Origin of the sequence: Leptospira stimsonii (assembly GCF_003545885.1) — a bacterium.
In the GTDB taxonomy this organism is placed as follows: domain Bacteria; phylum Spirochaetota; class Leptospiria; order Leptospirales; family Leptospiraceae; genus Leptospira; species Leptospira stimsonii.
This window is the reverse complement of sequence record NZ_QHCT01000002.1, coordinates 230169-286636: the sequence shown is the minus strand read 5'-3', so window position 1 is coordinate 286636 and position 56468 is coordinate 230169. Positions and strand designations below refer to the sequence as shown.

58 protein-coding genes and 2 tRNA genes (2 of these 60 cut by a window edge) are annotated in these 56468 nt (G+C 44.2%); 30 read left to right on the top strand and 30 right to left on the bottom strand.

Features of this window, described 5'->3' with window-relative positions; all coding sequences use genetic code 11:
* Positions 1-1344 carry the 3' portion of a cytoplasmic membrane protein ImpL63 gene (gene impL63, locus DLM75_RS09460; protein ID WP_118968271.1) on the top strand. Its footprint begins 309 nt before the window's first position, so only the last 1344 of its 1653 coding nucleotides appear in the window; its start codon lies beyond the left edge, outside the window; its stop codon occupies positions 1342-1344.
* Here the strand turns inward: impL63 and DLM75_RS09455 are convergent.
* From DLM75_RS09455 to DLM75_RS09440, 4 genes are all read right to left on the bottom strand, one after another.
* Complete coding sequence (locus tag DLM75_RS09455; RefSeq protein WP_118968270.1) at positions 1334-2104, bottom strand: RsmE family RNA methyltransferase; 771 nt, start codon at positions 2102-2104, stop codon at positions 1334-1336. The two genes, impL63 and DLM75_RS09455, sit on opposite strands and share 11 nt — an antisense overlap.
* Positions 2105-2119: 15 nt before the next feature.
* Positions 2120-2545, bottom strand: coding sequence for a hypothetical protein (locus DLM75_RS09450; RefSeq protein ID WP_118968269.1), 426 nt, complete (start codon positions 2543-2545; stop codon positions 2120-2122).
* Between the two features lie 60 nt (positions 2546-2605).
* The gene (gene fcpB / locus DLM75_RS09445) at positions 2606-3433 is read right to left on the bottom strand and encodes a flagellar-coiling protein FcpB (protein WP_118968268.1); all 828 of its coding nucleotides are present in this window, start codon (positions 3431-3433) and stop codon (positions 2606-2608) included.
* A gap of 136 nt (positions 3434-3569) precedes the next feature.
* On the bottom strand, positions 3570-4874 hold the full coding sequence (locus tag DLM75_RS09440; RefSeq protein ID WP_429945452.1) for an AAA family ATPase: 1305 nt from the start codon (positions 4872-4874) through the stop codon (positions 3570-3572).
* 89 nt (positions 4875-4963) lie between these two features.
* Between DLM75_RS09440 and fliN the strand changes: the two genes are divergently transcribed.
* The gene (gene fliN, locus DLM75_RS09435; RefSeq protein ID WP_118968266.1) at positions 4964-5494 is read left to right on the top strand and encodes a flagellar motor switch protein FliN; all 531 of its coding nucleotides are present in this window, start codon (positions 4964-4966) and stop codon (positions 5492-5494) included.
* A 329-nt stretch (positions 5495-5823) separates the two neighbouring features.
* On the opposite strand, the gene DLM75_RS09425 is transcribed toward fliN, so the two are convergent.
* From DLM75_RS09425 to DLM75_RS09415, 3 genes are read right to left on the bottom strand one after another with little or no spacing between them, the layout of a single operon-like run.
* On the bottom strand, positions 5824-6780 hold the full coding sequence (locus DLM75_RS09425) for an SPFH domain-containing protein (RefSeq protein WP_118968264.1): 957 nt from the start codon (positions 6778-6780) through the stop codon (positions 5824-5826).
* A gap of 1 nt (position 6781) precedes the next feature.
* Entirely contained in the window at positions 6782-7723 is a 942-nt protein-coding gene (locus tag DLM75_RS09420) for an SPFH domain-containing protein (protein WP_118968263.1), read from the bottom strand.
* Between the two features lie 31 nt (positions 7724-7754).
* Positions 7755-8219 carry an NfeD family protein gene (locus DLM75_RS09415; RefSeq protein WP_118968575.1) on the bottom strand — a complete coding sequence of 155 codons (465 nt, stop codon included), beginning with the start codon at positions 8217-8219 and terminating at the stop codon, positions 7755-7757.
* A gap of 111 nt (positions 8220-8330) precedes the next feature.
* On the opposite strand from DLM75_RS09415, the gene DLM75_RS09410 reads away from it, so the two are divergent.
* Genes DLM75_RS09410 through fliM form a run of 6 tightly spaced genes read left to right on the top strand, consistent with a single transcriptional unit; the run spans position 8331 to position 13764 of the window.
* Positions 8331-8771 (top strand): heme-binding domain-containing protein, encoded by a 441-nt coding sequence (locus tag DLM75_RS09410; protein WP_118968262.1) that lies wholly within the window; start codon positions 8331-8333, stop codon positions 8769-8771.
* A 22-nt stretch (positions 8772-8793) separates the two neighbouring features.
* Positions 8794-10206, top strand: a complete 1413-nt coding sequence (gene argH, locus DLM75_RS09405) for an argininosuccinate lyase (protein WP_118968261.1) — start codon at positions 8794-8796, stop codon at positions 10204-10206.
* Positions 10203-11078 (top strand): peptidylprolyl isomerase, encoded by an 876-nt coding sequence (locus DLM75_RS09400; protein WP_118968260.1) that lies wholly within the window; start codon positions 10203-10205, stop codon positions 11076-11078. Before argH ends, DLM75_RS09400 begins: the two co-directional genes overlap by 4 nt.
* On the top strand, positions 11075-11704 hold the full coding sequence (locus DLM75_RS09395; RefSeq protein WP_118968259.1) for a hypothetical protein: 630 nt from the start codon (positions 11075-11077) through the stop codon (positions 11702-11704). The genes DLM75_RS09400 and DLM75_RS09395 overlap by 4 nt, the downstream gene beginning before the upstream one ends.
* Positions 11705-11761: 57 nt before the next feature.
* Positions 11762-12742 carry a hypothetical protein gene (locus DLM75_RS09390; protein WP_118968258.1) on the top strand — a complete coding sequence of 327 codons (981 nt, stop codon included), beginning with the start codon at positions 11762-11764 and terminating at the stop codon, positions 12740-12742.
* Complete coding sequence (gene fliM / locus DLM75_RS09385; protein ID WP_069607178.1) at positions 12739-13764, top strand: flagellar motor switch protein FliM; 1026 nt, start codon at positions 12739-12741, stop codon at positions 13762-13764. Before DLM75_RS09390 ends, fliM begins: the two co-directional genes overlap by 4 nt.
* 271 nt (positions 13765-14035) lie before the next feature.
* On the opposite strand, the gene DLM75_RS09375 is transcribed toward fliM, so the two are convergent.
* On the bottom strand, positions 14036-14257 hold the full coding sequence (locus tag DLM75_RS09375; protein ID WP_069607179.1) for a ferredoxin: 222 nt from the start codon (positions 14255-14257) through the stop codon (positions 14036-14038).
* A gap of 240 nt (positions 14258-14497) precedes the next feature.
* On the opposite strand from DLM75_RS09375, the gene lsa33 reads away from it, so the two are divergent.
* A complete protein-coding gene (gene lsa33, locus DLM75_RS09370; RefSeq protein ID WP_118968256.1) occupies positions 14498-15427 on the top strand; it encodes a surface adhesin Lsa33 in 930 nt (309 codons plus the stop codon).
* 450 nt (positions 15428-15877) lie between these two features.
* Here lsa33 and DLM75_RS09365 read toward each other — a convergent pair whose 3' ends face one another.
* Positions 15878-16144 carry a SemiSWEET transporter gene (locus DLM75_RS09365; protein WP_118968255.1) on the bottom strand — a complete coding sequence of 89 codons (267 nt, stop codon included), beginning with the start codon at positions 16142-16144 and terminating at the stop codon, positions 15878-15880.
* Positions 16145-16161: 17 nt separating this feature from the next.
* Positions 16162-16563 (bottom strand): preQ(1) synthase, encoded by a 402-nt coding sequence (queF, locus tag DLM75_RS09360; RefSeq protein WP_100783846.1) that lies wholly within the window; start codon positions 16561-16563, stop codon positions 16162-16164.
* Positions 16564-16659: 96 nt separating this feature from the next.
* On the opposite strand from queF, the gene guaA reads away from it, so the two are divergent.
* On the top strand, positions 16660-18471 hold the full coding sequence (gene guaA / locus DLM75_RS09355; protein WP_118968254.1) for a glutamine-hydrolyzing GMP synthase: 1812 nt from the start codon (positions 16660-16662) through the stop codon (positions 18469-18471).
* Here guaA and DLM75_RS09350 read toward each other — a convergent pair whose 3' ends face one another.
* The 4 genes from DLM75_RS09350 to DLM75_RS09335 all read right to left on the bottom strand — a co-directional run bounded on the left by DLM75_RS09350 (position 18472) and on the right by DLM75_RS09335 (position 21358).
* The gene (locus DLM75_RS09350; protein ID WP_118968253.1) at positions 18472-19743 is read right to left on the bottom strand and encodes an adenylate/guanylate cyclase domain-containing protein; all 1272 of its coding nucleotides are present in this window, start codon (positions 19741-19743) and stop codon (positions 18472-18474) included.
* A gap of 2 nt (positions 19744-19745) precedes the next feature.
* Positions 19746-20150 (bottom strand): pyridoxamine 5'-phosphate oxidase family protein, encoded by a 405-nt coding sequence (locus tag DLM75_RS09345; RefSeq protein WP_118968252.1) that lies wholly within the window; start codon positions 20148-20150, stop codon positions 19746-19748.
* Complete coding sequence (locus tag DLM75_RS09340; protein WP_118968251.1) at positions 20147-20611, bottom strand: hypothetical protein; 465 nt, start codon at positions 20609-20611, stop codon at positions 20147-20149. Before DLM75_RS09340 ends, DLM75_RS09345 begins: the two co-directional genes overlap by 4 nt.
* A 297-nt stretch (positions 20612-20908) precedes the next feature.
* On the bottom strand, positions 20909-21358 hold the full coding sequence (locus tag DLM75_RS09335; RefSeq protein WP_158586459.1) for a DUF4505 family protein: 450 nt from the start codon (positions 21356-21358) through the stop codon (positions 20909-20911).
* 127 nt (positions 21359-21485) lie between these two features.
* Here DLM75_RS09335 and DLM75_RS09330 point away from each other — a divergent pair.
* Positions 21486-21556: transfer RNA gene (locus DLM75_RS09330), tRNA-Cys, on the top strand.
* A 14-nt stretch (positions 21557-21570) separates the two neighbouring features.
* Positions 21571-21656 (top strand) — tRNA-Leu (locus tag DLM75_RS09325).
* A gap of 20 nt (positions 21657-21676) precedes the next feature.
* Here DLM75_RS09325 and DLM75_RS09320 read toward each other — a convergent pair.
* Positions 21677-23770 (bottom strand): O-antigen ligase family protein, encoded by a 2094-nt coding sequence (locus DLM75_RS09320; protein WP_118968574.1) that lies wholly within the window; start codon positions 23768-23770, stop codon positions 21677-21679.
* A gap of 108 nt (positions 23771-23878) precedes the next feature.
* On the opposite strand from DLM75_RS09320, the gene DLM75_RS09315 reads away from it, so the two are divergent.
* The 9 genes from DLM75_RS09315 to DLM75_RS09275 all read left to right on the top strand — a co-directional run bounded on the left by DLM75_RS09315 (position 23879) and on the right by DLM75_RS09275 (position 33479).
* Complete coding sequence (locus DLM75_RS09315) at positions 23879-24748, top strand: glycosyltransferase family 2 protein (protein WP_118968249.1); 870 nt, start codon at positions 23879-23881, stop codon at positions 24746-24748.
* Entirely contained in the window at positions 24738-25511 is a 774-nt protein-coding gene (locus DLM75_RS09310; protein ID WP_118968248.1) for an LBBP_01157 family protein, read from the top strand. The genes DLM75_RS09315 and DLM75_RS09310 overlap by 11 nt, the downstream gene beginning before the upstream one ends.
* A gap of 1 nt (position 25512) precedes the next feature.
* On the top strand, positions 25513-26100 hold the full coding sequence (gene gmhA, locus DLM75_RS09305) for a D-sedoheptulose 7-phosphate isomerase (RefSeq protein WP_118968247.1): 588 nt from the start codon (positions 25513-25515) through the stop codon (positions 26098-26100).
* 8 nt (positions 26101-26108) lie between these two features.
* Entirely contained in the window at positions 26109-26876 is a 768-nt protein-coding gene (locus DLM75_RS09300; protein WP_118968246.1) for an ATP-binding cassette domain-containing protein, read from the top strand.
* Between the two features lie 21 nt (positions 26877-26897).
* Complete coding sequence (locus DLM75_RS09295) at positions 26898-28349, top strand: FHA domain-containing protein (protein ID WP_167731741.1); 1452 nt, start codon at positions 26898-26900, stop codon at positions 28347-28349.
* Between the two features lie 172 nt (positions 28350-28521).
* On the top strand, positions 28522-29919 hold the full coding sequence (gene leuC / locus DLM75_RS09290; protein WP_118968244.1) for a 3-isopropylmalate dehydratase large subunit: 1398 nt from the start codon (positions 28522-28524) through the stop codon (positions 29917-29919).
* Between the two features lie 18 nt (positions 29920-29937).
* Positions 29938-30558, top strand: coding sequence for a 3-isopropylmalate dehydratase small subunit (gene leuD / locus DLM75_RS09285; RefSeq protein WP_118968243.1), 621 nt, complete (start codon positions 29938-29940; stop codon positions 30556-30558).
* Between the two features lie 15 nt (positions 30559-30573).
* Entirely contained in the window at positions 30574-31575 is a 1002-nt protein-coding gene (locus tag DLM75_RS09280) for a PLP-dependent cysteine synthase family protein (protein ID WP_118968242.1), read from the top strand.
* Complete coding sequence (locus DLM75_RS09275) at positions 31572-33479, top strand: AAA domain-containing protein (protein ID WP_118968241.1); 1908 nt, start codon at positions 31572-31574, stop codon at positions 33477-33479. Before DLM75_RS09280 ends, DLM75_RS09275 begins: the two co-directional genes overlap by 4 nt.
* Before the next feature lie 645 nt (positions 33480-34124).
* Here the strand turns inward: DLM75_RS09275 and DLM75_RS09270 are convergent.
* Positions 34125-34757, bottom strand: coding sequence for an NrsF family protein (locus DLM75_RS09270; RefSeq protein WP_118968240.1), 633 nt, complete (start codon positions 34755-34757; stop codon positions 34125-34127).
* A gap of 130 nt (positions 34758-34887) precedes the next feature.
* On the opposite strand from DLM75_RS09270, the gene DLM75_RS09265 reads away from it, so the two are divergent.
* From DLM75_RS09265 to gshAB, 7 genes are read left to right on the top strand one after another with little or no spacing between them, the layout of a single operon-like run.
* Positions 34888-35445 (top strand): RNA polymerase sigma factor, encoded by a 558-nt coding sequence (locus tag DLM75_RS09265; protein WP_118968239.1) that lies wholly within the window; start codon positions 34888-34890, stop codon positions 35443-35445.
* 33 nt (positions 35446-35478) lie between these two features.
* The gene (locus DLM75_RS09260) at positions 35479-36693 is read left to right on the top strand and encodes a GNAT family N-acetyltransferase (protein WP_118968238.1); all 1215 of its coding nucleotides are present in this window, start codon (positions 35479-35481) and stop codon (positions 36691-36693) included.
* Positions 36690-37025, top strand: coding sequence for an ATP-dependent Clp protease adapter ClpS (gene clpS, locus DLM75_RS09255; RefSeq protein ID WP_069607204.1), 336 nt, complete (start codon positions 36690-36692; stop codon positions 37023-37025). Before DLM75_RS09260 ends, clpS begins: the two co-directional genes overlap by 4 nt.
* Positions 37022-39259 (top strand): ATP-dependent Clp protease ATP-binding subunit ClpA, encoded by a 2238-nt coding sequence (gene clpA / locus DLM75_RS09250; protein WP_118968237.1) that lies wholly within the window; start codon positions 37022-37024, stop codon positions 39257-39259. Before clpS ends, clpA begins: the two co-directional genes overlap by 4 nt.
* A 24-nt stretch (positions 39260-39283) precedes the next feature.
* Complete coding sequence (gene ggt / locus DLM75_RS09245; RefSeq protein ID WP_118968236.1) at positions 39284-41017, top strand: gamma-glutamyltransferase; 1734 nt, start codon at positions 39284-39286, stop codon at positions 41015-41017.
* Entirely contained in the window at positions 41014-42576 is a 1563-nt protein-coding gene (gene gshA / locus DLM75_RS09240) for a glutamate--cysteine ligase (protein ID WP_118968235.1), read from the top strand. Before ggt ends, gshA begins: the two co-directional genes overlap by 4 nt.
* On the top strand, positions 42564-43595 hold the full coding sequence (gene gshAB, locus DLM75_RS09235) for a bifunctional glutamate--cysteine ligase GshA/glutathione synthetase GshB (RefSeq protein ID WP_118968234.1): 1032 nt from the start codon (positions 42564-42566) through the stop codon (positions 43593-43595). The genes gshA and gshAB overlap by 13 nt, the downstream gene beginning before the upstream one ends.
* On the opposite strand, the gene DLM75_RS09230 is transcribed toward gshAB, so the two are convergent.
* The 9 genes from DLM75_RS09230 to DLM75_RS09190 all read right to left on the bottom strand — a co-directional run bounded on the left by DLM75_RS09230 (position 43592) and on the right by DLM75_RS09190 (position 49144).
* Complete coding sequence (locus DLM75_RS09230; protein WP_118968573.1) at positions 43592-43834, bottom strand: glutathione S-transferase N-terminal domain-containing protein; 243 nt, start codon at positions 43832-43834, stop codon at positions 43592-43594. The two genes, gshAB and DLM75_RS09230, sit on opposite strands and share 4 nt — an antisense overlap.
* On the bottom strand, positions 43834-44154 hold the full coding sequence (gene grxD / locus DLM75_RS09225) for a Grx4 family monothiol glutaredoxin (protein ID WP_118968233.1): 321 nt from the start codon (positions 44152-44154) through the stop codon (positions 43834-43836). The genes DLM75_RS09230 and grxD overlap by 1 nt, the downstream gene beginning before the upstream one ends.
* Positions 44151-44378: a BolA/IbaG family iron-sulfur metabolism protein gene (locus DLM75_RS09220; protein ID WP_118968572.1), complete on the bottom strand. Its 228-nt coding sequence runs from the start codon at positions 44376-44378 to the stop codon at positions 44151-44153. Before DLM75_RS09220 ends, grxD begins: the two co-directional genes overlap by 4 nt.
* Positions 44379-44469: 91 nt before the next feature.
* Positions 44470-44739, bottom strand: a complete 270-nt coding sequence (locus DLM75_RS09215; protein ID WP_118968232.1) for a BolA family protein — start codon at positions 44737-44739, stop codon at positions 44470-44472.
* 13 nt (positions 44740-44752) lie between these two features.
* Positions 44753-45526, bottom strand: a complete 774-nt coding sequence (locus DLM75_RS09210) for an ABC transporter permease (RefSeq protein ID WP_118968231.1) — start codon at positions 45524-45526, stop codon at positions 44753-44755.
* Entirely contained in the window at positions 45523-46440 is a 918-nt protein-coding gene (locus DLM75_RS09205) for an ABC transporter ATP-binding protein (protein WP_118968230.1), read from the bottom strand. The genes DLM75_RS09210 and DLM75_RS09205 overlap by 4 nt, the downstream gene beginning before the upstream one ends.
* 22 nt (positions 46441-46462) lie before the next feature.
* Entirely contained in the window at positions 46463-47842 is a 1380-nt protein-coding gene (locus tag DLM75_RS09200) for a dihydrolipoyl dehydrogenase (protein WP_118968229.1), read from the bottom strand.
* 171 nt (positions 47843-48013) lie between these two features.
* Positions 48014-48667, bottom strand: coding sequence for a hydroxyacylglutathione hydrolase C-terminal domain-containing protein (locus DLM75_RS09195; protein WP_241547892.1), 654 nt, complete (start codon positions 48665-48667; stop codon positions 48014-48016).
* 162 nt (positions 48668-48829) lie between these two features.
* On the bottom strand, positions 48830-49144 hold the full coding sequence (locus tag DLM75_RS09190) for an STAS domain-containing protein (RefSeq protein ID WP_069607215.1): 315 nt from the start codon (positions 49142-49144) through the stop codon (positions 48830-48832).
* Between the two features lie 198 nt (positions 49145-49342).
* Here DLM75_RS09190 and DLM75_RS09180 point away from each other — a divergent pair, with 198 nt between their 5' ends.
* Entirely contained in the window at positions 49343-50299 is a 957-nt protein-coding gene (locus DLM75_RS09180; protein ID WP_118968226.1) for an MBL fold metallo-hydrolase, read from the top strand.
* Between the two features lie 66 nt (positions 50300-50365).
* Positions 50366-51856: a glycerol kinase GlpK gene (gene glpK, locus DLM75_RS09175; protein ID WP_118968225.1), complete on the top strand. Its 1491-nt coding sequence runs from the start codon at positions 50366-50368 to the stop codon at positions 51854-51856.
* On the opposite strand, the gene DLM75_RS09170 is transcribed toward glpK, so the two are convergent.
* The 5 genes from DLM75_RS09170 to DLM75_RS09150 form a co-directional block, all read right to left on the bottom strand.
* A complete protein-coding gene (locus DLM75_RS09170; protein WP_118968224.1) occupies positions 51850-53145 on the bottom strand; it encodes a hypothetical protein in 1296 nt (431 codons plus the stop codon). The two genes, glpK and DLM75_RS09170, sit on opposite strands and share 7 nt — an antisense overlap.
* Before the next feature lie 80 nt (positions 53146-53225).
* On the bottom strand, positions 53226-53519 hold the full coding sequence (locus tag DLM75_RS09165) for a hypothetical protein (protein WP_118968223.1): 294 nt from the start codon (positions 53517-53519) through the stop codon (positions 53226-53228).
* Complete coding sequence (locus tag DLM75_RS09160) at positions 53520-54500, bottom strand: PP2C family protein-serine/threonine phosphatase (protein ID WP_118968222.1); 981 nt, start codon at positions 54498-54500, stop codon at positions 53520-53522. It abuts the gene before it with no gap.
* Positions 54497-55120, bottom strand: a complete 624-nt coding sequence (locus DLM75_RS09155) for a hypothetical protein (protein ID WP_118968221.1) — start codon at positions 55118-55120, stop codon at positions 54497-54499. The genes DLM75_RS09160 and DLM75_RS09155 overlap by 4 nt, the downstream gene beginning before the upstream one ends.
* A gap of 54 nt (positions 55121-55174) precedes the next feature.
* Positions 55175-56468, bottom strand: the 3' portion of a protein-coding gene (locus DLM75_RS09150; protein WP_118968220.1) for an MBOAT family O-acyltransferase. 128 nt of this gene lie beyond the right edge of the window; only the last 1294 of its 1422 coding nucleotides appear in the window; its start codon lies beyond the right edge, outside the window; its stop codon occupies positions 55175-55177.

The window sequence follows — 56468 nt, the reverse complement described above, 5'->3', positions numbered from 1 at the left end:
GATTACAACGAAAAGAGCGATTATCTTCGTTTGATCAATAATATCTGGTTCGGCCAGTTTGGAAAATATACACCCGGCGAAATTACGTATTCTGCGTATTTAGGGAAGATGTTCGACGGTTATATCGGACACGGAACGATCGTAAATCGGTATATCAACAACCAACGATTGGACGTCTATAACGTCGGTCTCCAAGCGGACATGAACAGCGACTTCGGGGGAGTTCAGGTTTTTTCAAACTCGATTTATACTCGCGATGTCAGTTCGGCCAGGGTTTATATTCGTCCCTTTGCGGTCGGATTCAAACTTTTCGATATCATCACCGGGAGATCCAAGACGTTTGCGATGCTCACCGTCGGACAAGGGAACGTAGCCGATGAAGCCGGTAGAAAAAAAGTCTACGAAGAAGTTGGAGCCGAAGAAAAAGAATCCTATCGAGCGCTGATCGAAGACCAGAAGACGAAGGAAAAAAAAGAGGAGATGATTCCCGCCGATAAAAAACCGGAAAAGAACCAGAATCTGAAGGAGCTATTCAATCAAGATCATTTTGCAAATCGTTTCGCGATCGGTTATACGACCGCCTTTGACAACAAGGCTCCTACCGAGTTGAAGTTTGACACAACCGGTAAGCTCAGGGTGGATGATAACGACAATCCACTTGTGAAGTCCGTCGAAAAACTGACGATTTCCGGTTACGACTTTGAATACAAACTTATCAGTTCTAAATACGTGGAACTGACTCCATACTACGACGTAAATAAAATCAAACAAATCGACGGAGCGCACGGAACCCACTACGGAGCGATTTTCCGATTCGGTGGAAAAGATATCTACATGCAGGTCAAACCGGAATATAGGAGCATGACGGCGAATTATATTCCGATGTATTTTGATAGTTTTTACGAATTGGAAAGATATCAGAGCAATTTACAAAGTAATATTCCTCAGACAAAACTCGAGGCCGCGAAGTTGAAAGATCCGGACGGACCCAAGGTAAAAGGATATTATACTACGGTCCTTTTTAATTTTTATAAGATCGCATTGGAAGGGAACTACGAAAACTATTCCGGACCGAACAACTCAAGGGTTTTTGTCGGGGTTTATCTTCCGCTCGGAAGTTTGGTTCTTTTGAACGGATATTATATGAAGAAAGGTTTTGATGAAAACAAAGAGGCATTCAAACTGGACGATCGTTCTCAAGGCGCTCTGGAACTCGCGATCAATTTGGGTTTTGCCGCGATTCGTCTTCAGAACGTAAGAAAATGGGTCTATGATACTTCGGTAAATCAGTATGTCGCCCAGGACGAACAGAAGGTTTTATTTTCGAGTAATCTTACTTTTTAAAAAGAGATTCTTCTTCCAATCTGGAAAGTAAAAACGCGACTGCGGTTTCCGTTCTCAGAACTTTGTCGGAAACGGTGACGCTTTCAAAATGATTTCCTTTCCAGAAGTCGACTTCCTTTTTTACAAAACCGCTTTCCGGTCCGATGACCACAAACATTCGAATATGAGAATATTCTCTATCCTTACTATGATATTCTTCTGTAATTCGAGAGATCGATTTTCCTTTTCGATCCAGTAGGAATCGGAAGTGAACGTTTTGTTTTGTTTCCATCTCCGAAAGAATTGTCTCCAAAGAATTTTTGAAATCCAATTCTACCTTGGGTAAAAAGATATTTTTTCCCTGTTCCATTCCTTCGATCAGTTCTTTTTCGATTTCTTCCGGTTTCCAAACGGGAGAGGTGAGATATTCTTTTCTGGAGTTCTTCGAGAGAAAGAATCGGATCCCGTCGATTCCCCAGGTCCCGGCGAGTTCGAGAATTTTTCGGATCGTAGGAGGGCGATTGACCGCGAGTAGAATCTGGACTTCCAGAAAACGTGGCTTGGGTTTGAGAATCGGTTTGTAAGTTCCTAAGATTTCTTTCGAGTTCGATTCCTCAATCAACCATTGCCCGAGGCTCTCATTGATGATTCCCGCCTTGAGCCGGTCTCCGGCTCGTTTATGCAGAATTTCTAATATATGCTTGACCTTGATCGGATCTACGATTCGAAAACGGTTGGAGTTTCCGATTCTCCATTCTTCTTTGCAAATGAGTAAGTTCACTTTTGTGAAAAAGAATTAAATTTGAAATTTGGGACTTGGTTCCGATTCGGAAGGCGGAGGGTTCGGAACGGAAGGTTCTTCCGGGATCGTTTCCTGCGGTTCTTGCGAAGAATTTGGGAATGGATTGGAATTTTGAAGATCGGTAAAAGGAGAAAAAAAACAAGTACGAACGATTCCGATCGTGAGAAGAATCAAAAGAAAGTTTCTGGCAAATCGTTTCCCGGGTGTTTGACCGAGCGATCCAAAATCCTGGAACTTCGTCTTAATATTGGAGAAGGAATTCTTAAAATTCTCCCAGAACGTCTCGAGGAAAGTCTTCCGATAAGGACTGTTCGGTTTAGAACCGGTTTCAAAATATCCGGACGTATATTGTCCTGTAGAATCCGGATCGAATAAGAATGATTCATAGCACCGCGGACACCGGACGGTCAGTTTTCCCAAATCAATGGGAATTCTGAGTTCCGTCTGGCATCGGGGACAGGGGAGAATGTAACGCACTTCTTAGTAGCGGAGAGATTCCTTCAGAGCGTCTACGTTCTCTTTGTAATTTTCGTTTCCTAACTGATCGTTGTAATCGAAAATTTTTGTAAAGAGTCTATCAAACTGATCCAAGTGTTTGATATAAAATTCTTTTTTGAAAGAGTTACGGATCGGGTGAGTTTTGGTGTTTTCCACACCTGCAAGAATGTATTTTCCAACACCTTTTTCCGAAGGGGTTTCAGGACGACCATACTCAGGATAATTGTCTTTTTGAAAGAAAACTTCGATCTTATCGTTATGTCCAGGCTGAGTATTCGGCCCTCTATCCATAACTTCGGAAATGATCTTATCTTCCAAAATCATATTGTTTCTATAAATCTTTGATTTCAGTTTATTGATATTTCTAGGAGCTTCCGATCTCGGTTCCGGATCATTGCTGTTCTGACCTTCGTAGTAGATTTCCATATACTTCGCGAGGGAACCTTGAACGGTCTTGTTCAAACCTCTTTCCTCGTCGCGAATGAAATCATAGACTTCGACACGAATACAGTTGTTAGCCGGATCTTCCTGATTGAGAGCGGGCGTACATTCGTCGTTGTTTGCCTTTCCTTTGAAAAGAACGGTCCTGAAAGGAAGAACACGAACTTTCATTTTCATGAGAACCGTATGACGTGTCAGTCTTTGGTTCAGTTCGAATACTTTTTCATCCAGTTTCTTTTCCGTATCCAGAATGGAAGCGCCTAATTGTGCGTCCGACGGTGATTTCTGATCTGCATTGGAATTTTGCTGAGAAAATACCGCAGTTGAAATTGCTACGAGAACCACTAAAAATAGCTTTTGAAGTTTCATTTCCCCTTGTCCTTAGTGAAGCGGATATTTGAATTCTTGAATTAGCTTGCGCCTAATTATAGAATCCTATGTGTATTATCGGAATAATAGACTACGGATTGAATCAATGCACGACTTTTTATTGAAAAATCGGTGATTATTTTGAATATACCGAGCTAGTTTCCAAATACAGTTCATACGGTGGTGGGACCGGATTCAATCCTTTTTCAATTAAGTAAGAAGCCCATTTCCTTTCCACAAGATCGCAGAAATCTCGAATTGTTCTTCCCGAATGTCCTTTCAAGCCTTCGGCGACCTGCATTCTTTCTTTTTCTGTTAGGTGAATGGCATATGTCTCCAGAACCTTCGCTCTTTCTCCACTATCCGGAAGAGGAAAGTAGATCGTCCGATCGAATCTGGAAAGAAGGGCGTGATCCAGATCCTGTTTCCGGTTGGTTGCCCCGATCGTAATCGAATTTCTCTGACTACTAAAACCGTCGATTTTTCGCAAAAGTACGGAAAGAATTTTGCGAGTGGCCTCGAACATTCCTTCCTCCCGACTTCCGGCTAAGGAATCGATCTCATCCAAAAAGATGAGACAGGCTGGAAAAAGAGCCGCGGCGTCGAAAACGTAGGCCATGTTTTGGGCGCTTTCTCCGTAGTATTTGCTCATAATGGATTCCACAGGGACGTAGATCAAGGGAAGACCCGTCATACAGGAAACTACTCTCGCCATCGTCGTTTTTCCGACGCCCGGATCTCCTTCGAAAAGAACGGCGCGGGGTCGGATATCGGTCGGAAACTTGCGGGTGAGTTTGGAAACTTCCGCCAAGAGATTCGGATTTTTGAGGGGAAGAATGATCGATTCCAGAATCTGTTGTTTTACGCCTTCGTATCCGGCTACGTGATCGAACGTGACCGACTTCCCGTTTTTTTCCGCGAGAATTGGATCGAAAACTTCGACTCCTAGGGCCGCGAGCAATTCTTCCGGCTTTGCGGTTTCGATATTGTTTCCGGATTTTAAGAATTTAAAAAGCGAGAGTGTCGCGAAGAGTTCTTCCCTCGTGAAATCTCCTTTTTTGGTGATTTCGACTCGATTTTTCGTTCTTCCGGAGTAGAATCGAAAGCGGATCGTATCCAAGAGATTTTTCGTTTCAAAAAGATTCTCATTGAGAGCCTGAATGCAATAATAACCGGGTTCGAAGGTATGAATTCTGAGATTTTCGATATGATTCTTTAGAATCTGAAGACAATCCAAAAGCGCAGACTTGGAGATCGAAGGAACCTGAAATTCGATTTTTAGATCCTTTTTTTCGGAAGAAACGATGGGAAGGTCGGCACTGGAAAATCCGAGGTTGGTCAGTTCCCCGTGGAGAAAACTTTTCGTTTTTGTAAAATCCACTTCGGAAAGTGTTCGATCTTCGGAAGAAGAATCTTGTGTAAAGGGGGAACTCAAGCGAATAATACCTCGTAAGAATCTGAAAATACTCTTGTAGGAATCTTAGATTCTGTCGATTTCTTTACTATCGGATTCGGTTAGGAGAAGGAAAAATGGGAGAAGGGTCACTCTCGCAGGAAGACATAGACGCACTTTTGACGGGCGGCGGTGGAGATGCACCGGCCGGAGGCGGAGGTGCGAGCGGATCCGATTTCAATCTCAGCGGAGAATTGGATTCTCTCTTGGGTGGCGGAGGCAGTGGGGGCGGTGATACCTTTGGCGGAGGAGGCGGATCGGATTCTCCTTCTTTTGCGGATATTTCCGCGGCTCTTGGGCCTTCCGCTCCACCAACATCCGCACCCCGATCTTCGAGTCGTCAATCTTCTCCGTCTCAATCCACAAACCTAAATCTCCTCATGGATGTAAACCTGGCTCTCACCGTTGAGTTGGGGAGAACGAATATGTTTATCAAAGACGTGAACGGTCTGAACGAAGGAACCGTTGTCGAATTGGATAAAAACGTAGGAGAGGATTTGGATATCCTTGCGAACGGCCGTTTGGTGGGTCGAGGAAAGTTGGTCGCAATGGACGATTTTTACGGAATCCAAATCACGGAAATCGTGGATCAAAGCAGAAGGCTCTAATTTTAGAAAAATAGTATATTCTAAATTTCTGGTAAATAAAAACCCGGCCGCTTTAAGCCGGGTTTTTTATTTTCGATCTCGATTCGCATTTCAAACCGCCTCTTCTCAAAAACTTTGGAAGTTCCGATTTCTCAAGGAAAGCGAGTCTTTCTGCAAAAGCCCCTTCGGTGATTCTCGTTCGAGTTCGATGTTCGATTTTTGAAGTCTTTTCCTCAAAAGAGGCGAGTATCTCTTTTTCCAACAGAACAAGTCTTTTGGAAAAGACTTGTTCTGGACTTTCCGTCCGATTTCCAGTTGAATACGGTCCAACCGACGTTTAAAAGGAAGGACTAACCTTCTTGTCCTTTGGTCGAAGGCGAATCGGCGGTTCCTAAAACGGAATTCAGAATGGAACGAAAGTTCGTAAGATTCATCGGAAGAACGATTTCGGTTTTTTTACCCGAGATCTTTTCAAATTCTTTGATAAACTTTTGACCGATTCTGAGTTTTACGGCGTCCTTTCCACCTTTCGAGTTGATGGATTGTGCGAGGAGTTCGATTCCTTTGGCGGTTGCGACTGCGATGGCTTCGACTTCTTTTGCTACCCCTTCCGCTTCGTTGATCCGTTTTTGTTTTTCTCCTTCGGACTTGTTGATCGCTTCCTCTTTGAAACCGAGAGATCGATTGATCCTTGCGTCTCTATCCCCTTCGGAAAGGGAAATTTGCGCCTTCTTTGTGATCTGGGCCTTCTTCTCCTTTTCCATCGCTTCCAGAATCGACTTGGGAGGAGTGATGTTAACGATTTCATACCGGTTTACTTTGATTCCCCAGGACTCGGTCGCTAGGTCCAGCACTTCGAGAATCTTACTGTTGATCGCGTCCCTCGTTTCAAACGTTACATCGAGATCCATCGTTCCGATAATCGCGCGCATCGTCGTCTGCGCAAGTTGGGAAGATGCAAACTGATAGTCGTTGATCCCATAACTCGCCTTATGCGGATCCAAAACCTTGAGATAGAGAATCCCGTCCATTTCCACCTTTACGTTGTCCTTGGTGATACAAGTCTGTGGTGGAACGTCCGTCGCTTGTTCTTTCAGAGTGTGATAGTAGGCGTCTCTTTCGATAAAAGGCCAAAGAAGATGAAGGCCGGCGTGTAAGGTTCTGCTGTACTTGCCGAATTTTTCGACTACGATACAATCCTGAGCGGAAACGATCCGAATCGAACGGTAGAGTTTATAAGCAAAGTAGATACCGAAGAGGGTCCAGAAAATGGTAACAAAGGTATTTTGTGCGGATTCGAAAAACATATTACTTTTCCTCCTTTCCTGTTTTGATTTCGGGAAGTTTGCCGGTGACTTTGGAAAGTCCTTCGAAAACTCCGGCGATGTTTGCCAGTTCCGCAGGAAGAATCGTGGTTTTCGATTCGCTCAGGATCGTTCCGAGTCCTGTCAGATAATCTTCGGTGATTTGCAGGTTCACGGCTTCGGAACCGCCTTCTCTCGAAATGGATTCCGCAATCATTTGAATTCCTTTTGCTTTTGCGGCGGCGATGACTTCGATCTCTAAGGCCTTTCCGTCGGCTTCGTTGATCTTTTTCATTTTTTCTCCCTCGGAGACGTTGATGGCTTCTTCTCTTTCTCCCACCGAACGATTGATGCGAGAAAGTTTTTCTCCTTCCGAAATCGTGATCTCCGCACGTTTGACACGTTCGGCCTTTACTTGTTCTTCCATTTCATGAAGAATTTCTTTCGGAGGGGATATGTTTTTGATTTCGTAACGGGTGACCTTGATTCCCCAAGGGTCCGTGGCTTCGTCCAAAGCGCGCACAACGTGGGAATTGATATCGTCCCTTTCGGCGAACGTCTGATCCAGGATGAGTTTACCGATCTCGGAACGCAAAGTAGTTTGAGCGAGTTGTTGGGTCGCGAGCATGAAGTTTTCAATCGCATAAGACGCCTTATACGGATCCACTACCTTGAGATAAAGAATTCCGTCCACGGAAATGGAAACGTTATCCTTAGTGATACACATTTGGGGAGGAATGTCGATCGCGATCTCTTTTAGATTTTGTCTGTATCGTACGACTTCGATGATCGGCCAAAGAAAGTGAAACCCTGCTTCCAGAGCTCCTTTGAAAACGCCGACTCGTTCCACAACAAAACAATACTGTTGCGGAACGATGATAAACGTTTTGCGAATCAAGTAGATCAACGCAATGAAGAGTAACGTGAATATAAATCCTGCGGACATAAATTCTCCTTTTAGTCTTTTAATTTTAAATTCATTCTTCCGGAAGTTCCAAAGGTTCCACGAGGAAGGTCAGATTGTCTCTGCTAAGGATTCTCGCTTGGCTTCCTTGAGGAATCCGACTTTTCTTGGAAACGGCGTCCCATTCCACTCCTTGAAACAGAACCCTTCCACCCTTTCTTTCCACAAGGACATCCTTGACGACCGGGACGAGTCTTCCGATCTGATCGTCCGCGGGAATCGCGTGCTCGGTTTGTGCGGGAAAGAGTTTTCGGATCGTTTGACTTCCTACATAGATAAGTCCGGTCGAGAGGGAAGCCCAGATTCCCAACTGCCAACCAAGGCCGAAGTCGAATAAGTAAACGAGAATTCCTGTAAGAATTCCAGCGGTTCCCAGAAGGGCTACGAAGGTTCCCGGAATAAAGAATTCGGCGAAAATCAAAAAGATTCCTCCGCCGATCCAGATCGTCACGGGTAAGTTGGAAAGAAAATCAGGCATGAAAGACGCATTCTCCCGAGTGGAACAGATTCGTAAATTTTTTTCGGAGTTCAATCCGTTTTTTCTATTTTAAAAAAAAGGCAAAGGATCGAAATGATCCAAGGTAAGGCCATGAAAAAGAAAATTCTTCTTGTTTTGTTAACCGCACTTGTTTTGCTCCAATTCCTCCCGCTAAACGCTCCGACCGGATCCAATCGGAATGAAATCAAGACGAACGAAGAAGTAAAAAAGATATTGAGGAAATCCTGTTACGATTGTCATTCCGATCTGACCGTCTGGCCTTGGTACACGAAAGTATTTCCGATCAATGTTTATCTGTATCATCACGTGGAAGAAGGAAAAGGTGAGTTGAATTTTTCGGAATGGGAAACCCTGAGTAAAAAGGACAAGGCGAAAAAAGGGGATGAAATTTTAGAAACCCTGGAAGATGGAGAAATGCCACTGAGTGATTACGTACTTCTTCATCCGAACGCAAAAATTTCCAAAGAGGAAAGGGAGGTTTTGAAAAACTGGATCCAAGGTTTGGAAGAAGACTTCCAGAAAGAACCGTAAAAAATAAACTGACCAAGTTCGTATGACTCAAAAAGAAAAAAAACTCTGGGGCGGAAGGTTTCAGGAAAAAGCGTCTTCCATTTTAGAAAGAATCGGAGAATCCGTCTCCTTCGATCACAAACTCTATAAAGAAGACATCCAAGGAAGTATCGCTCATGCGAGAATGCTTCAAAAAATCGGCATTCTTACCAAAGAAGAATTATCACAAATCGAAACTTCTCTCGCGAAAATCCGGACCGAACTCGAAGAAGGAAAACTTGAATTCAAATCGGAACTCGAAGACATTCACATGCACATCGAGTCTCGTCTCACCGAACTGATCGGAGAGACCGGAAAAAAATTACACACGGCTCGTTCCAGAAACGATCAGGTCACACAAGACGTACGACTTTTTATTCTAAACCAAGGAAAAGAAATTCTAAGATCGATTTTTCACTTAAGAAATTCCTTATACGAAAAAGCAAAACAGAGTGTGGACGTTATCATCCCCGGATATACTCACCTTCAAGTCGCGCAACCGATTCGTGCTTCTCAGTATTTGCTTTCTTGGTTTTGGGCATTGGAAAGAGATCAAGAATTTCTTCGCTTCGCTCTTCAGTCTTCGAGAGAATTGGCTCTCGGATCGGGAGCGATGGCCGGAGTCAACTATCCGACCGATCGGGAATTTTTAAAAAAAGAATTGGGTCTTTCCAAAGTGTCTCACAATTCGATGGACGGCGTTGCGAGTAGGGATCATATTCTACAATTCTTATTTGCCGCGAGTCAATTGATGATTCACGCCTCGCGGATCTGCGAGGATATCATCTTGTATTCTTCGCAAGAATTCGGAATTCTAAAATTACCGGATTCTTTGACCACGGGTTCTTCGATCATGCCTCAAAAGAAGAATCCGGACATCGCAGAACTCATCCGTGGGAAGTCGGGAAGGGTCATCGGAAATCTGAATCATATTTTAGTCATGTTGAAAGGACTTCCTTCCACTTACAATCGGGATCTTCAAGAGGACAAACTCGCGCTTTTTGATTCGATCGAAACGGTTCAGATCAGTTTGGAAGGAATCCAAGCGATGATCGAAGGTTGGATCTGGGTTCCGGAACGCGCGGAAGCGTCTTTGAAAAACGGGTTCGCGACCGCGACCGATTTGGCTGACTATCTCGTGGGTCAGAAGAAAATTCCGTTTCGCACCGCTCATGAACTTGTTGGAACCTTGGTCGGAATTTGCGTCCAAAAGAGAATGACTCTTTTCGATCTTCCCGAATCGGATCGAATTTCCGTCTCGGAACATTTTGCAGGAAAAGAATACGAAGATGCGGTTTCTCTTTCTCTTTCTGCGGATAAGAAAATTTCCTACGGTGGGACTTCTCGGGAAAGACAAGAGGAACAATTAAAAATTGCGCTGGAATCTTTGAAGGAAGCTGAAAAATGGCTGTTATGAGAAAATTTTCTTGGATCTTAGTTTTACTTTGTTTTTTTGCCTGCAATCGAAATCCGTTTGCTGAATCCAGATATCAACCCGTTGCTTATTCGCCTTCTTCGGTCGTAGTTCCAAAACCGGAAACCGCTGTGATTCCTTTGCCGGATAAACCGGCGATCTACGCGATCTTTCTAACGACTCAGGGAAATATCGCAGTGGAACTTTTCGATAAGGATGCACCTAAAACGGTTCAGAACTTTATCGACCTCGCGCAAGGAGAAAAAGAATTCACGACTCGTTTCGGACAAAAGGTTAAAAAACCGTTTTATGACGGGCTTACATTTCATCGAGTAATCAAGGATTTTATGATCCAAGGCGGATGTCCGAGGGGAGATGGAACCGGAGGCCCGGGCTACGAATTCGACGACGAGATCAACGGAAAGTTTCTTGGCTTGGACAAGATCAAAGCGGGAGAAGCGCCCTATTATCAATATCAACTGCAAAGGGCCGTTGCAAACGAACTCCAAATCAAAAGTAGAGAGGAAGCGGAATCGAAAAGAGAATTGATCGAAAAAGCGTTCGAAGACGCAAAGAAACTCTCGGTCCTAGAAATTCTTTTTAGAATCGGTTACAAATACAATGAAACCCTCAATTCTCACAGGGCGGTAAAAGGCGCGCTCGCAATGGCAAATGCGGGACCGAACACCAACGGTTCTCAATTTTTTATCAACCAAGTGGATACTCCGCACTTGGACGGACTTCATACCGTTTTCGGACAATTGGTTTCCGGAAGTGAAGTGGTGGATAAGATCGTGGGCGCGGGGAATTCGAAGACCACGATCAAAAAAGTTCTGATCGTAGACAAAAGAGCGGTGGCAACTCCGGCACAATGACGACCGAATCGGACAAAACCAAAATGGGAAGTTTTCTTCCGGTCGTAAAGGAGTTGGCGGCTTATACCTCCGGCTCCAGCACGAATCGTATTTTAGAAAAACTTTCTACGTTTGCGGTGCAAGAGTCCGAATGCCGGGTTGCGATTATGGAAACCAACGACGGGAAAAATCTTCCCGATCATTTGGTGGAAATTCTGAGATTGTTTCGAATCGTTCATTTCAAACGGCAGGAAGTAAACTCGTATTACGAAACCGCGATGTCGAAATACGGAGTCATCAATTCTTTGACCGCGAAAAGAAGACCGACCGACGACGAAGCGAGGATCAAACAGGTCCTCACCGATTATATTCTAAAAATTGAATCTTATTTCGAAAAGAACGACATTTCCGACGAGGCGCTGATCAAGGAAATCAACCGATTCTTATCCGAACTCGAATCCTTTCATTTGTTAAACGAAGACAACCTTGGTTCTCTGGTTCTTTCCGCAAAAGCGATTTCTCTTTTACAACCTCCGATGGAAAAGTTGATCGCCTGTTATAAGGATTACGATCAGGTGGAATCCATTTTGAAACGCCTGATTCGGATCGGAGAAATGATCATCGAGGACGCAAAAGCCCCGGGATGATCTAAAAAGAGGGATTTTTTCAAAGCTTTTGGGAGAAAGTGCCGAAAATAAACCAGAATGATCCGGATTCTCCTCGTAATCTTTTTGACTCCATGGCTTCTTTGGGCCTTCCCAAAACGGGACGCTCGAGGATCCGTCTCTGAAAATTATCTCAGACAACAAGGAATGATTTCCTTGGATCTGAAGAAGATCCATTTCCGCGAAAACGACCGGATTCCCATAAAGATGTCCATCACCAACACGGGGAACGAAGTGGTAAGAATTTTTCCTTCCGGAAGAGATTTGGAATCGTATCGAATCGTGGTTCGAGACGAGGACGGAAATCAGATTCCGGAACGAGACGAGGAAAGAAGAATCGATCCCGTTTTAAAAAGAAGAAATACGATCGAATCCCTGGAAGGAAAGGAAATCAAAGAAATCATCCTACACAAAGACGAGGTCTTTTCGAAAGAAATCGATTTGAATGCTCGCTTTGATCTGAATCCGGGAAAGAAATATTTCGTCACCGCTTACTTTCATCCGAATATCACGGAAATGCCCGCTCTTTTTATTCGTTCCCGCAATCAGCCTTATTTCTTTTACGAGGAAAAACACAAGGAACCCGTTCTTTCTGCGATTCCGGAAAAAGATCCCACCGTGGACGGATTGGAACCCGAAGAGGTGATTCATCTTTTTCTCGGCTCGGAGAAGAAAAAAAATTGGACTCATCATTTCAAATGGATCTATTTTCCGGAATACATCCAAGCCTATGATCAGTATTCGGAAGAATACAACCGTTCCGAAGAATCGGAAAGAGACTTTCTTCTTGAGAATTTTAAAAAGTATCTGACCGAGTCCAGAGCGGGGCTCCTGGATTCTTATAGAATTCAGAGCGTGGAGACTGTTTCTCCGAGTTTGGCGAAAGTCACCGTCTTTGTGGAAAGAAGGTTGAATCGTCTTCGTTCCAAATACGAATACACATACACGCTCCGAAGAGTTCCCGACGAACAGGGAGGCTTTTGGAAAGTGTCTAACTTAGTAGCGAAGGTAAAAAAATGACAGAGATTTTATCACAAGATGAAATTGACGCGCTACTCAGCGCCATCAGTTCGGGTGAAGTAAACGAGTCGGACTATGCCTCCGTTTCCGAACAGAAAAAAGTTAAGATCTACGACTTCAAACGTCCGGATAAGTTTTCAAAAGACCAGATCCGTACTTTGCAGATGATGCACGAGACCTTCGCTCGTCTCGCGACCACCGGTCTTTCCGCTCAGCTCCGAGCCCTCGTTTCGGTGCACGTGGCTTCGGTAGATCAGTTGACCTATGAAGAATTTATCCGTTCGATTCCAAACCCGACAACACTCGCGGTCATCAACATGGATCCTCTGCGAGGTTCCGCGATTTTGGAGATCGACCCTTCGATTTCGTTTACGATCATCGACCGTCTGTTTGGCGGTAAGGGTGAACAAGCCAAGATTTCCCGAGAACTTTCGGAGATCGAGATGAGCGTTATGGAAGGGATCATCGTAAGAATTCTCGGAAACATGCGAGAATCTTGGTCCACTGTGATCGACTTAAGACCTCGTCTGGGAAACATCGAAACGAATCCTCAATTCGCTCAGGTGGTTCCTCCGAACGACATGGTGGTTTTGATCACACTTGAAACCAAAATCGGGGAAGTGGAAGGGATGACGAACCTTTGTATTCCCTATATCACGATCGAACCGATCATCAATAAGTTATCCGCGCAATACTGGTATTCTTCGATTCGAAAAGGGGAACTGGACGAGAACCGCGCCGTAATCCAAGAACGTTTGGATCAAGTTGCGATTCCACTGATTGCGGAAGTAGGTTCCGTGGACGTTTCCATCAACGACTTTATGAATCTTTCCGTAGGAGACGTGGTCAAACTCGAAAACACTTCTACGAGATCCGAGATGACCGTGAAAGTCGGAGAAAGGAAAAAATTCAAATGTCTTCCGGGAAGAGTGGGAAGCAGGCTCGCGATTCAGATAGGAGATCGAGTGGAAGACATTCCGGACGAACTCTTAGGATCTACGAGATCGGAACAAGAATACTGATCTAAGAAAAGATTCTTTCTAAAAATTCAAACGAGCTCTGGCCGAAGAGAAAATTCTTCCGTAGTTTCCTTTGAAAGGACTTGAAGTCCGATTTCAAGAACAGTTTAGAATTGAATTTGTTTGAAGGAAGATTTATCTGCCTCCATTTTTTTTTAAGGAAGTGGAATTCAAAAATATTTGAAATCGATCCGATTTCGCCTGAATATACGTGCACAAAAAAGGCGGCTCAAAAGGCCGCCTTTTTTCATTTCTTCAGGAAAGAAGATTTCAATTACTTTTTCCACTGAATACATTCACCGGGGCATTCGTCCATTTCTTTCTGAACGATTTTCCAGTCTTCTTCGGGAATCGCCGCGTTGTTGATGGTTTCTCCGCCGATATGAGTTTCCGAAGTATCATTGTCATCCATCTGAAAGTATTTCGGAAGATTGTCCGCACATTGATTACAGGAAGTGCAGTTGTCCTTATCTACATACGCAATTTTAGTCGCCATAGGCTTCGATTCTCCTGGGTTGGTCTCCCGGTCGCTTAAAAACAGGTTCCAAGATCAATTTTCTAATCACTCCTTAGACGGCAACTCCTTTTCTTTGGTTCTTTTCGCTTCGGATGCCACTTAGAGAAGAATTCTGAAGAAATCGCTTCCTCAATCAAATTCAAAAGAGGGAAAACTCTGGACTAGAAATAAATTTCGTGCTACCTTGCCTGGAAAGAATTTATAAATGGGAGAACCAGAATGATTCAAAAGGGTTTATGCCTGGCTTTGATCGTCCTATTCGCAATCGACTGTAGCAAATCTAAAAAAGAGGACCTCCAGGGCGGTGTTTTTACTTTTATCAAAGGTTCCGTGAAACTTACGGATAAAGCCGGAAAAGAAAAGAAGGTTGGAGTATCCGAATTCATTCTTCCGGAAGACAAAATTGAAACGGGAAAGGCTTCGTATGCGGACGTTCAATTGATGGACGGCGTGATCATCCGAGTAAAGGAAAATACGATTCTTACATTGAACAAGATTTATGTGGATTCCAAGAATGCGGAAATTTACGCGGACTTGAGTCTGAACAAAGGAAAAATCTTTTCCAAAGTCGGGACCAAGCTGGACAAATCTTCCGGATTCAAGGTCAGTACTCCGACTGTTACCGCGGCGGTTCGTGGAACCGATTTCCAAGTAGAAGTGGAAGGAAACAAATCGGAAACGCTCGTGTCTGACGGTTCCGTGGAAGTCGTCGACAACGATAACCCCGACCAAACCAATGTTGCGGACGCCGGAGAAAAAGTTACCTCCGACGGTAAAATTCAGAAAGAAGAAAAATTATCCGATGAGGAACTGAAAGAACTCCAAGAGGACTCTGCAACCGTTCAATCCGTAACGGAAGAACAAAGAAAACGGATCGAAGAAATCTTAAAAGACTTTAAGGAAAACAAAGAAAGAATTCTCCAAGGCCTCGAAGAACAAAAACAGAGAAACCAAGAGTTGATCAATTCGACAAAAGAAGAAAACAAAAGAATGATCGATGAAGTGAAAGAATCCGGTAAGGCGGAAAAAGAAGCGATTAAAAACGCCGCGGACGAAGAAAGAAAGAATATCAAGTCAGGAATTGATAAGGACAAAGAAGCCTTGGAAAATTCCAGAAAATCTCTCAAAGACCAAGTCAAACCTCAGTAAAAACTTTTTAGGATCTCCGATTTCGTTGTTAAGCGAAGTCGGAGAGTTTTCTGATCGACTTTCCTTTTCCGAAAATCACCTTCAAATGCAATCGATTCTGGAAGGTTACAACGCAACGTTTCGCAAAAATATCCGAAACGACTGATTGTATGGAAGCGCACAGGTTATTCGCTTATAAGTTCGAAATGCTATTTTTCTAAATTCTAAAAACTGAATATACTAAAGTCTGGGCTCAAGAAAGCATTATCTTCTACTAAAACTTTTAGTCGTAGTTCCTACTTCTGCCGTGAAAGCCACGCGCCCCACCCTGATTGGGTGGAGGAGGAGAGGAGGCGGGAAATAATTTTCAGAATTTTTCGTATCATAAAAAGAAAACTTTTTCCACAAAAAAAATCACACCTTTTTGTAGGACCTACGACAAGGATGCTTGGAAAAGAACTTGTTTTTTCCTCATTCTCCCTTCGCGTCGTTTCGCAGTTTAAAATAAAGAATGATCGAAGTAAAAATGAACGTGAATATGTTCGCTAAGATGATCGGAAAATCTTGTTTGAGACATCCGTAAACAAACCACATTACAACTCCCGTAACAAAGACGATGTACATGTTTCTCGAGATGTCTTTTGTGCTTCCGCCCATGACGATCCGAATCAACTGAGGAAGAAAGGAGACCGTAGTCAAAAGAGAAGCGAGATAACCTAAGAAGGTAACTGAATCCATTTTCGTCCTAAAATCCCTTATGCTCTTTTGTATTCTCTGGTTACGATCGTTTTGATTCCACCGCGTGGATTGTAATCCCCGATCACTTTCAGATATTTCGGATCGATCGCTTTGACCAAGTCATCCAGGATTTTGTTGACTACGAACTCGTGGAAGATTCCAACGTTTCGATAGCTAAGAATGTATTCTTTGAAAGATTTCAATTCGATACAACGGTTTGTGGGAACGTAGGAAATTTCGATGATTCCAAAATCGGGAAGGCCGGTCTTAGGACAAACCGCCGTGAACTCTGGAACCGTAAAATCGATTGTATAATCCTTTCCCTCGTAAACATTGGTGAAAGATTCGATTTCGGGAGTTTTTAGGGCCGGGATATGATCTTGTCTTCCGTCGTAGGTCTCTGGATTGATTGTTTCCATGGATTGTTCCTTTCATGACCAGACTTTTCAATCTTTCCCCCAGGAAAATTCTTTTTCCTGAATCCGAGTCTCTATCAAAGTTCTCTGAGGGGTGGAATGGAAATCCAAAAAAAAATTGCCGTCGTTGATTTCGGAGGGCAGTATGCTCACCTGATCGCATCCAGGATTCGAAGACTCGGCGCTTATACGGAAATTCTTTCCAACGAAGAACCTCTTTCCAGTTATCAAAAATACGCAGGCATCATTCTTTCCGGAGGACCGGAAAGCGTCTACGAACCGGATTCTCCCAGCATTTCTTCAAAACTTTTCGACCTCGGCATTCCTATATTAGGAATTTGTTACGGTCATCAACTCATCATGAAGCTCTTAGGTGGAGTTGTAGAACGTTCCGGAACGGGAGAATATGGTCCGGCTTCCTTGGAACTTCATTCACAAAACGGAAATTCTTTATTGAAGAATTTTGTGGGTGGGGAACAAGTCTGGATGAATCACGCAGACGAGGTTGTAAAACTTCCGGCGGGTTTTTCCAGAATCGCGTCTTCCAAAGACTGCGGATATGCGGTCGTAGAAAATTCTTCCAAGAAAATTTTTGGAATTCAATTTCATGCGGAAGTGAGTCACAGCGAAAAAGGCTCCGTGCTTCTGGAGAATTTCATCCAGATCTGCGGCGCTTCTCGCACTTGGGGAATCGATCAATTCCTCAAGGAAAAAATCAAAGAAATTCAAGAAACCGTAAAGCCGGAACAAAAAGTTTTTATGCTCGTTTCGGGCGGAGTCGATTCCACGGTTTCCTATCTTCTTCTCTGCAAGGCGCTTGGAACCGAAAGAGTTCTCGGTTTTTTAATCGATACCGGATTTATGCGAAAGGGTGAAGTTCTCCCTTTGCAAGACAAACTCAAATCGCAGAAGATTCACCTAACAGTGAGAGACGAATCGAATCTATTTTACGAAAGTTTAAAGGGAAAATCGGATCCGGAAGAAAAACGAAAGATCGTAGGAAATCTTTTTCTGGAAGCGAGAGATCGTGCTGTGAAAGAATTGGATCTGGAACACGGAGATTGGCTCCTCGGTCAAGGAACGATCTATCCCGATACGATCGAGTCGGGCGGGACTAAACATTCTCATACGATTAAGACCCATCACAATCGAGTGGAAGCGATCCAAAAACTCATCGAAGAAGGAAAGGTGATCGAACCGATTCGCGATCTTTATAAGGACGAGGTTCGTGATTTAGGTCTGCTTCTCGGTCTGGAACCGGAGTGGGTCGGTCGCCATCCTTTTCCCGGTCCGGGTCTTGTCGTTCGAATGCTCGCCGTTGAAAAAACGAGTACCGATTCGGATCAGAAAGAAATCGATTCTTATCTTTCCACACAGAACGGGTTGTCCGGAAAAATTCTTCCCGTCGCGAGCGTCGGAGTAAAGGGCGATCGTAGATCCTATGCCAACTGCGTCGTGTTAAACGACATCGATACGGATTGGAAAACTCTGGACCGGGTCGCAACTCATCTTTCCAATCAATTCTCCTTTATCAATCGGGTCGTTCTTCTTCCTTTTGAGAAGGATGTGAAGAATCTGGCCTTTCGTTTTACAGGAATGCAACTGGATAAAAAATGCTCCGATCTTCTTCGGGAAGCGGATTCTATTGTAGAATCGTTGATCTTCAAAGCGGGGCTTTACAATCAAATCTGGCAAATGCCGGTCGTCCTTCTTCCGATCGGAGAAAAGGAGATTGAGAAAAGTATCGTTCTTCGTCCTGTGGAATCTCAAGAGGCGATGACGGCGAATTTTTTTCCGATGAAACGAGAACTTCTCAAGGAAATCAAAATGGAAGTTCTTAAAATTCCCGGAATTCGTTACGTCTTTTTCGATCTTACGAACAAACCGCCGGGAACGATCGAGTGGGAATGATCAATCCTCGCTCTCAATTTTATACATTTTCACAGCCTGCGATTTTCCTTTCACCGTCACCTCGTCTAAAAATTCATGCGAAAACCGTGATGGATCTTTGAGTGAGGCGATCGTGACTTCGCTTGCAACGATCGGACAACCGAATTGTTTCGTCAGACCTTCGATTCGCGAAGCAAGATTTACGCTGTCTCCGATCACCGTACATTCCATTCGATTCTCGTGACCGATGATTCCCAGCATCAGATGACCCGTATGAATTCCGATTCCGATATCGACCGCTTCTTGGTTTTGACTCTTTCGGATTTCGTTGAATTTTCGAAGAGTTCTTCTCATCGCTAACGCGGCCTCCACCGCATCTTCCGCGCGACTCGGAAAGATCGCCATGATTGCGTCCCCGATAAATTTATCGATAAAACCGTGGTGTTCTCGAATCACAGGTGCGATTCTTCCCAAATAGTCGTTGATAAATTGAAAGTTCTCACCGGGTGTCATTTTTTCGGAGAGGGTCGTAAAGCCGCGAATATCGGAAAACATCACGGTCATCAGACCTTCCGTTTGATCGGCGAGTTGGGTTTCTAAGATGGATCGTTTGCTCAATAGAGCAAGGGTTTCTTTGGGAACGAAACGGCTGTACGCTTCGGAAAGTTGTTGTTGTGTGTGATAGGCGGACGCGTTTTCGATGGCGACCGCGATCTGATTTCCCACGATGCTCAATATCATTTCGTCTAACAACTTAAAGGCGTTCATCTCGGAACTTTCCACCGCGAATACTCCGAGCAATCTTTCTTTCACTAAAAGTGGGATGGCGATCTGACTTTTGGCGTCTTTCAGGCCGGGGAGTTCGATTTTTTTTTCTTCCCGTCCCATCGATTGACCCACCTGTCCCGCATAACGCATTTGTGTGGAAATTCCGACCATTCGCATGATCTTTTTTCGTTTTGCTACGACTCCGATGACTCCCTGTCCGAATTCCACTTTGGCTCCGATTCCGACTTCTTCATAGCCTCGGCTTGCGACTACTTTAAGGATTTCGGTTCCGTCCTGAACCATAAGAATGAGGGCGTGTTTGAAACCAAAGACCTCGTCCATCACCTTCATGATTCTCTCGAAGATTTGGTCGAGATCCAGCGTATTCAGGATTTCCGCAGAAATAGATTGGATGATTTCGACTTCGCGGGTTTTACGGTGAAGCTTTTGATTTAATTCTTCGATTCCTTTTTGGTTCTCGACGAATTGTTTTTTGAAATCTTCGATTTCCTGATCGTTCGGCACGATTAGGTCTCCTTCGCTTCAATGAGATTTTTTACGGAACGAACTTCGAAGATGTCCGCGGCCTTGAGTTTGAATACGTCGCTCATTCCGGACATGGAAGCGATCGCTTCCAGTTGCATTTCCATCGCGTCGAACAAATCTCCTTCTGTTTCCGTTCTCTGATAGTAGATTTCTAAAAGCCAAGGTTCCAAATTCTCCGGATTTAGAACTTGAAGTTGTGCGTGACGATTTTCCACCGCGTTCTTATGCGTTTTTCCGAAAAATTGATTCGAGATGGCCACATGACGTTCGTCGACTTGATACACCTGACTTACGATGGTCGCATTCGGAATTCCTTCTTTAGAGGACGTAACCATGATACTCGGTACAACTCCTTGCAAACAAGGTTGGATTTCTTCTAAGATCATTTCAATTTTTCTCCCGCTTTCGCTCCGGGCGATTGTTCAAACAATTCCGAAAGTTCGAACGTAATCGCGAACGCCGGTTTGATTTTGTATTTGGCCCAACCTTCTCCCGCTTTCGGTCCAAAAAATAGGGAGCTGGTTTCCGATCCCGCTTGTCGGATTTGATGCATGAGTTCGTAATCCTCTTCGGAACAATCACTCACTTGTTTTACAGTTCCTTTGAACTGTCTCGTTTTGAAAGAAGACATGTGGGCGACGGTTGTAGCGATCAAGCCGTTCTCCCGAATATCCTCCAAGCAGGCCTCTGCGACAACCTGAGGGACAAGCACCGTAATTTCCGTTTTGTTTTCGTTGTATCGGATTCCAAATCCTCTCGCAAAATGTGGTTTAAGATCCGCATTCCTCGTGGCGATGCTGATCGACAATGGTCCGCTGAATTCGCCTAAATCTTCTTGGGATAACATTTTACCTCCGTTGTTTTAAAAGTGGATTATCGTTTTCCGTCGGAGGATTCGGGGCAAGAAGAATTCTATTCCAAAGCTTGTGGGTGAAAAAAATGAGTTTCATTTAGTTGAATATTCAAATTATATAAAGTAACAGAAAGGGAGTGTTTGATTGAACTTTACGATTTGATTTTCTTGCGAGATGATAATTTGACCGGATGGAATTCGGAGTAGCTTTGGAGTGGTATTACGCTGAGAAAGAACGGTTTGGAAAAATCTCCTTTCTCTCTTTGAATCTGCTTTGGAGAATTCGAGTCGTTACGATAATTCCGGGATAACTTGAATCTTAAATTCCATCGAATTTTCTTGGAAATAAAGATCATCTTCCCTTTGTTCGATTCGTTTTGAGAATTCCAGAAGGAGTTCGCTCGAAAAAGAACCCCATTCTTCTTGCGGTGCGGGGTGGAGCAAAGAATTTCCTTGGATTCGCAATTGTTCCGGTTGGAACAAAACGAATCGACCCGGAGAATAGAAAAGTTTTTCCGATTCCCTTTTTCGGAATACGAAGATCGTGGTAGTTGGTTGGATAAAATTCCATTCGCCTGCACAAAGAGAGAGGTAAGGATATTCCGGATGAACTCCAGTTTCATTTTTACGAATTCTGGAAATGAAAAAATCCAGGAAGTGTGGGTCGTTCAACTCGGTGCCTTCGTGGAAGATTCGGCCACGAGAATCCATCTGATAAAAGTAGCTTCTTCTTTGACTCATAAAAATTTCCCCCATCCGGTAGATTCTTTGGGCCAAACGGTTTGAAACAGTAAAACGATGCGTAAAGACTGACTACAAAGACTTTTCTATTGACATCATACTTTCTCTTAAAATCATACCTTTTAACGGCGTCGTGGCCAAGTGGTAAGGCATGGCTCTGCAAAAGCTTGATCCCCGGTTCGAATCCGGGCGACGCCTGTCACTTTGTATCTGCCTGGATGGTGGAATGGTAGACACCCAGGACTTAAAATCCTGTGAGAGCAATCTCGTGCGAGTTCGAGTCTCGCTCCAGGTACCAAGGTTTTCCTTTTGCAAATTCTATCTCGTCTGCGGAATCACCGTGTCGCAGATCTTTCCGAAATCCAACTTTGGAAAATCCGCTCTTCCTTCCTTTTCAAATCCGGAGAACAAAATTCTAAAATCTCGGAAGAATACTCCGTCCGGAAATTCTTTCGGGTAGGTGTTCAACAGGAAATTCGGGATGAGGACCTCGTTTTTGCCCGGTTGTAAGAAACGTTCGATTTTTCCCAGATCTGCTTCTCCTTGTGCCCAATAGAGTTGATCCTGATCGAAGGAATCCCGAGAAACGATCGTGATTTCCACCTTTTTGGGTGGGTTCGTAGCATTCTCCGGAACGTGAATGGTAAAACTAAACGGAATCACTCGAGGGACCGGCGGATTGGGAAATCGATGCGTTAGACAACCTTCTACTTGAAATGGAAGAGACGCTTGCTCGACCGTGATGTTTGTCGCCGGGTTTTGAATTCCGATTTCGGAAAAATTAGGTTTTAGAAGATTCTTCTGAACCGTTTTTACGAGGTTCGGATCCGATGCCCGGACCCTTCGGTTATAGACTTCCAGAGGATTTAGATTCAATCGGGGAATCCAAAAAAGCCAGTAGAGGAAAAGTGGGATTCCGATCGCACCGAAGATCGAAAAGGAAAACTTTCCTCGAAATCGAAAGAACTTCGAATCCTCGGCGATTTCTCCGGCATTTTTTCGTTTCGGATCGTCTTCGGTCTTTTTTTGCATTTTCGAAGGGGAAGAAGAATCAGACGGAGGCTCCGATGAAAACTTGTTTGTTCCCGCGAGGAAGATTCCACAGAAGGCAAAGAAAGGAAGAAGAACCTCGTCGTCCAAAAGATAACACTGAAAAAATCCGGCCGGATAGAGACTTAGGATTCCGATCGTCAAAATAGATAGACTTCCGTTTTGATTCGGATCGATTCTAAAAAAACGATCCCATAACTTCCACCAAAACGAAAGAAACAAAATTCCCGAGAGGATTCCTCCCACTGCAACGAAATGAAGCAGGTCATTGTGCGCGTGTCCCCTCGGCGTGATATAGAGTTCATACCAGAGTTGTTCTTGTCCTTCGATCATCTTTGTCGATTCCTTCCAATGAGAATCCTTGTAATTTCCACCTCCGACTCCGAGAAGTAGATGATCTTTCACAAGAGGAATCGTATTCTTATAGATATAGTATCTTTGATTTTCCGTATTATGAACTTCGAATATTTGCGACACAGATCTTTGGATCAACCAGTTGTTTCGAAAGATATACGCGCCGGAGAAAAGTAGACAGAGAAGCCCGATCCCAAAGATCCATTTGGTTTTGCCCGTAAATTCCGGTATATTTTGTTTGAGTGAGAACGTTCCGTGTAACCCTGCGATGACGAGAAGGACAAAAACTCCCAACCAGATCGATCTGCTTTGGTTGAAAAAAAGGACGATCCACCCGCCGAGAAGAAGCGCGGTCCTTGCGTAAAACAAAAGATTCTTCTTTTCCTTCCCTCTTTGAAACCAATCCAAAAGTAGCCCCGGAAGAATTAGCCCCAAGAGTCCTCCATACGTTAGGTGCGTATTCATCATTCCGATCGGAAGATAGAGTTTGATCGGTCCAAGATTTCCCGAAAAATGTTGAAGACGATCGCCGGGTGCATAACGAAATCCGTTGGCGACGAACTTCCCGATTCTTACCTCCGAAAATAGACTGATCAGACCGAGAAGAATTGTGATCGTAGCACTCGCGTAGAGAAACCGGTTCAGAGTTTTTTGATTCTTTTTTTCGGACGCGATCAGATAAGAAGCCGGTAGAACCAAGAGCATCCAAAAATCCCCGAATTCGGATTGTTTGATGAATTTTTTAAAAAAGGGAGAATACGAATCCGCTTGTAGCAAGGAGGAAAAGAGCGTGAGAAGATACATTCCGAAAAAGATCAGAAAGAAACTTCGTATTCCTTTCCAATATCCCTTGTATTCTTTTTTGAAATACAAGAGGGGATAAGTGCTCGCAATCATTAGTCCGGCGAAAATCTGAGATACACTCACGGACTGCGGGAAGCTGAGCAAAAACAAACAAAGAGAAATCAGGGAGAGTCTTTCCCCATTCTTGATATATCCTTCTTTCAATGTCTGCTCCTCGGAAGTTCTTAAAAATTCCCTTAAAAAACCAATGACAGAGAAAGAATTCATTCTACCATTAGAAAAAAGAACTGATTCCGGGAATCAATCGAACAGATGGGAAAAACTATTCCAGCCAAGAAAAAGAAAACGGAAAAAAAAACCGATCCTGCTCCTTCCACTCGGGGCAAAAAATTATCAGTCGCTATCATCACTTACAACGAAGAAAGAAATATCGGTGCATGTATCGAATCGTGTCTGGAGATCGCCGATGAAATCGTGGTTCTCGATTCGATTAGTACGGATCGAACCGAAACGATTTCGAAATCGTATCCGAACGTTCGATTTTTCAAACAGAAATTCAAAGGTCATATCGAACAGAAGAATGACGCGATCGGACTTTGCAAATTCGACTGGATTCTTTCTTTGGACGCGGATGAACGAGTTTCTCCCGAATTACAACGTTCTCTTCGTAAGTTCAAAGAAGATCCGATCGAAAGTGATCGTAACGGGTTTCAAGTTTCCCGTCTTACTTTTCACATGGGACGATTTATCCGTTATTCCGGATGGTATCCTCAGTTTCGTTATCGCATCTTTAAAAAAGGAAATGCCCTTTGGGTCGGCGAAAATCCGCACGATTACATCAGCATCCAAGGAAAAGGCGGAAAACTTTCCGGGGATATCATCCACTATAGTTTTCGCGACCTCACTCACCAGGTGAATACGATCAACCAGTTTTCTTCGATTGTCGCTCTGACGAGACAGAGAAAGGGAAAACGTTTTTCAATTCTTAGGACGATCTACAAACCCTTTTCCAAATTCATCGAAACCTATTTTTTTAAATTCGGTTTTTTAGACGGCTTTCCCGGTTGGGTGATTGCGGTCTCGTCCGCATATTCCACGTTTCTCAAAGACGCTAAACAATACGAGCTCGAAAAAAAGATCATCGAAAGGCCGTCTAACGTGAAAGAGGGTTATGGGAGTTAAGTCTTTCTTTAAAAAATTCCTTTCCTTCTTTCGGAGAAGGAAAAAGAAAAAAGTTCACGCCGAAGAGGCGCCACCCGTTCGGGAAAGTTACGGATACAAACGGGAACTTTCCGAACTTAGGGAAAAGGCGGATCGTTTTTTTGTAACACGGAAGAAGGCGAACGGAATCGTTCATGAAACGAAATATTATAAAATTCTAAAGAACGGTCCAAAACTGTTTCGTCTTGAAGGAAAGGAAAAAAGTGGTCGGGAATATTCTCTCGTCGTTTCCACGGGAAATTTTTTGAGCTTACAAGGCGAAAAAATTTCCGGCGTTGTCTTTGTTCCGGAAGCGGAACTCAACCGAATTCTTTCCTACGAACACACGGATCTACAAAGCGTTTTTTCCCGGTTTCAACCCGAGGGGATCGCTGAAGATTTGAAGGTTTTATACGGAGAATCTGGTTCTTCCCAAGAATCTTGGAAAGACTTTTACATCTGGGAACCGATTTGGAAACAGCAGGTTCTCATCCGTCTGAAGCCGAGCCTTCTTGCGATTCTTCTCGTTTATATGGGTCCGGATTTCGAACAATTCTTCCAGTCGAATTCCACAAAAAGAATGAAGTCGATCGTTTCGGACGAATTGTATTTTTTAAACGTGAGCGGGAATCAAAAAGAAAATTCTCCTTATTCGGAAAATCTTTCGCTTCAAGATTTTGAAAAAGCAAAATCGGAATTCTTCCGAGTATTGGAACAGATACGAAAAAAAAGGGGTACAACCTAAGATGGACGTCAAAGAAATCGCTCTCGGTCAGATCCGGGATTCTATTTCCACCAAACAGAAATGTATCGATTTGATTTTAGAGGATATCACGAAAGCGGGCGAGCTTGTTTCCAAGGTTTTGCAGGCGGGAAACACTGTCTTTCTCTGCGGGAACGGAGGTTCTTCTTGCGACGCTTCTCATATCGCCGCGGAGCTCGTGGTTCGTTATAAATCCGGGAACGAAAGAAAAGCTCTTCCCGCGATGTCTTTTTCTGCGGATTCTGCGGTGTTGACCGCGTGCTCGAACGACTACGGTTATGAGGAAGTGTTCTCCAGACAAATCGAAGCCTTCGGTAGAAAGGGAGATCTGCTCATTGGACTTTCCACGAGTGGAAATTCCAAAAACGTTCTTCTTGCATTGGAAAAAGCGAAAACCCGAGGAGTCAAAACCATATCCTTGTTAGGCGGAGATGGCGGTAAGATGAAAAATCTGGCGGACTTGGACGTGATCGTTCCGAGCAAGGTCACCGCTCGAATCCAAGAATCTCATATTTTAATCGGACATATCCTCTGTAGCATCGTCGAATACAATCTTTTCAATCTCGAATAATCCAGTTTGTGAATTCTCCCGTAATCGAAATTTCCAATCTGAAGGTTTCCACACCCGGTCATCCGATTCTCAAAGGCATTGATTTCACGCTTCGAGCGGGGGAGGTTCATTGTATCGTCGGGGAATCCGGGAGTGGAAAATCCACTTTCGCTTCTTGTCTTTTAGGAATGACCGATCCGGAACTTTTTTTGAGATCGGATCGTTTTCAGTTTTTGGGAATGGACGCCCGTTATTTTACGGAAAGAGAATGGATGCCCCTTCGTGGCAAAAAAATCGCTCTCGTTCCTCAGAATCCTGTTTGGGGATTTCATCCGTATCGAAAGACTGGATCTCAAATTCTCGAAGCATTCTCCTTAACCAATCGTGAATTCGCGAACAAGGAAAAAGTCCTTCCTCTTTTGGAATCGATCTACATACACGATCCCAAACGCGCGTTTGACGGACTTCCTGGAAATCTTTCCGGCGGAGAAAGACAAAGGATTCTGATCCTTCTCGCCGCATATTCGGGGGCGGAGATCGTCGTCGCCGACGAACCGACTGCGGCTTTGGATTCGATCAGCGAGGCGGAAGCGTTAAAACTTCTCATGAAATTCCGAAAGGAAAAAGGACTTTCTCTCATTTTTATCACCCACGAAATCTCCATCGTCAAGGCAATCGCCGATACTATGAGTATCCTCTATCAAGGAGAATGGGCCGAGGTCGTTTCCCGCGGAAAAACCGGAGATTTGAATCCGAGTTCCGAATACGGAAAAAAACTGTTTGAACAGGGAAGCTGATCTTAGAAACTACTCGAGCGAATGATGGGTTATGCAGTCCTCCTAACACTGGTTTTATTTACCTTTCCGATTTTTGCCCAGAAATCCCCATTTATAATGGAGGAAATCGACGCGTCCTCGTTTCCGTCGATTCAACTTTCCATCCGGGATAAAAAACAATTCCCGATCGAAAGAGAAAACTTTCTCATCCGAGAATCTCGCGGTTCGGAAAACCGAACGGTTCTTCGTCCGAAGGTGACACGTAAAGAAGGCGCCAGACCGGTTCATACTGTTTTCCTCGTTCAGTCCGGAACGAGCCTGGAAGAAAACAATTTCAACACTCGTCTGATTCAAAAAATCATTCAGGCCAGCGGAGAAGAAGATCATTTTAGCTTTATCTTCTTTTCGGACGATCTCCTCGTCGTAGAAAAGGATCTGGATCGACAAACCGCACTCCTGAAGGCACGGGTTCCCGGTTCTCTCAGCAATCGGAATACGGGGGTCAACCTGGATCTTGTATTCCAAAAATTGAATACGATTTTAACGAGAGAATCCTATCTTGCACTTTTGGTTTCCGATCTCGACTACAGACTTCCTCCGGGACTCAGACAAGGTTTGTCCACTTCCGGTCTTCCCATTCAGGTTTTAGGAAAGCGCAATTTCGCAAACCAAGAACTCGTTCGAATTTATGGAGGAGAATTGTATGAGTTGGACGCTCCCGATTCCGTTTCCCGCTTTTTGACGGACTTGGAATACTTCCACAAACATCCCGCAGTGATTCAGTATGATTCTCCGTTTCAAGACGACTTTTGGAAAGGAGAAGGGGATTTTCTACGGGGAGATTGGGAATCCAGTCGAGGGGGAAAGTTTACCTACTCGTACAAACCCGGCGCGATAAAACAGCTTCGTTTTGTTTTTTTGAGTCCGGGCGTGTTTCTTCCCACGATCGGTTTTTTGGTCATTCTTACGTTGATCGGACTTTTGCTCTTGTTCAAAAAGGAAAAAGAACCGGAAGAAATCGTAGGCTCTACCAATGGAGAAGCGGAACGTAGGTTCCACGCGAGAGGGGAAGAACGGGAAGTTTATCAAAGAATGTACGGAGATCAGTTTCATTCTTCTCCCTATGCAAATCCGGAAGGAGTGTATGTGGCTCGTTCTCTTCCCGTGAACGAATCCGAGTTCGAGGCGGCGGAAGCCTATGACCTCGCGACCTTGATTCAGAAGGAAGGAAGAACTCCGGGAAAACAAATTCCGATTCGGAAAGCCGAAACGACCTTGGGCGCCGGAGATTTGTCCGATGTTTTGGTCGCCGATCCGAATGTGAGTAAACTCCACGCGAGAATTCGAAAGATTAAAAATCGGTTCGTTCTCTATGATCTTATCTCAGACGCAGGAACGTATCTCAACGGGAAGAAGGTTCTAAGACCACGGGTCCTCTATGATTTCGACGAGATCAGTCTGGGGAAGACGGTCTTCGTTTTTCGCGCGAGATAAGAATTTTCATTCTTCCAAATTCATTCCAATTCGCTTAGAATAGATCCGGGTAGACGAAAAGACCCGATTTCCCAACGATGGAAATACAGACGGATGCGCTCTTTCTCTTTCCGAGAATTCCATCCAATCCACAAATTCCGAAAGAATTTCTTTCGGGGAGACAGAATCCAAAATGAAGACAATGTTCGAAAAAATCTGGGAAGACCATCTAGTCGGGGAACTGGATGGAGGATCGTATATCATTTATATTGACCGTCATCTCATCCACGAAGTCACCAGCCCCCAGGCTTTTGAAGGAATCAAAATCGCGGGAAGAAAGGTGCGCCGTCCGGAAGCGACGTTCGCAACGATGGACCATAACGTTTCCACAAGAACCAGAGACATGAGTCTCGCCGATCCGATCTCCGCGATCCAAATGCAGACTTTGAAAAAAAACTGCGATGAAAACGGAATCCGTCTCTATGACTTTCAAAATCCGGACCAAGGAATCATTCACGTCATCGCTCCGGAAATGGGTCTGACCCATCCCGGGATGACCATCGTATGCGGAGATTCTCATACGTCCACTCACGGCGCTTTCGGAGCCCTTGCTTTCGGGATCGGGACGAGCGAAGTGGAACACGTTCTTGCGACTCAAACCCTCGTTCAGAAAAGAGCGAAGACTATGGAGATCCGCGTGGACGGAAAACTCTCCGATAAGGTTACGGCAAAAGACATCATTCTTGCGATCATCGGTAAGATCGGAACGGCCGGAGCCACCGGTTACGTAATCGAATACCGTGGTTCCGCGATCCAAGCTCTCAGCATGGAAGCTCGTATGACGATCTGCAATATGTCGATCGAAGCGGGAGCAAGAGCCGGCCTCATAGCTCCCGATGAAACTACTTTCAACTATATCAAAGGAAAAGACTTTGCTCCGAAGGGTGCGGAATGGGATCTCGCGGTTAAAAAATGGAAACACTACGTCACAGACGAAGGTGCGAAGTTTGATACCACCGTGATTTTACACGCCGACGAAATTGCACCTATGGTGAGTTGGGGAACTTCTCCGAGCCAAGTGATTTCCATAAAGGGTGTTGTGCCGGATCCAAAAGACGCGACCGATCCCGTTGAAAAAATCGGAATCGAATCCGCGTTGAAATACATGGATTTAAGACCGGGACAAAAGATCGAAGAAGTAACGATCAACAAAGTGTTCATCGGGTCCTGTACGAATTCCAGAATCGAAGATTTGAGAGCGGCGGCGGCCACTATCAAAGGCAAAACAGTTTCCTCAAAAGTGCAAGCGATCGTCGTTCCTGGATCGGGAAGAGTGAAACGTCAGGCGGAACAGGAAGGTCTAGATAAAATCTTCACTGCGGCGGGTTTCGAATGGAGAAATCCGGGTTGTTCCATGTGTCTTGCGATGAACGACGACGTTCTCGAACCGGGAGATCGTTGCGCTTCCACCTCCAATCGTAACTTCGAAGGTCGTCAAGGGAAGGGCGGTCGAACGCACCTCGTTGGTCCGGAAATGGCCGCGGCCGCGGCGATCGAAGGTCACTTCGTGGATATCCGAAACTGGAAATAAGGAATAGAATTAAGAATTATGAAAGCATTTACTACTCTTAGCGGAATCGCGGCCTTACTCGATCGACCCAATGTGGATACGGATCAGATCATCCCAAAACAATTTTTGAGAAAGATAGAACGAACCGGATTCGGGGTTCATCTTTTTCACGACTGGAGATATTTAGACGACGCAGGAACCAAGCCCAATCCTGAATTCTCCTTAAACCAGGATCGTTACAAAGGCGCCATTATCTTAGTAACGAGAGACAACTTCGGTTGCGGCTCTTCCAGAGAACACGCTCCTTGGGCCTTGGAAGACTACGGTTTCCGTTGTATCATCGCTCCTTCTTACGCGGATATTTTTTTCAATAACTGCTTTAAAAACGGAATGCTTCCGGTGGTTTTAAAATCCGAAGAAGTGGAAGAATTATTTCAGGCCGTTTCTTCTCAGGCGGGTGCGAAGATTACGATCGATCTGGAAAAACAAACCGTTACCGGACCAACCGGAAAAGTGTTCACTTTCGAAGTGGATTCTTTTCGAAAATACTGTCTTTACAACGGACTCGATGATATCGGGCTTACTCTCAAACACGAATCCAAAATCGGAGAGTTTGAAAAAAAGCAGAAAGAAGTTGAACCTTGGTTGTACGCTATATAATTCTGCACAAATCATATGTTTGATGAAATCTCCCGTTCGATCGACGAGTTTGGAAACAGTTTCCTTGGCGCTCTGAATAACATTCAGAAATCGTTTGGACGGGAACTCAGCGTTGCAAAGCCGGTAAAAGAAACGATCCTTCAGATGATCGGAAACACTCCGCTCATCCGTTTGAATCAGATCGGTTCTCATATTCCCAATGTGGAATTTTATCTCAAGGCTGAGTTCTGCAATCCTACCGGTTCCGTGAAAGACAGAACGGCTCTTTCCATGATTCTTTCCTCCGAAAGAAGAGGAGAATTGAAACCGGGAGGTCAGATTATCCAACCCGGATACAATTCCACAGGGCTGAGTCTGGCTTGGATCAGTACGATTCGACAATATAAATTTCGTTGTTTGGTCGCCGGGGACACCGATCCTCAAAAGATCAAGGATCTCCAGACGTTCGGTGCTCACGTCGAAATTCTTCCCGAAGCAAAGGGGAATTGGGACGAGGCTCTTTTGAAAAAAGCGAGAGAGATCAAAGAGAAAGAAAAAAGCACCGTAATCTTAAACGAATACACGGATATGGCCAATACAAACGCACATTATCTTTTTACCGGCCCTGAAATTTGGAGAGACCTCGCGGGCAACGTGGACGCGTTTGTCGCGGGTGGCGGTTCCGGAGGAACTCTTTCCGGAGCGGGACGTTTTTTAAAATCCAAGAAGTCTTCGATTCGAGTGATCATGGGTGTGAGTCAGAAATCCAGGTTCATTCGAAAGATGGTGCAGAATGAAACTTCCATTCACCTTCCGGAATCCTTTGATCCAAAGATTGTGGATGAGTATGTGGGCGTCGACCGGGAACAAGCGCTTCTCTATCAATCCGATCTCTATCAAAAAGAAGGAATCTTCGCGGGCACAACAACGGGAACTACGCTTGCGAGTGCGATCCGATTTGCGGAAAGTCTTCCGACCAGGGACGATCAAAAATCTCAGGTCTACAGAATCGTAGTCCTATCTCCGGACCGGTTTTGAAGGAACAAAAATTTTCCGATTCTTTGGAAGAATTGGAAGCCGTTCGCAAAGAACTCGAGCGGGAAAAAAAAGAAGAAGAAACTCTTTTCTCAAAAGATTGGCTTTCCCGCTCTTTGCCGGAACGGATTCAACTCGGAATCACGTTATACCCTCTTGTCTACGAAGAACAATCCATCGGTCGAGACGGGAGTTGGATTCTTACCTTTCGATTTCCGGAACAGGAAGAATATCCGTCCAAGTTTCAATCGGGCGCACCGATTCAAATCGGGAAGGAAGAGGATCGTGCGCGCACCATTCTCGTTTCCCTTCAGAAAGAAAGAATCCGAATCGCAATCGACGAAGTGCCGGAATGGGTCGAGGAAGGAAAGTGTCATCTCGATCTGTTACCGGATGAAACTTCTTACAAAGAAATGTTTCGTGCCTTGGATATCGTAACCGACGCGAAAAAAGGAAGTCGATTGTATACGAATCGGGAACTTCTTCTCGGATATGGAAAAGCGGATAAGATCTCCCTACGAGAGGCTGATAAAACTCGAGTTCAGGGAAGAATGAATTCTCGTCTGAACGAATCTCAGAAGAATGCGGTGTTACACGCCGTTCTTTCCGAAGACGTCACGATCATCCACGGTCCGCCCGGAACCGGGAAAACTACAACGTTAACCGAAATCGTAAGTCAACTCGTTGCGGAAGAAAGAAAAATTCTCGTCTCCGCGCCGACACATTCCGCCTGCGATCTTCTTGTGGAATCCATTTCCGAAAAAGGAATTCCTGTTTTACGTCTTGGACATCCCGCCAGAGTTTCGGAGACGGCTCTCCATTCGACATTGGACTATAAATTGTTCCATCATCCCGACGGCAAATTGTTAAGCGAATACAGAAGGGAAGTTGTAGAAATCTCCAAACAAGCAAAAAAATACAAAAGAAACTTTGGAGAAAAGGAAAGAGAAGAAAGAAAGTCTCTTTTTCAGGAAGTTAAGGAACTCAAAAAAACGATTCGAACGATCGAGTCCGGTCTGATCGACAGCCTCGTTTCCTCTCATCCTGTGATCGTTTCGACTCCGGTCGCTTCAGCGAAAGGAATTTTGGATGGAAGAGTTTTCGATTATTGTGTGTTAGACGAGTGTTCGCAAGCGCTCGAGCCGGCCTCTTGGATTCCAATTTTAAAATCGGATCGCGTGATTCTCGCGGGAGACCACAAACAATTGCCGCCCACTTTGTTTTCAGAGAAGAATACTCTGGAAGAGACATTGTTTGAAAAGGCCGCTGAGAGACTTGCAGACTCCGAACGCGTTTTTCTTCTCGACACTCAGTACCGAATGAAGGACGAAATTGCCGAGTTTTCTTCCCAAGAGTTTTATTCTAACCTTTTGAAATCCGGTCGCCCGTTGGAGGAAAGGACTTCCGATTTTCCGGAAGACTTTCCGTTTCTCCATTCTTTCCAATGGATCGATACTGCCGGAACGGACAGCGAGGAAGTATCCGTAGAAGAAAGTTTGACTAACCCGTTCGAAGCGGATCTACAGATTCGGATCTGCGTTTTGTTAAGCGAACACGGTTGGTCCGAAGAAGAGATCACAATCCTTTCTCCCTACCGCGCTCAAGTCCGATTGATTTCCGAAAAGTTGAAAGAGTCAAACCTTCCGAAGATTCGAGTTTCCACGATCGATTCCTTCCAAGGACGGGAGAACCGTTGTATTCTTCTTGGTTTTGTCCGTTCCAACGAAGAAGGAAAATCCGGGTTCTTAAAAGAATCCAGAAGGATCAACGTGGGAATGACAAGGGCGAGGGATCTTCTTCTTTGTATAGGAGACAGTTCTACACTTTCTTCGGACGCATTTCTCTCTAAACTGATTCAATTTGCCGAAGAAAGGGAAGTGTTTCGAACCGCTTGGGAATTTTTGTAAACATCGATTCGGTTTAAGATTGTTTCGACTTCGTTTGCTGGGAGACGCTTTCGGTCACGACGCTACTGAAGATGGCTTCGTCGATAGATTGGTCGGAACTCTTTCGACCCGGTCGCGATGGAGATGGATTCTGGTCAGGAAACGTTTGGGCTGAAGCGCCAGAGTTTGATTGCGATCCATTTTTTTCCGAGTTACTTTGTCGGAACAATTAATGAGCTGTGGAATGAAAAATGGATCTTAAATTGAATCCTACGTTTTCGGCTACGTATTTGCTAAAGAATTTTTGTTGAGAATTTACGATATTTGTTATATACGGAACTTTGGATTCTTTCTGTTGTTTTTTTCTTGAAGAGCGGAATTTCTTTATCTACAAGTTGTGAAGGCACGGAAGCGAGAGAAGTCTTTTGTTAGAGCTCCTACAAAATGAAATTTTTCTTGCAGAATTCTGTTTCTTCTGATACCGAAAAGTCTCCCGATGATTTCCGCCACCCACCCCTCCACCCAAGTTCAGGGTGGGGCGCGCGAAATTTTACGGAAAAACGTCGGAATTCCTACAGATTTCCAATGTAAAAAAATACAAAAAATTAAAAACGATATTTTTAATCTGAAAATTTGAACTCTTTTCGAATTTGAATTCCATAAACATTACCACTTTAAGATATTCTTAAATACAAAAAAGCTGATAAAGAATAAGAATAAACTCGAAAGAACGTGGGAAAAGAAAATATGATAGGAGGATTGATCGCCGCAAACGAATTTTAAACAAAGGTTGGCAAGGGCTAAACTAAAAATCGAAAGCACCGCCGAGCTTAAAATCGGGTTTCCCGGATTTCCATTTCTCAAAATAAAAAGTCCGCTTCCGCACAGAAGAATACTGGAGAAAAAAATAGTCGCCGAACACCTACCTACGTGATGGCTGAATTCATGATCTTCTATGATATCCCAGGCATACAATCCTCCTGAGTAAAGCACCCAAATCAGACCAAGGAGAATCGGAAGTTTAGAAGATTTCGAAAACGATTCTTCCGGAAATCTCAATTGAAAAAGAATCCAATACGCACTGAAGCCAACGATTCCGATCCAAAGAAAATCGGGAAACAAAGTTGGAATATGAATCATAGGTGCTGTGATCGGGTACAGTGATAAAAAGAGGAGAATCAAGCCGATCCCTAAAAGCGGGAACAAGACGACAAAAGATCCCCAGACGTTTCTTCTCAAAGGAGGTTCTGCCGCCATTTTCTGGATTAAGGATTCGGTTCTTTGTTCTTTACTCAACATATTCTAAGTTATAATATTGGAAATTTTCCAATTTTAAAGAATGGTTGGACAATAAATTCTTCCTGCTTCAAGCTGGAATGGAATCGGGTTCAACTGTTTCTATATTCGAAGGTCCCAAGCAATTAGTTACATGTCAGCTAAAAAAGAAATCTGGGAAGAATGTACAAATCTCCTCGCAAAGGCTCGAGAAGGGGATCCAACTTCGTATGAAAAATTTCTGAGACTTGTAACCGGAGTCCTTCGTTCGTATCTATCTCCACGTATCAACAATGCCGAGGACCGAGAGGATCTGGTCCAGGAAATCTTAATCGGACTCCATAAGGCTCGGGATTCGTATCGCGCGGAACGTCACCCGGCCCCTTGGGTTTTTGCGATCGCACGCTACAAAACCATCGATTATCTCCGAAAAAGAAAGGTCGGCGATCGCTATTTTACCACGGACAATCTGGAACTCTTCGCCTCTCCGGAACCGGTCGAAGAGGAAGAACCGGAAAAGGCGCGGGAAATTCTAAGGGAATGGCTTTCCGTCTTGGATGAAAGGCAGAAGCAGATTCTGACTCATCTCAAACTCGACGGAATGAGCGTGAGAGAAGTTTCGGAAAAAACCGGGCTTTCCGAATCAAATATCAAGGTAATCACCCACCGCGCGGTTCAAAAGATTCGAAAGCATTTTTCCCTCGATCTCTGACAAAACTGCAACCAAACGAGTCCAAGATATAGCATGTCTTCTCCTCTTTCCAACGGCGTCAGCGTAGAATTTTTAGATTCTATTTCCTCGATTCCCAAGGAAGAATGGAATTCCATCTCCGATCCTAAAAATCCGTTTTTAGAATACGACTTTTTACATTCCCTGGAAGTTTCCCGATCTATCGGCTCGAACACTTCTTGGATTCAGAAGTATTCTGTTCTCAAATTGGAAGGGAGTTTTTCTGCGGTCATTCCTCTTTTTCTCAAGTTCGATTCCTATGGGGAATATATCTTCGATTTTCAGTGGGCCCAATTCTTCGCTCAAGCTGGATTGAGCTATTATCCCAAAGGTCTCGTGGCGATTCCGTTTACTCCGGCAAATGGAAAAAGAATTCTTCATAAGAATGAGTTAAGCCTGGAAGAAGTTTGTTCTTATATGATTCCGGAGCTCCTTCGTTTTTCGGAAGAAGAAGGACTTTCCGGTGTTCACTTTCTCTTCTTAGAAAAAGAAGAATCGGAAGTCCTGGAAACGTTCGGCTTCGCGACTCGACTTTCTCACCAATATCACTGGACCAATCCAGGTTATGGAAGCTTTGACGATTACTTGAGCGCGATGAAATCCAAAAAACGAATGCAGATCAAACGGGAACGTGAGATCGTTCGGAGTTACGGACTTGATATCAGAATTATCGAAGGAGACCGGATTTCCAAGCCGGATATGAATGCTATCTGGCGTTTTTATCAGGACACACATTCCAGAAAATGGGGCTCCGCTTATCTCAATCGCGCCTTCTTTGATTCCGCGTTTGCTACGTTTCGAGATCGGATCGTTTTGGTTCTTGCGTCCCGGGACGGGGAACCGATTGCGGGAACCTTCAACCTTAGAAAGGGTGATTTTTTATACGGAAGATATTGGGGTTGTCTCGAATACCATTCTCACCTTCATTTTGAATGTTGTTTTTATCAATTGATCGATTATGCGATTCGTGAGAAAATCAAGGTCTTTGAGGCGGGCGCTCAGGGAGAACACAAGTTTCTTCGTGGATTTCCGGCGATGCCGACTTATAGTTCGCATCGGATTTTTCATCCGGGCGCTCGAAATGCGATTGAACGTTTCCTAAAAGAAGAAAGACTGCACATGCAGGAAATGATTCAAGAAACAAACGAGCACTCTCCGCTCAAGGAATTTTCAAACGAAACATTCTTCCGAGACAACGCGATCGCAGAGAAAGGGAGTCTAGATCCATGAGCGAGATCTTTCGATTCGACACGGAAGAACAGACGTTAACCAAGGAGAAGGTCAAACTCAAACGTCCTTCCAAATACAGAGTTATCATACTCAACGACGATTTTACTCCGATGGAATTCGTCGTTTGGATTTTACAGGTAGTCTTTCACAGAACGAGAGCCGAAAGCGAACAGATCATGTTAAAGGCGCATATCACCGGGAAAGCGTTATGCGGCGTTTATTCGCACGATGTGGCGCGAACCAAGGTCATACAAGTTCAACAATTGGCGGATCAACACGGATACCCACTTCATTGTACGATGGAAGTGGAAGAAGGAGAAGAAGAATCATGATTCTTACGGAAGAAATGGAACGGACCTTACGAAAGGCTTGGGAAGAAGCAAAACAAAGAAGAAACGAATTTATCACTCTCGAACACATCCTTCTTGCGTTGACCTATGATACAGTCGGAAAAGAGGTTTTGGAAGCCTGTGGAGCCGATATCGAAAAACTAAAGAAAGATCTGAGTCAATATCTCGATAGCGAACTCGAATCCTTTCCGGAAACCTCCGGAGACGTAGATCCGATTTATACGATCGGAGTTCAACACGTTCTACAGCTCGCCGAGTTTCACGTCCAATCCACTCGCAATAAAAAGATGGATGGGGGAGATGTTCTCGCGGCTTTATTCAGAGAAGATCAATCCAACGCAGTGTATTTTCTCGGCTCACAGGATATTTCCAGATTGGACGTCGTTCGTTATATCTCTCACGGAATTCGCAAAGACAATCAGAATCGAGAAAAAGAAACTCTGGGGGAAGAAGGAGAAAAAGTTTCCGATCCTCTCAAAGCCTTTTGTGTGGATCTTACGGCGAAGGCCAGAGAAGGAAAGTTGGATCCTATGATCGGACGCGCGGACGAACTGGATCGGACAATTCACATTCTTTGCAGAAGAAGAAAGAACAATCCTATCTTTGTAGGAGAGGCGGGAGTCGGTAAAACTTCCATCGTCGAAGGACTTGCGCAAATGGTCGTGGACGGAAATGTTCCGGAACCGTTGAAGAACCTAAAAGTTTATTCTCTCGACATGGGACTCTTACTCGCGGGGACTAAGTTCCGAGGAGAATTTGAAGAGAGACTCAAGAATGTAGTCACTCAGATCACGGCGCAAGACGATCACGTTCTTTTTATAGACGAAATCCATACGATCATCGGAGCTGGCGCGGTATCCGGCGGTTCTTTGGACGCTTCGAATCTCCTAAAACCCGCCCTTTCCAGCGGTGAACTTCGTTGTATCGGGACGACGACTTACAAAGAATACAAAACTATATTCGAAAAAGATCATGCTCTTTCCAGAAGATTCCAAAAGGTGGAAGTAGGCGAACCTTCGATCCCCGAAACGATAGAGATCTTAAAAGGACTCTTGGGAAAATACGAAACCTTTCACAAGGTGAAGTATTCCGCCCCTGCAGTGGAACAAGCCGCCGAGTTGTCCGCGCGTTATATTCTGGATCGAAAACTTCCGGACAAGGCGATCGACCTTTTGGATGAGGCGGGTGCTCGCGTTCGGCTTCGTGAGAGTGGGAAAAAAACCGTGACGGTAAGAGAAATCGAAGAACTCGTTTCTAAAATAGCGAAAGTTCCTTCCGTTACCGTCAAAGCCGACGATCGTGAAAAGCTCAAGAATTTAGACGAAGAATTAAAAGCCAAGATCTACGGACAAAATTCCGCGATCGATCAACTCGTACAATCGATTCGACTTTCCAGAAGCGGACTTTCCGAACCGGGAAAACCCGTGGGTAGTTTTCTCTTTGCGGGACCGACCGGGGTTGGAAAGACCGAGCTGACTCGTAAATTAGCGGAGATTCTCGGAGTGGAACTCATTCGTTTTGATATGAGCGAATACATGGAAAAACATACCGTTTCCCGATTGATTGGATCTCCTCCCGGTTACGTAGGTTTTGAACAAGGCGGACAATTGACCGATGCGGTGCATCGAAATCCTCACTGTGTCCTTTTGCTCGATGAGATCGAAAAGGCTCATGAAGACATTTATAATATTCTTCTCCAGATTATGGATCACGCAACACTTACGGACAACAACGGAAGAAAATCCGATTTTCGTCAGGTGATCCTCGTGATGACCACTAACACTGGAGCTCGGGAACGTTCTACAAATCCAGTGGGTTTTGGAAATGACCTTTTGGAAGACAGAAGTCTCAAGGCGATCGAAAAACAATTTTCTCCGGAGTTTCGGAACCGTCTCACAGCGGTGATCGAGTTCTCTTCTCTCAGTCAGGAAAATGTAACCAAAGTAGTTGCAAAACAGCTTGCTCTTTTACAAGAGCGTCTGAATTCTAAACAAATTGAATTGGAATTTCAGGATGATGTTCTCAACTACATCGCTGAAAAAGCGTATACACCCGAGTTCGGAGCTAGGCCCGTCCAGAGATGGATCGACACTCATATCTCAAAAAGAATCTCGGAAGAAATTCTATTTGGAGAATTAAAATCGGGCGGAAGGGCGAAACTCGTTGCCGGAAAAGAGGGAATCGAAATGGAATTTTCTCACGGCAAAAAATCCTAAATTAAAAAATCGATCCGGGATCCGATGAAACAAAATTATGCACGTATCATACTGATACTTCTCCTCTTTTCCTGTAAGGACGTTCCTCTTTCGATTGAAGGGAGGAAGGTTTCCACAGACTTACTCGTAACCCCTTCTAATCAAAGAAAGCATACCGATTATTTTAGCGAGAGTAAGAATCTGATGATCGCTTCCGATTCGATCGAAGCGACCGCGGCGGGAATCGAAGTGGGAAAGTTAGGTGGGAACGTCGTCGACGTCGTTGTAGCGACTTCTTTTGCGATTTCGGTTACGAGACCTCATTCTACCGGATTGGGAGGAGGAGGCTTTCTTGTCCTCTATCTGAAAGAATTTTCGGAACCGATCGCGTTTGATTTTCGTGAAAGGGCACCGAGCGCGGCCTCCCGTAATATGTACAAACGAAAACCGAAGGAAGATTCTCTTTTTGGATTTCGAGCGGTAGGTGTTCCGGGTAACGTTGCGGGTTTGATTCAGATCCACAAACGATATGGTAGACTTTCCTTAAAAGCGGTGATCGCGCCTGCGATTCGTTTAGCGGAGAATGGATTTCCGGTTTATCCGGATTTATTTACTGCGATTCAGAAATCATCGAAAGACATGGACGAGGAAATGAAGGGAATCTTTCTTCCGAAAGGGAAGGTTCCCGAAGTCGGGTCCCTGCTTGTTCAAAAAGATCTTGCAAACACTTTGAAATTGATCTCCGAAAACGGAGAAAGAGAATTTTACCAAGGTAAAATAGCGGGTTCGATCGTAGGTGCGATGAAAAAGAACGGAGGTTTGATCACCTCTCAAGATCTAAAAAATTTCCGGGTGATCGAAAAGAATACGCTAAAATCATCTTACAGAGGTTATACGATCTATACGATGCCTCCGCCTTCTTCCGGCGTTCATCTTCTTACGATGTTATCGATGATAGAAACCAAACCTCTGAAGGAATTGTACGATAAGGACGCGGCGGGTTATTATCATTTTATGGCGGAGGCGATGCGCCGAGGATACGCAGATCGCGCGATTCTCGGCGGGGATCCGCAGTTTACGAAAATTCCGATCGATCGTCTTCTTTCCAAAAAATATGCGCAGGAAAAGATTTCTGACTTTGATCCCAAACTTGCGTCGAGCAGTTCTTCTTTTTTAAAAGACTTAAACTTTGGTGTGGAATCTCCTCAAACAACTCATATTTCCGTGATGGATAAGGATGGAAATTCGGTCTCAACGACACAATCGATCAATTTTCGTTTTGGAGCCTCGGTCGTAGTTCCAGGTTATGGAATTGTCCTGAACGATACAATGGATGATTTCAGTCGCGCTCCAGGAGAACCGAATGTCTACGGTCTGATCGGTGCAGAAGCGAATTCGATTCTGCCTAAAAAAACTCCGCTGAGTAGTATGTCTCCGACTCTCGTCTTCAAAGGCAACGAGCCGTTCTTGGCGACGGGAGCACCCGGTGGTTCTTATATTGTGAATGCTGTTTTACAATCCTTGGTTTATAATTTGGACTTTCGGTTGACCTTGTATGAATCCGTCGCACGGGGTAGAGTGCATCATCAATTTTTTCCGGACGCGGTTTTTATCGAAAAGTCGGTGAACGAAAGAAACGTATTCGATGGGCTTTCCTCGAGGAAACACGATATTCGAATCGCTCCGAACTTTGCGAAATTATTTTCGGTCAAAAGAGAGAACGGAATGCTCTATGGAGCTTCCGATCCACGTGGAGAAGGGGCCACAGGCGGACTTTGAAAACAAAAGAATTTACTCAATCTAAGATCGACGAAGTTTCACTGGAGATTCTTCTCCGTCACGCTGTAAAAGCAAAACACGGATTGGAAAAGGAAAGTATGCGAGTCAATCCAGACGGAACCCTTGCAAGAACTCCCCATCCGGAACATCTCGGTTCGAGTCTTACCAATCATTACATCAAGACCGATTTTGCGGAACCACAACTCGAATACGCCACACATCCCCGTCCTCGAATCGAAGCCAATATTCGAGAATTACAAGATCTGCATATATATACGATCCGAAAATTAAACAACGAATTGATCTGGCCTTTTAGTATGCCACCGATTCTCCCGGCGGATGAAAACGAAATCCCGCTCGGACAATACGGAAGTTCGGCGAGCGGAAAATGGAAGACGATCTATCGCAATGGACTGGGACTTCGATACGGAAGAAGAATGCAAACGATCTCCGGAGTTCACTATAACTTTTCTTTTTCCAATATTTTTTTGAGACAGTTTTTAGGAAAGGACGTGTCCCATTTTACAAAGGAAGAAATCTCTTCTTTGTATTTGCACGTGATCCGAAACTTCATGAGAAGGGTTCACTATTTAACCTATCTCACCGGCTCCTCTTCCGTTTTTGATTCCACCTTCCTCCCCAATCCCGGGGATTTCAAGTTTGAAAAACATAAGAATTTTACGCTCTATTCTCCGTATGCGACTTCGCTTCGGATGAGCGAGATCGGTTACACGAGTAAGGTTCAAGATACATTAGGAATTCATTATAATTCTTTGGCGGAATATGTCGATCGGATGTGTTATGCGGTTCACACGCCGTATGAGAAATATGAATCTTTTCCGAAATCACCGGATGCTCAACTCAATCCGAATTATCTTCAGATCGAAAACGAATTCTATTCCCCCGTACGTCCGAAACAAGTTCCCAAAGGTGATGAAAGGCCTCTGGACGCGCTTTTAAGAAGGGGAATCGAATACATAGAAATTCGATCCCTGGACATCGATCCGTATTCTCCCTTGGGGGTTTGTAGACACAATCTCGCGTTCACCCAGTTGATTCTTCTGGATTCTCTTTTGACTCCGTCTCCTTCCATCGACGCGGAGGAGAACGAAATCCAGAAAGAAAATCTGAGTAAGGTTATTTGGGAAGGAAGAAATCCCGAACTCAAAGTGAGAGTCGGAAATTCCGAAAAGAACTTTCAACAGACGGGAGCGGAATATTCGGAATCATTACGACACTACGCAAAAATTTTGGATCTACACACGGGAAGAAAAACGTATCAGGAAGCAATCGACTTTCAGATCAAAAAATGGAAGAATCCGGAGAAAACTCCTTCCGGAAAATTGTTATGCGAAATTCTAAAACGTGGGATCGAATTTAGAGATAAGGGAATGGAACTCGCGAGAGAAAATAGAAGAGCCCTTTCTTATATGGAATATTCTCCGGGAACTCTTATGAAGATCGAAAAGGAATCGCAAAGATCCTTTCAGGAAAAAGAACAATTAGAGAAAGAAGAATCTCAAACCCATTATCCCACAGTCAAACTATGCAATCACTGAAATTGAAATCGGGAGAATTTCTCTCGCCCGATATTTTCACCCTAAAGGATTTTGAAGATCTGGAGATCTCAACTCAAATCGTAATTCGCGATGCTCTCAACCGAGGTCTCGAAGTTGAAATTCTGGATCGAAAGAATCATTTTCTTCGGTTAAAAAATTCTTCCGGACACGTTCAGTATGTCAAAGAAGCCTCGAAAACCGGACTCGATTCCTATATGACCTTTCTCGTAATGGAGAATAAAACGATTTCGAAAATCGTAATGGACGAAGCCGGTCTTCTCGTTCCGGCCGGTGACAGTTTTGGGGAACCGGATTCCGCGCTTTCATTCTGGAAAACGCATATCGATAAGAAGATGGTTGTAAAGCCCGTGACCACGAACTTCGGAATCGGAATCACGATTCTTCAACCGAATGCGTCGATCGACGACGCAAAAAAAGCCGTTAAAATCGCCTTCAATCATTCAGAATCCGTGATCGTGGAAGAATTTGCGGAAGGAAACGAGTATCGTTTTTTAGTGATCGGTGATGAAACCGTAGCCGTTTGTAATCGGATTCCGGCTAACGTTACGGGAGACGGTAGACATACGATCGAAGAACTCGTCGCCTTAAAAAACGAAGATCCGAGACGAGGAGTTGGACACGTTACTCCCCTTGAAAAAATTCAACTCGGAGATACGGAACTCGACGTTCTGGAACAATCCGGTCTTGCGAAGGTTTCCATTCCTAAAAACGGAGAAAAAATTTTCCTTCGTAAGAATTCCAATATCAGCACGGGCGGTGATTCGATCGACGTAACGGATCTTGCGAATTCTTACTATAAAGATCTTGCGGTGAAGGCCGCGAAGTCGGTCGGAGCAAAGATTTGCGGAGTGGATATCATTCTTAAGGATTTGCAAACAAAAGGGGATTATCGAATTTTAGAATTGAACTTCAACCCCGTCCTTTACATCCATAACTATCCGTATGAAGGAAAAAACAGGGACGTTGGAAATAAGATATTAAATTTACTGGGCTTCTAAGAAGCTCTTTTTCGTTTTACGTATGTGACGATGTCCCTTGACTCGTACATTTGCGTGGAGTCGTCCACGAGAAAAGGAACCTGACTTTTTCCACCAAGACGGACTACCTCGTCGCGGCCGGGGGTTCCCCGGCTCGCTTCCACGAGTTCATAGTCTTTTCCGGGAACAAGTCCCATCTTCGAGAACTCATCACGAACATAGGCGCAGTAGGGGCAACCAAGAAAGTGATAGAGCTTCATCATGCGGGGATGGTTCCCACTTTTTTCTGAAGATCACCTGACTTCGCCATCTCGACTACGATGTCGTGACCGCCGATAAATTCTCCATTGATATAGAGTTGAGGAATCGTCGGCCAGTTCGCGAAGTCTTTGATTCCTTGGCGAATCACTTCGTCGGAAAGAACGTTAAAGGAGCCGTACTGAATTCCCAAACTTCTGAGAACGTTGGCAACGCCCGCCGAAAATCCGCACATCGGCGCATCAGGGGTTCCTTTCATAAAAAGGAAAACCTTATCGGAGCCTACTAATTCTTCAATCTTCTGTTTTACCGCTTCGTTCATTCTTGTGTCCTCGTTTCCAGTGCAAGCGCGTGCACTTCTTGTTTTAGTTCTTCTTTTAGAGTTTCATAGACCATTCTATGTTGTTCTAAAATGGATTTACCTTCAAATCCTTTGTAAATCACAACTGCCTTGATATGTACTCCATCCTTGTAAGGATCGAGTATCGTTACCTTAGAATCGGGAAGACCGGATTCTATTTTATTTTTAATTTCATCGATTGTCATCGTTCTTTCTTTAGACCGAATCCCTTCCATCGTTCGATTTCCGAGTTCTTAGATTTAGCATTTTCGATCCCGTTTTTGTTACAATCCGAATTTACTCGTTTTCTCCGGTTTCGAGAACGATCGCGTGAAGTCCGCGGTCGATCCAGGGTTTCAGAATGGAATATACCTCTCTGTGCTGTTCCACTTTAGACTTACCCGCAAACGCAGTGGAAAACAAAACGATCCTGATATGAGTTCCTTCTTTCCTGCTGGTCGGGTTTCCGGCATGGCCCGAGTGCTCTTCGCTGAAATCGACCACTTCCAATTTCGAAGGATGGAATTCACGGTCCAGTCGCGTTCTTATCTCTTCCTGAATGTCCATGTTTGTTTCGGAATCAATTTCGGATTCCGGTTCCTTTTTTGAGTAAGAATACGGACAGCAGATAAAGAGCCAAGGTCGCCATTGCAATCATAAGAAGTGCAAACCCTGGATGAATATCGCTGACTCCTAAAAATCCGAATCGAAACGCATTCACCATGTAAAGGATCGGATTGAGTTTGGAGACGTTTTGCCAAAACGGAGGAAGCATTTGGATCGAGTAAAAAACTCCGCCTAAATACGTAAGCGGGGTAAGAATAAACGTCGGGATGATCGTCACGTCGTCGAACTTTTTGGCGAAGAGCGCGTTTAAAAATCCTCCCAAGGAAAAAAGAAGGGAGCTTAAAATCACGGTGGCCATCAACATCGGAAAATTATAAACTTCTAATTCGGTAAAAAATAGAGAAATCGCGATCACGAGAATTCCTACGAGGATTCCGCGGATGACGCCCCCGACCGTATAACCGAGAACGATCAAGGATGCTGGAGTCGGAGAGACGAGGAGTTCTTCGATATTCTTCTGAAACTTCGCTCCGAAAAAGGAAGAGACTACGTTGTTATACGAATTGATGATCACGGACATCATTACGAGACCCGGAACGATGAACTGGATATACGTATGATTTCCGATGTTTCCGATCTGAGAACCGACTAACTTTCCGAAGATGATAAAGTAAAGGGTGATCGTGATTCCGGGAGGAATAATCGTCTGGACCCAGATTCTTAAAATTCGAACGGTTTCTTTGATGACGATCGTTTTGAATGCGTTGTATTTTTCGTTAAAGGTCATAGTTTTTTCTCCACCAGCTTAAGGAAGAGTTCTTCGAGACGGTTGGACTTATTTCTCATACTACTGATCTTGATTCCGCTCTGATCCAAAAGTTTGAAAAGATCGTTTAAAGTAGCTTCCGCGAAGATCGAAACTTCCAGCGTGGAATTATCAATCTGTTTGATTTCGATGCCGGGAGCGCTTCGATGAGAATTGAGTTGGCCAGTAAAATCCAAGATAAAGGTTTCTTGATCCAGTTTTTGGAGAAGGTCTTTCATCGATGTATTCTCCACAATCTTTCCCTGGTCGATGATGGCGATATTTCTACAAAGGCTTTCGGCTTCTTCCAAATAGTGAGTGGTCAGGATGACTGTGATTCCGGAGGCGTTTAGTTTTTGGAGATATTCCCAGAGAGAACGTCTGAGTTCTATGTCCACACCTGCGGTCGGTTCGTCCAATATGAGAATTTTCGGATTGTGAATGAGTGCCCTTGCGATCATCAACCTTCGTTTCATTCCTCCCGAAAGTCGACCGGCCGCTTCCTTTCTTTTTTCGTAAAGTCCGAGTTGGGCCAAATAACCTTCGGCGCGTTCGGCGGCCAACTTACGATCCAATCCGTAATAACCGCCTTGGTTGATCACGATTTGATCGACTCTTTCGAAAATATTGAAGTTGAATTCCTGAGGAACGACTCCGATGTATGACTTCGCTTTTGCTAAATCGACATCGATGTCAGCGTCGAAGATACGAACGTTTCCGGACGTCTTGTTTACCAAGGAACTGAGGATTCCGATCGTCGTCGATTTGCCGGCACCATTCGGGCCGAGGAGCGCAAAAAAGTCTCCACTTTCCACGTTTAAGCTGATTCCTTTGAGAGCCGTGACCCCGCCGGAATAGGTTTTTACTAAGTTTTCAATTTGCAGAGCAAATTTCATATTTTTTTTTGATTCCCATCGTTTATGTTGTTTGAAGAATTTCGTTCGCCTTTCTTGCCGCGTTACGCGCTATTTCGGGTAACGCAGGATGGATATAAATCATCTTCAGAAGATCGTCTATCGTTCCGTTCATCGTCATCAGAAGAATAAAAAGATGAATCACGTTCGACGCCTCGTCCCCGATCGCGTGCGCTCCCAAAACCTTTCTCGTTTTTTTCTCCACGAGAATTTTGATAAAACCGGAATCCGAAAGTCTCGCCATACCCGTTGCGCTGGAGCTATAAGGATTTTTGGCGGCGATATAATCGATTCCTAATGCTTTGAGTTCCTCTTCACTTTTGCCGACTTTTGCGACTTGTGGGTGGGTAAAAACGGCGTGAGGAACCGGCGGATACTCGATCGGAGTTCTTTTTTTCTCTTGGTAGAGGGTTCGAAACAAGAATTCGCCTTCGAAATTGACCGAATGTCTGTAAAAATATCTTCCGATGATATCGCCTAACGCGTAGACTCCGGGTGCCGTGGTTTCCAAATATTCGTTGACTTGGATATAACCGTTTTCGTCCGTTCGGATGTTTGTGTTTGTAAGGCCTAAAAGATCCGAATTCGGTTTGATCCCGGTCGCTACGAGCAGGGCTTCCGATTCCAATCGGATTTCTTTTCCGTCTATCGTCACGTCCAGAAAAAAACGGTTCTCTTTATATTCTACTTTTTGAATGTTTGAATGGAGTAGAACTTTTTGTTCCTTCGTAAAAACTCTTTCAAATTCGTCGACTATGTCTGCGTCCTCGTTTTTGAGCATTCGATTCCGAACCAAGAAGGTGACGTCGGAACCAAACGCGGAATAGGCGAAACCCAATTCTAAAGCGATAAAACCGCCTCCGATTACGATCAGCGACTTCGGAAGTTCGGTTCTTCGAAGCGCCTCGCGGCTTGTCATATAAGGAGTTCCTTCCAATCCGGGTATGTTCGGGAGGGAGGGTCTGGCGCCGGCCGCGATAAAAATTCTTTCGGCCGTCAATTCTTCTCCATTCACACGGATGACACGATCGGAGACAAATTGGGCGTTCCCTTGGATGTAGTCGATGTTCGGATTCTTATCGTACGCTGGAAGGATGGATGCGGATTCTTCATCTACCGTCTTCGAAATTCTTTCCACGAGAGTTTTGAAATCGACGACCGGTTTTTCCGGAAACGTGATCTGAAATTTTTCGGAATGTTTTGCGAGAGTAAGAATTTCAGCCGGATAAATTAACATCTTGGAAGGAATACATCCACGATTGAGGCAGGTGCCACCGGGAGTTTCTTTTTCGATCACGGCGACTTTGTAGCCGAGTTTCGAAGGAGGTGTGACCAACTTAGTTCCACCTCCGGTTCCGATTACGATGATATCATATTGTTTCATGAGACTACCCGATCCAATGGGAGAATGGAGGTCGTTGGAATTCTAACCCGGATCCGTACCACTTTCGTCGATTTACAAAATGACGCGAAATGATTTAGGATCAAAAAAAGAACCGTCCTGGTTACAGATTCCAAGAGTGGGGTTTTCCGGCAAACGATTTCCGATTCTTTTTTACCAATGATCTCGCAAAGAACGCAAGGATACAAAGAAGGATTTCGGGTCATTCTCCTTAAATTTGAGCCCGGACTTCCTTTGTACGTTTGCCTTTAAATCTTCGGAAGGATGAACACACTGAAGGAAGGTATTGATCTTCTTTTCCTTTCCAAGATTGGTCGTCAGGAATTCCCGGTCCTTTACCAAACGACCGGATTCTTCCAATGTTTCGATCGCTTCTTGATTGGAAGGATCTAAGGAAAGAGTGAATTTCAAATTGGATTCTAAATAGTCGTGTCCTGGATAAAGAAGAATCTCGTTTTCCAAAGGATAGAATTGTTCCAAAACCGTTTGGGCAAGAATTTCAGAATCTCCTCCACGATAACAATTCCCGACTCCCGCGTTGAAGAGAGTGTCCCCGGTAAAGATCGCTTTCTGCTTTCCATGCTCCACAAGAAAAAGACAGACGTGGCAAAAGGTATGGCCCGGCGTATCCAAGATTTCCAGATAACGATCGGAGGAGGTTAGGATTCGATCCCCTTTTTTGAGTGGGTATGTTGCACGAGGAATTTTTCCGATTCCTCCGGGATGACAATATACGACCGGTTTGTATTTGTGAAACAGGGCTTCGTTGCCGGCTGTATGATCCGCGTGTTCGTGCGTGTTGAGAATAAAGTCAAGATTCCAACCACGTTCTTCCAGAAACGTTTCGATCTGCTTTGGATCGTATGGATCGATCGAAAGAGTTTGGGACGTATCCGGATTTCTTAGAATGTATGTGAAATTTCGAAGCGGGGAAAGCGTGTAGATCTGAAAAACTTCCAGAATGAGAACCTAACGGATGATATCCAAGTGTTTGTCGAGGTTTGCGATCTTTAAGATCGTCATCACGTCCCGACTGATATTCTTGAGTTTGAGGGAACCGTTTCTTTCCGTTACATATTTCTGAGAATTGAAAATAGCTCCGATTCCTGAGGAATCCAAGTAAGCGTCTCCCGCAAAGTCTAAGACGATATCGGAAAAACCTTCACCGTGTTTCTTGATGATCAACTCTTTGAGAGCGAATGCGTTTTTAAGACTGATGCTCCCTTGAATGCGGATCGTGCAGGTAGTTCCTTCGGTGAGGATTTCGGTGTTGAAGTTTTCCACGTTTGCTTTGCTCGGAACCTATTTGAATCCTAATCGATCCGTGTACTCGGTAAACAAAATTTTTTTCCAACCGTTCTCTACCAAGAAGAAATTTTTCATAAATAAAAAAGAATTAGCTGGAAATCCTGAAGGAAATGATAATTTTAGACAACATTTTCCTGAAAAATCCTCTTCTTTTCAGGTTAGTTTTTTTAAATTATGCGCATAAAATTTTGGGGTGTACGAGGTTCCATTTCCTCCTCTGTTCGAGGAGAATCCATCAGGGGCAAAGTACAAAAAATTCTCAGCCTAGCGACGCCTGCCGATATCCAAAGCCCGGATGCGATTGATACGTTCTTAGATTCTCTTTCTCTTTCCAACTGGAGCACCTACGGAGGAAATACGACCTGTATCGAAATCAGAGATAAAAAAGACAATCTTGTGATTATCGACGGTGGAACGGGCTTGAGAGAGCTCGGCAACTCGATCTTACACGAAGGCTTTTTGGAAGGAAAAGGAAAGGCGAAGTGGATTTTTACTCATACACACTGGGATCATATCCAAGGTATTCCTTTCTTTGTACCTTTCTATTCCCCCGGTAACGTGTTCGAAATTTTGAGTTCCGTTGACAACTTAGAGGAACGACTCAAATATCAGCACAGTTTTACTCATTTTCCGGTTCCTTACGAAGGATTTCGGGCAACGAAGAATTTTAAATTCATCCCGGAAGGAAAGGCCTTTCCCGTGACGGAATCGATCTCTGCGATTTCAAAATCGGTTCGCCATCCCGGAGGAAGTTTTTCCTATCGATTTGAAGAAGACGGAAAGTCTTTGATCTTCGCTTCCGATGCGGAATTCAATCTCGACGAAATGGAGAATATCCAGGATTATCTGAATTACTTTCGAGGCGCCGATATTCTTGTTTTTGACACGCAGTATACGTTTGAAGAATCTTTGCAGAAGATCGATTGGGGACACAGTTCCGCTTCGATGGCGACTGACATCGCGCTCCGAGCAAACGTAAAAAAGCTCGTGATGTTTCATCACGATCCTTCGTACGACGACGAAAAGTTGGACGCCGTTTATCTGCGGGCGTTAAAATACAAAGAGATGTTCGATCCGGACAATCAGTTACAGATCATCATGGCCTATGAGGGTCTGGAACTCGAAGTATAAGAACGAATCACATCCGTCTGAAATTGAATTCCATCTTTCATTCTTAAATTTTTGGGAGAATCATCTATGAGTGAGTATATCATCGGAATCGACGCCGGGACCACCGGTATTCGCACCTTTTGTTTTAACAAATCAGGAAACGTGATTTCCAGCGCCTATTCGGAATTTGCACAACACTATCCGAAAGCCGGCTGGGTAGAACACGATGCGGAAGAGATTTGGGTAAAAACGGAGAAACTCATTCTCAAAGCGATTCGAAACGGAAAGCTCAAACCGTCCGACGCCGTTGCGATCGGAATCACAAACCAAAGAGAAACGACCGTACTGTTTGATAAGGACACCGGCAAACCCGTTTACAACGCCATCGTATGGCAGTGTAGAAGAACATCCGAAATCTGTATGGACCTCAAGGAAAAAGGACTCGAACCTTTGTTTCGTAAAAAGACCGGACTTGTGATGGATGCTTACTTTAGCGGAACCAAAATCAAATGGATTTTGGACAACGTTAAAGGTGTGAAGGCCAAGGCGGAAAAAGGAAAGGTTTTGTTTGGAACCATCGACACGTATTTACTCTATCGATTGACGAACGGAAAGTCGCATAAGACGGATCATACGAATGCGAGTAGAACTCTCATCTATAACATCGAAAAGAAGGAATGGGATCGGGAACTCACGCAGATATTAGGAATTCCAGAAGCGATTCTTCCGGAGGCGCATAACTCGAGTTCCCTATTCGGAAGGACCGAAAAGGTAAACGGACTTCCGGATGGAATTCCGATCTCTTCTCTTGTCGGAGATCAACAAGGAGCGCTTTTTGGACAACTCTGCACGGAGCCGGGAGAAGCAAAAAATACGTATGGAACAGGATGTTTTCTTCTTTTTAATACGGGCAATAATTTTCAGATTTCAAAGAATAATCTTCTTACGACGCTCGGTTGTGGTCCGGAAGGAAAGACGGTGTATTGTTTGGAAGGATCCGTCTTTATAGGCGGAGCCGTCGTTCAGTTCTTACGAGACAATCTGAAGTTTTTTAAAGAATCCAAGGTTTCCGAAAAGTTGGCGGCTTCGGTTAAAAAAGAGGACGAGGTCGTGTTTGTCCCCGCCTTTTCCGGGTTAGGCGCTCCGTATTGGGATATGAACGCGAGAGGAGCGATCCTTGGATTAACTCGCGATACGACAGCGGAACAGATCACAAGAGCCGCACTCAAATCGATCGCTCTTCAATCCTATGAACTCGTCGAAGCAATGGAGAATGATACCGGCTCGAAGTTAAAAGTTCTCAAAGTGGACGGAGGCGCGACCGGAAATTCTTGGTTGATGCAATACCAAGCCGATATTTTAGGAAAGAAGGTGATCCGTCCGGCAAATGTCGACACGACCGTGTTAGGCGCGGCTTTTCTTGCCGGTTTAGAAAGAGGATTTTTTCCCTCCGTCAGCGACCTCAAGAAAAAACTCAAAACAAGCAAGGAATTTTCTCCTCAGATGAAAACGGCCCAGAGAGAAAAAGAGATTCAGGTTTGGAAAGATTCAGTGAAAAGAATCCGGACGGATCAATAATCAAAGCCTAATAAACAAAATTCGAATGTTTTTCTTTCCGAGGTGATTCCGGCTCCGCATAGGAGCCTGAATTCCGGAAAGAAAGGGATTTCTAAAATTCTTCCGGGTGGAATTTTAAGAAAGAATTGTTCATCCCGTTCTCGTTTCGAAATCAGATTGTCCATTCGAACGATTTCGATCCATTCCGTAACCTGAAAAAGAATTTTATTTTCCGTTATTGCGTAGAGGACGATCGCCGGAGTTCCCTCGATTTGTAAGTTGAATCTTTCTGTTCGTTGAACGCTCTGAAATTGGGTTTCGATCGATTGACTTGGATCCAATTTGGATTCGTCGATTCTCTCGCGGTAAATCGGAAATATTCCGGTTTCATAATATATCTTTCTCGAAAAATTTCTAAAGATCTCTTTTTCTATCGTTTCTTCCAAGGATTCTCCAAGTTCCGGTTTTTTGGGAGGAGAATCTAGAATGTTTTTCAGTTTATTCTTAGAGATGTTTTTTTCGATCATCGCTTTCACGGGAGGGGAAAGTTTCGGATAAGAAAAACGGATGATTCGTTCGTCCATAGTGGTCAAAATTCTGTTTAAGAACGGTCCGTGGATCAAGGGAAGGATTTCTATTTTGAAAATTTGGTCTCGAAGAAAGACCGCGAACTCCGGTTCGTGACTGAAAAGATTGGACACGATCGTTTGTTCTTCCGCCGGTGTTCCCGCAAAAAGGATCTTCACGAGGCGAAAGAGGTAGTTCTTACTTTTTTGGTCGAAGTAAAGGGATTCTATCTTCTTTTCCACTTCCGCTTCGGATAACTCCGGGTTTACGATGTCCTTCAGTGACAGATAACGTGTAGAGATCGTCTTGTTTCTATTTTGACGATATAAGGTGAAATTTCCGGAAACAACCGTACCGATCGTCGTAAATTCGCCTTCCGCTCTGGAAAGACGAATCGGAAATTTTCCCAGTGGTAGATACGGATTTTGATTTATCGGAAACGAACCTTCTTTCGTGAGTTCGATGGTGTTTTGCAGGAATCGCTCCATGCTGGAACGGATTCTTCCATTCTCAAAACTCAGATAGGTCTGCGAGTCGATCGTCTTGCTCGGATAATGGGTTCGATTCCAATCTACAGAGTATAAAAAACGGGGAACAATTCCGGGTGACGCAAACAAAAAGGGTAAATCTTCGATTTCCTTTTTGCTAAAATCGTAAAACGGTTCTACCTTTGAAGTGAAACGAACGATTGAATCCGGATTGGCGAGAATGAAGAAATAATTCTTTCCTTCTTGAAAAGGCATAGCTGTTTAATGTAACTTTAGGATCGTTTGTTTCCTGATTTCCATTTTGCGGCCCGAATCAACAAAACGCTCCGAAATTCTTAGAAGGAAGGGTGAATTGTCTCGGGGATCGGAGCGGAAAGTCCGGGAGAAGGATAATTTCGTTTTGTCAATTTTGAGATCAGAGATCTTTTAAAAACGGTAAAATTGTATTCTACTTTTAAAATTTTAATCTCTTCCTCCAGACCGAACGGTATGAATTCTAAAAGTTCGTCTTCGCTTAGGCCAGTAACAAGGACGACATCCTGGAGGATTCTTCCTAATTTGCGGGCGTCTCTGTCTTCGAGGGCGAGGTTTGCCAGGATCTTTGTTTCGAGTGGCGTCAATTCTAACATTTATTTTTTACGAATCATCAGGATCGTCATATCGTCCTGAATTCTTCCTCCGGTATGAATCAGAATTTCCGCAAAAAGGTTGTCCGCGATTTTTTTCAGATCGGCTTTGGGAACGTCTTCTAAGAATCGAAAGAGGCTTTCTCCGAAATACAGGTTTCCTTTATTCTTCTGTTCGTAAAGACCATCTGTAAAGCAAAATACGATATCTCCGGATTCCAATCGAAAGTGACTTTTTCCCTGAACGTTCTTCAAACTCGAATTCATCGTAGTGGAGATGAACTTTCCGTCCGTTTCCACGATTTCATTTTCTTTCGTTTTACTTTTGTAGTGAACGAAACTCGGATGTAAACCCGAATGTTGAACGTTTCCGTCCCGGTCGGCTTTGATCAAAAGAAAGGTAGCATATAGGCTCGAATTGATCGCTGGATACGTCTGCGTCCTTTTCGTTAGACTTTCGTTGATCTGTTCGATTACGTCGTACGGTTCCGAGTAGAGATGAACGAGAAGAGACATCTTTTGAAAGATCATCATGCTAAAGATTCCGGCCAAGTATCCGTGTCCGACCGAGTCTCCGATTCCAATCCAATAATTTCCCTTAAGATCAGTCAGAAAATTATAGAAGTCGCCGCCTATCGGATTGTAGGTGAGAGTTCGAGCATAGATTTCGTAGTGGTCGTCGTCGATCGAAAGTGGAAAGAGGTAGGTCTGCATACGATCGTCTCCTTTTCGGAAACGTTTCATCATCTTACCTCGGACTTCCTCGGACGGTAAAAACTTCTTCGTTAGAAAGAGTATAAAGGAAATATAATTGATTAAGTAGAGCAGGGCGATCGAGATCAGATAAAAAATGATCCTTTCTTTCGTGTTTAGATTTGAATTTTCGAGATAAACCGCGATCAATATCAAGAATAATAGATTTAGGCTCGGAAGAAACCACCCCACTCTTTGAAAGTATCTTTTGATGTATTCCGATAGATTCATGGTTTGTAGAAATAGGCGTGAAACTGAAATTCTTTTTTTAAAAAGTTTTTCCGGGCGATTTGGAAATATTGATCCTCTAAATACGGTTTGTTGACCCCATCCATGAGTCCAAAAGTTTTTTCCTTATACCCGGACTCGTATAACAATGGGACGATAGTTTTCGTCGAAGAATCATAGTGATATAACAATTTATGAATAAAAGGCGAGTAAACGATTTCAAATGCTTCCGCGTTTCCCTGAAATTCAACTTCTCCTTTTTCCAAAGTTTCCAGTAGAATCCAATTTCCCGATACGGAATACTTTCCTTTTCCGCTTACGATATAGGTCGTGTACTCGTTTTTATCCTTTACTTCTCTTCGCATCGATTTTTCAAACGTATGGTTTTCAGGATTTAGGAAAATTCTTTCCTGAACTACATTTTTATAGAAGAGGGTGTTCCTGTGCGAACGTTCGGGACGATTCCGTACGTACAGCCCGCCTGGTATGAGGTTTTCATTTTTTCCACCGGATGAGTCGATCGGAAGTTCTCGAATCCAACGGGGCGAACAATCCGCAAGGAGTAAGAACAGCACGGGAACGATCAGGAAAAAAGGTAGACGTTGGTTCTTCTTTCGATTCAAGATCGCCCCCTTTTTTCCTTTCTTAAGAAGTCCCCTTCGTATTAGAGAAAGGACTTAGAACTGGAAGTAAATAAATTCTCCACCGCCGTCGCCAAATACACCCAAAAGCAGAAGAAGTATGACGCTCAAAATCGGAATCAAAATCATTCCTTTTTTTTCGATTTTGGACATGAGTTGAGGATAATACTGAAACGCGTTTAATCCGATCGTCAAAAGGATAAATAACAAAAGTTCTTCCCAACGAGGTAGGACTCGGCCCGCAAAAAGATTCTTATATCCGCTGAGTAAATCCAACATAAACGGAACCGCGTTTTTGCCGGCGGAGCCTCCGCGAAAGAAAATCCCGGAGAAGATAAATAGATTGAGAGTAAATATGTTTCTTAGAACTCGAGTCGCGGTGGATGGACTATTGGAAACGCCGGGTACCGGTCTCGGTTCTACGATTCTTTCGACCGCCAAGATCAATCCTAGATAGGCTCCCCAAAGAACGAAGGCGATATTAGCCCCGTGCCAAAGTCCTCCCAGACACATGGTGAGAAACATATTCAACTGGGATCTGAATTCTCCCTGTCTACTTCCGCCTAACGGAATGTAGATGTAATCTCGAAGCCATGTGGAAAGCGTTACGTGCCACCGTCCCCAAAATTCGCGGAAAGAAACGGAAAGAAACGGTCCGCGGAAGTTTTCCGGGATATCATATCCGAGTAAGAATGCGGAACCTCTGGCAATATCCGTGTAACCGGAGAAGTCGCAGTAAACCTGGCAGGCAAATCCAACCATCCCAATGTAGATGGAAGCGGCGTGATAGGAACTCGGTTCGAGATACATCGGGCCGACGATTCCCGCAATCGAATCTGCGAGGACTGATTTTTTGAAAAGACCGAAGATCAATAAAAAGATCCCGAGTTTCATCCTGTCCTTATCGATTGCCGGATGATCCAGTTTCGGAAGAAAGTCTGTGGATCTCATGATCGGACCCGCGATCAATTGAGGAAAGAAGAGAATGAAGAGGAAATAGTCTCCGGAACTGATTCGATTCGGGATCAAACCTCTGTGGATATCGACTTGGAGAGCGATCAATTGAAACGTATAAAAGCTGATTGCGAGAGGAAGAAGAATTTCAACGGATGTTCCCAGTTTTTGCCAGAGTTCCATTCCCGTGAGAGAACTCATGGAATCCATTACGAAATAATAATATTTAAAAAATGCGAGATTGATCCCGTTTAATAAGATCACCCATTTGAGAAGTTTGCCCGTGGATTCTCCGCGATCTCGAATTTCCCAGAGTTTTGCGGAGAAGTAGTAGTTGATTCCGATCACGAGTAGAAAATGAATCAAAAACGCGATA

Excerpts from the sequence above, each read along its gene's own strand:
- fcpB (WP_118968268.1), bottom strand. The coding sequence starts at position 3,433 with ATGAAACTTCAAAAGCTATTTTTAGTGGTTCTCGTAGCAATTTCAACT.
- fliN (WP_118968266.1), top strand. The coding sequence starts at position 4,964 with ATGGGAGAAGGGTCACTCTCGCAGGAAGACATAGACGCACTTTTGACG.
- DLM75_RS09425 (WP_118968264.1), bottom strand. The coding sequence starts at position 6,780 with ATGTTTTTCGAATCCGCACAAAATACCTTTGTTACCATTTTCTGGACC.
- DLM75_RS09420 (WP_118968263.1), bottom strand. The coding sequence starts at position 7,723 with ATGTCCGCAGGATTTATATTCACGTTACTCTTCATTGCGTTGATCTAC.
- DLM75_RS09415 (WP_118968575.1), bottom strand. The coding sequence starts at position 8,219 with ATGCCTGATTTTCTTTCCAACTTACCCGTGACGATCTGGATCGGCGGA.
- DLM75_RS09410 (WP_118968262.1), top strand. The coding sequence starts at position 8,331 with ATGAAAAAGAAAATTCTTCTTGTTTTGTTAACCGCACTTGTTTTGCTC.
- argH (WP_118968261.1), top strand. The coding sequence starts at position 8,794 with ATGACTCAAAAAGAAAAAAAACTCTGGGGCGGAAGGTTTCAGGAAAAA.
- DLM75_RS09400 (WP_118968260.1), top strand. The coding sequence starts at position 10,203 with ATGAGAAAATTTTCTTGGATCTTAGTTTTACTTTGTTTTTTTGCCTGC.
- DLM75_RS09395 (WP_118968259.1), top strand. The coding sequence starts at position 11,075 with ATGACGACCGAATCGGACAAAACCAAAATGGGAAGTTTTCTTCCGGTC.
- DLM75_RS09390 (WP_118968258.1), top strand. The coding sequence starts at position 11,762 with ATGATCCGGATTCTCCTCGTAATCTTTTTGACTCCATGGCTTCTTTGG.
- fliM (WP_069607178.1), top strand. The coding sequence starts at position 12,739 with ATGACAGAGATTTTATCACAAGATGAAATTGACGCGCTACTCAGCGCC.
- DLM75_RS09375 (WP_069607179.1), bottom strand. The coding sequence starts at position 14,257 with ATGGCGACTAAAATTGCGTATGTAGATAAGGACAACTGCACTTCCTGT.
- lsa33 (WP_118968256.1), top strand. The coding sequence starts at position 14,498 with ATGATTCAAAAGGGTTTATGCCTGGCTTTGATCGTCCTATTCGCAATC.
- DLM75_RS09365 (WP_118968255.1), bottom strand. The coding sequence starts at position 16,144 with ATGGATTCAGTTACCTTCTTAGGTTATCTCGCTTCTCTTTTGACTACG.
- queF (WP_100783846.1), bottom strand. The coding sequence starts at position 16,563 with ATGGAAACAATCAATCCAGAGACCTACGACGGAAGACAAGATCATATC.
- guaA (WP_118968254.1), top strand. The coding sequence starts at position 16,660 with ATGGAAATCCAAAAAAAAATTGCCGTCGTTGATTTCGGAGGGCAGTAT.
- DLM75_RS09345 (WP_118968252.1), bottom strand. The coding sequence starts at position 20,150 with ATGATCTTAGAAGAAATCCAACCTTGTTTGCAAGGAGTTGTACCGAGT.
- DLM75_RS09340 (WP_118968251.1), bottom strand. The coding sequence starts at position 20,611 with ATGTTATCCCAAGAAGATTTAGGCGAATTCAGCGGACCATTGTCGATC.
- DLM75_RS09335 (WP_158586459.1), bottom strand. The coding sequence starts at position 21,358 with ATGAGTCAAAGAAGAAGCTACTTTTATCAGATGGATTCTCGTGGCCGA.
- DLM75_RS09315 (WP_118968249.1), top strand. The coding sequence starts at position 23,879 with ATGGGAAAAACTATTCCAGCCAAGAAAAAGAAAACGGAAAAAAAAACC.
- DLM75_RS09310 (WP_118968248.1), top strand. The coding sequence starts at position 24,738 with ATGGGAGTTAAGTCTTTCTTTAAAAAATTCCTTTCCTTCTTTCGGAGA.
- gmhA (WP_118968247.1), top strand. The coding sequence starts at position 25,513 with ATGGACGTCAAAGAAATCGCTCTCGGTCAGATCCGGGATTCTATTTCC.
- DLM75_RS09295 (WP_167731741.1), top strand. The coding sequence starts at position 26,898 with ATGATGGGTTATGCAGTCCTCCTAACACTGGTTTTATTTACCTTTCCG.
- leuC (WP_118968244.1), top strand. The coding sequence starts at position 28,522 with ATGAAGACAATGTTCGAAAAAATCTGGGAAGACCATCTAGTCGGGGAA.
- leuD (WP_118968243.1), top strand. The coding sequence starts at position 29,938 with ATGAAAGCATTTACTACTCTTAGCGGAATCGCGGCCTTACTCGATCGA.
- DLM75_RS09280 (WP_118968242.1), top strand. The coding sequence starts at position 30,574 with ATGTTTGATGAAATCTCCCGTTCGATCGACGAGTTTGGAAACAGTTTC.
- DLM75_RS09270 (WP_118968240.1), bottom strand. The coding sequence starts at position 34,757 with ATGTTGAGTAAAGAACAAAGAACCGAATCCTTAATCCAGAAAATGGCG.
- DLM75_RS09265 (WP_118968239.1), top strand. The coding sequence starts at position 34,888 with ATGTCAGCTAAAAAAGAAATCTGGGAAGAATGTACAAATCTCCTCGCA.
- DLM75_RS09260 (WP_118968238.1), top strand. The coding sequence starts at position 35,479 with ATGTCTTCTCCTCTTTCCAACGGCGTCAGCGTAGAATTTTTAGATTCT.
- clpS (WP_069607204.1), top strand. The coding sequence starts at position 36,690 with ATGAGCGAGATCTTTCGATTCGACACGGAAGAACAGACGTTAACCAAG.
- clpA (WP_118968237.1), top strand. The coding sequence starts at position 37,022 with ATGATTCTTACGGAAGAAATGGAACGGACCTTACGAAAGGCTTGGGAA.
- ggt (WP_118968236.1), top strand. The coding sequence starts at position 39,284 with ATGAAACAAAATTATGCACGTATCATACTGATACTTCTCCTCTTTTCC.
- gshAB (WP_118968234.1), top strand. The coding sequence starts at position 42,564 with ATGCAATCACTGAAATTGAAATCGGGAGAATTTCTCTCGCCCGATATT.
- DLM75_RS09230 (WP_118968573.1), bottom strand. The coding sequence starts at position 43,834 with ATGAAGCTCTATCACTTTCTTGGTTGCCCCTACTGCGCCTATGTTCGT.
- grxD (WP_118968233.1), bottom strand. The coding sequence starts at position 44,154 with ATGAACGAAGCGGTAAAACAGAAGATTGAAGAATTAGTAGGCTCCGAT.
- DLM75_RS09220 (WP_118968572.1), bottom strand. The coding sequence starts at position 44,378 with ATGACAATCGATGAAATTAAAAATAAAATAGAATCCGGTCTTCCCGAT.
- DLM75_RS09215 (WP_118968232.1), bottom strand. The coding sequence starts at position 44,739 with ATGGACATTCAGGAAGAGATAAGAACGCGACTGGACCGTGAATTCCAT.
- DLM75_RS09210 (WP_118968231.1), bottom strand. The coding sequence starts at position 45,526 with ATGACCTTTAACGAAAAATACAACGCATTCAAAACGATCGTCATCAAA.
- DLM75_RS09205 (WP_118968230.1), bottom strand. The coding sequence starts at position 46,440 with ATGAAATTTGCTCTGCAAATTGAAAACTTAGTAAAAACCTATTCCGGC.
- DLM75_RS09200 (WP_118968229.1), bottom strand. The coding sequence starts at position 47,842 with ATGAAACAATATGATATCATCGTAATCGGAACCGGAGGTGGAACTAAG.
- DLM75_RS09180 (WP_118968226.1), top strand. The coding sequence starts at position 49,343 with ATGCGCATAAAATTTTGGGGTGTACGAGGTTCCATTTCCTCCTCTGTT.
- glpK (WP_118968225.1), top strand. The coding sequence starts at position 50,366 with ATGAGTGAGTATATCATCGGAATCGACGCCGGGACCACCGGTATTCGC.
- DLM75_RS09170 (WP_118968224.1), bottom strand. The coding sequence starts at position 53,145 with ATGCCTTTTCAAGAAGGAAAGAATTATTTCTTCATTCTCGCCAATCCG.
- DLM75_RS09165 (WP_118968223.1), bottom strand. The coding sequence starts at position 53,519 with ATGTTAGAATTGACGCCACTCGAAACAAAGATCCTGGCAAACCTCGCC.
- DLM75_RS09160 (WP_118968222.1), bottom strand. The coding sequence starts at position 54,500 with ATGAATCTATCGGAATACATCAAAAGATACTTTCAAAGAGTGGGGTGG.